The 57,671-nt window shown below is 68.2% G+C and carries 36 protein-coding genes (1 of these 36 running past the window's edge); 11 read left to right on the forward strand and 25 right to left on the reverse strand.

Translation table 11 applies throughout. The features are described from left to right. Positions 1-297: 297 nt before the first annotated feature. Positions 298-1,188, reverse strand: coding sequence for a 4-hydroxy-tetrahydrodipicolinate synthase (gene dapA, locus F3J18_RS11355; protein ID WP_025098657.1), 891 nt, complete (start codon positions 1,186-1,188; stop codon positions 298-300). A gap of 462 nt (positions 1,189-1,650) precedes the next feature. On the opposite strand from dapA, the gene F3J18_RS11360 reads away from it, so the two are divergent. Next, positions 1,651-2,670 carry a sulfate ABC transporter substrate-binding protein gene (locus F3J18_RS11360; protein WP_025098656.1) on the forward strand — a complete coding sequence of 340 codons (1,020 nt, stop codon included), beginning with the start codon at positions 1,651-1,653 and terminating at the stop codon, positions 2,668-2,670. An 81-nt stretch (positions 2,671-2,751) separates the two neighbouring features. Here the strand turns inward: F3J18_RS11360 and F3J18_RS11365 are convergent, their stop codons facing one another. The 5 genes from F3J18_RS11365 to F3J18_RS11385 form a co-directional block, all read right to left on the reverse strand. Further along, positions 2,752-3,132, reverse strand: a complete 381-nt coding sequence (locus F3J18_RS11365) for a DUF1090 domain-containing protein (protein WP_043278345.1) — start codon at positions 3,130-3,132, stop codon at positions 2,752-2,754. A gap of 98 nt (positions 3,133-3,230) precedes the next feature. Further along, positions 3,231-3,956 carry an arsenical resistance protein ArsH gene (gene arsH, locus F3J18_RS11370; RefSeq protein WP_036048971.1) on the reverse strand — a complete coding sequence of 242 codons (726 nt, stop codon included), beginning with the start codon at positions 3,954-3,956 and terminating at the stop codon, positions 3,231-3,233. Continuing rightward, positions 3,940-4,371: an arsenate reductase (glutaredoxin) gene (gene arsC / locus F3J18_RS11375; RefSeq protein WP_166912874.1), complete on the reverse strand. Its 432-nt coding sequence runs from the start codon at positions 4,369-4,371 to the stop codon at positions 3,940-3,942. The genes arsH and arsC overlap by 17 nt, the downstream gene beginning before the upstream one ends. 18 nt (positions 4,372-4,389) lie before the next feature. Next, positions 4,390-5,457: an ACR3 family arsenite efflux transporter gene (arsB, locus tag F3J18_RS11380; RefSeq protein WP_166912875.1), complete on the reverse strand. Its 1,068-nt coding sequence runs from the start codon at positions 5,455-5,457 to the stop codon at positions 4,390-4,392. Positions 5,458-5,468: 11 nt separating this feature from the next. Continuing rightward, positions 5,469-5,810, reverse strand: a complete 342-nt coding sequence (locus F3J18_RS11385; protein ID WP_025098651.1) for a metalloregulator ArsR/SmtB family transcription factor — start codon at positions 5,808-5,810, stop codon at positions 5,469-5,471. 219 nt (positions 5,811-6,029) lie between these two features. Between F3J18_RS11385 and F3J18_RS11390 the strand changes: the two genes are divergently transcribed. Beyond that, positions 6,030-9,608 carry an indolepyruvate ferredoxin oxidoreductase family protein gene (locus tag F3J18_RS11390; RefSeq protein WP_166912876.1) on the forward strand — a complete coding sequence of 1,193 codons (3,579 nt, stop codon included), beginning with the start codon at positions 6,030-6,032 and terminating at the stop codon, positions 9,606-9,608. Between the two features lie 76 nt (positions 9,609-9,684). Here the strand turns inward: F3J18_RS11390 and F3J18_RS11395 are convergent, their stop codons facing one another. Then, entirely contained in the window at positions 9,685-11,358 is a 1,674-nt protein-coding gene (locus tag F3J18_RS11395; protein WP_025098649.1) for a Na+/H+ antiporter, read from the reverse strand. A gap of 280 nt (positions 11,359-11,638) precedes the next feature. Here F3J18_RS11395 and F3J18_RS11400 point away from each other — a divergent pair, with 280 nt between their 5' ends. The 7 genes from F3J18_RS11400 to F3J18_RS11430 all read left to right on the forward strand — a co-directional run bounded on the left by F3J18_RS11400 (position 11,639) and on the right by F3J18_RS11430 (position 35,889). Continuing rightward, entirely contained in the window at positions 11,639-12,943 is a 1,305-nt protein-coding gene (locus tag F3J18_RS11400; RefSeq protein ID WP_166912894.1) for an EAL domain-containing protein, read from the forward strand. Positions 12,944-13,647: 704 nt separating this feature from the next. Next, complete coding sequence (locus F3J18_RS11405; RefSeq protein ID WP_233635454.1) at positions 13,648-15,396, forward strand: ShlB/FhaC/HecB family hemolysin secretion/activation protein; 1,749 nt, start codon at positions 13,648-13,650, stop codon at positions 15,394-15,396. Beyond that, on the forward strand, positions 15,393-33,722 hold the full coding sequence (locus F3J18_RS11410; protein ID WP_166912877.1) for a filamentous hemagglutinin N-terminal domain-containing protein: 18,330 nt from the start codon (positions 15,393-15,395) through the stop codon (positions 33,720-33,722). Before F3J18_RS11405 ends, F3J18_RS11410 begins: the two co-directional genes overlap by 4 nt. Before the next feature lie 125 nt (positions 33,723-33,847). Beyond that, the gene (locus tag F3J18_RS11415) at positions 33,848-34,057 is read left to right on the forward strand and encodes a hypothetical protein (protein ID WP_052307277.1); all 210 of its coding nucleotides are present in this window, start codon (positions 33,848-33,850) and stop codon (positions 34,055-34,057) included. A 23-nt stretch (positions 34,058-34,080) separates the two neighbouring features. Continuing rightward, complete coding sequence (locus F3J18_RS11420) at positions 34,081-34,458, forward strand: hypothetical protein (protein ID WP_166912878.1); 378 nt, start codon at positions 34,081-34,083, stop codon at positions 34,456-34,458. Between the two features lie 400 nt (positions 34,459-34,858). Then, a complete protein-coding gene (locus F3J18_RS11425) occupies positions 34,859-35,233 on the forward strand; it encodes a hypothetical protein (protein WP_166912879.1) in 375 nt (124 codons plus the stop codon). Between the two features lie 179 nt (positions 35,234-35,412). After that, a complete protein-coding gene (locus F3J18_RS11430) occupies positions 35,413-35,889 on the forward strand; it encodes a hypothetical protein (protein ID WP_166912880.1) in 477 nt (158 codons plus the stop codon). Positions 35,890-36,746: 857 nt separating this feature from the next. On the opposite strand, the gene F3J18_RS11435 is transcribed toward F3J18_RS11430, so the two are convergent. The 3 genes from F3J18_RS11435 to F3J18_RS11445 are packed head-to-tail and all read right to left on the reverse strand — an operon-like array spanning position 36,747 to position 38,678. Then, positions 36,747-36,995 carry a hypothetical protein gene (locus tag F3J18_RS11435; protein ID WP_124094646.1) on the reverse strand — a complete coding sequence of 83 codons (249 nt, stop codon included), beginning with the start codon at positions 36,993-36,995 and terminating at the stop codon, positions 36,747-36,749. Next, positions 36,992-37,501: a hypothetical protein gene (locus F3J18_RS11440; RefSeq protein ID WP_166912881.1), complete on the reverse strand. Its 510-nt coding sequence runs from the start codon at positions 37,499-37,501 to the stop codon at positions 36,992-36,994. Before F3J18_RS11440 ends, F3J18_RS11435 begins: the two co-directional genes overlap by 4 nt. Continuing rightward, positions 37,479-38,678, reverse strand: a complete 1,200-nt coding sequence (locus F3J18_RS11445; RefSeq protein WP_166912882.1) for a hypothetical protein — start codon at positions 38,676-38,678, stop codon at positions 37,479-37,481. The genes F3J18_RS11440 and F3J18_RS11445 overlap by 23 nt, the downstream gene beginning before the upstream one ends. A 115-nt stretch (positions 38,679-38,793) precedes the next feature. On the opposite strand from F3J18_RS11445, the gene F3J18_RS11450 reads away from it, so the two are divergent. Continuing rightward, the gene (locus F3J18_RS11450) at positions 38,794-39,513 is read left to right on the forward strand and encodes a copper homeostasis protein CutC (protein ID WP_096750113.1); all 720 of its coding nucleotides are present in this window, start codon (positions 38,794-38,796) and stop codon (positions 39,511-39,513) included. Positions 39,514-39,603: 90 nt separating this feature from the next. Here F3J18_RS11450 and bioB read toward each other — a convergent pair whose 3' ends face one another. The 10 genes from bioB to aceK all read right to left on the reverse strand — a co-directional run bounded on the left by bioB (position 39,604) and on the right by aceK (position 50,988). Continuing rightward, positions 39,604-40,683, reverse strand: coding sequence for a biotin synthase BioB (gene bioB, locus F3J18_RS11455; RefSeq protein WP_166912883.1), 1,080 nt, complete (start codon positions 40,681-40,683; stop codon positions 39,604-39,606). Between the two features lie 40 nt (positions 40,684-40,723). Next, positions 40,724-41,467 (reverse strand): dethiobiotin synthase, encoded by a 744-nt coding sequence (bioD, locus tag F3J18_RS11460; RefSeq protein ID WP_166912884.1) that lies wholly within the window; start codon positions 41,465-41,467, stop codon positions 40,724-40,726. Then, entirely contained in the window at positions 41,464-42,672 is a 1,209-nt protein-coding gene (bioF, locus tag F3J18_RS11465; protein ID WP_166912885.1) for an 8-amino-7-oxononanoate synthase, read from the reverse strand. Before bioF ends, bioD begins: the two co-directional genes overlap by 4 nt. Then, a complete protein-coding gene (gene bioA / locus F3J18_RS11470; protein ID WP_166912886.1) occupies positions 42,669-44,012 on the reverse strand; it encodes an adenosylmethionine--8-amino-7-oxononanoate transaminase in 1,344 nt (447 codons plus the stop codon). The genes bioF and bioA overlap by 4 nt, the downstream gene beginning before the upstream one ends. 555 nt (positions 44,013-44,567) lie before the next feature. Further along, the gene (locus F3J18_RS11475; protein WP_025098640.1) at positions 44,568-45,863 is read right to left on the reverse strand and encodes a CocE/NonD family hydrolase; all 1,296 of its coding nucleotides are present in this window, start codon (positions 45,861-45,863) and stop codon (positions 44,568-44,570) included. 106 nt (positions 45,864-45,969) lie between these two features. Further along, positions 45,970-46,434 (reverse strand): YchJ family protein, encoded by a 465-nt coding sequence (locus F3J18_RS11480; protein WP_166912887.1) that lies wholly within the window; start codon positions 46,432-46,434, stop codon positions 45,970-45,972. Between the two features lie 5 nt (positions 46,435-46,439). Continuing rightward, entirely contained in the window at positions 46,440-47,117 is a 678-nt protein-coding gene (locus F3J18_RS11485; protein WP_166912888.1) for an SDR family oxidoreductase, read from the reverse strand. 40 nt (positions 47,118-47,157) lie between these two features. Continuing rightward, positions 47,158-48,351 (reverse strand): acetyl-CoA C-acetyltransferase, encoded by a 1,194-nt coding sequence (locus tag F3J18_RS11490; protein ID WP_025101460.1) that lies wholly within the window; start codon positions 48,349-48,351, stop codon positions 47,158-47,160. Further along, complete coding sequence (gene can / locus F3J18_RS11495) at positions 48,338-49,111, reverse strand: carbonate dehydratase (protein WP_036048991.1); 774 nt, start codon at positions 49,109-49,111, stop codon at positions 48,338-48,340. The genes F3J18_RS11490 and can overlap by 14 nt, the downstream gene beginning before the upstream one ends. A gap of 77 nt (positions 49,112-49,188) precedes the next feature. Beyond that, entirely contained in the window at positions 49,189-50,988 is a 1,800-nt protein-coding gene (gene aceK / locus F3J18_RS11500) for a bifunctional isocitrate dehydrogenase kinase/phosphatase (protein ID WP_025101458.1), read from the reverse strand. A 359-nt stretch (positions 50,989-51,347) separates the two neighbouring features. Here aceK and F3J18_RS11505 point away from each other — a divergent pair, with 359 nt between their 5' ends. Continuing rightward, the gene (locus F3J18_RS11505; protein ID WP_166912889.1) at positions 51,348-52,430 is read left to right on the forward strand and encodes an MBL fold metallo-hydrolase; all 1,083 of its coding nucleotides are present in this window, start codon (positions 51,348-51,350) and stop codon (positions 52,428-52,430) included. Between the two features lie 100 nt (positions 52,431-52,530). Here F3J18_RS11505 and F3J18_RS11510 read toward each other — a convergent pair whose 3' ends face one another. From F3J18_RS11510 to argS, 5 genes are all read right to left on the reverse strand, one after another. Further along, positions 52,531-54,132 carry an ABC transporter substrate-binding protein gene (locus F3J18_RS11510; RefSeq protein ID WP_025101456.1) on the reverse strand — a complete coding sequence of 534 codons (1,602 nt, stop codon included), beginning with the start codon at positions 54,130-54,132 and terminating at the stop codon, positions 52,531-52,533. Between the two features lie 386 nt (positions 54,133-54,518). Further along, entirely contained in the window at positions 54,519-55,304 is a 786-nt protein-coding gene (locus F3J18_RS11515) for an SDR family oxidoreductase (RefSeq protein ID WP_025101455.1), read from the reverse strand. 22 nt (positions 55,305-55,326) lie between these two features. After that, positions 55,327-55,968, reverse strand: coding sequence for a thiol:disulfide interchange protein DsbA/DsbL (locus F3J18_RS11520; RefSeq protein ID WP_013699532.1), 642 nt, complete (start codon positions 55,966-55,968; stop codon positions 55,327-55,329). Between the two features lie 46 nt (positions 55,969-56,014). Continuing rightward, the gene (locus F3J18_RS11525; protein ID WP_166912890.1) at positions 56,015-56,842 is read right to left on the reverse strand and encodes an SPOR domain-containing protein; all 828 of its coding nucleotides are present in this window, start codon (positions 56,840-56,842) and stop codon (positions 56,015-56,017) included. A 92-nt stretch (positions 56,843-56,934) separates the two neighbouring features. Then, a protein-coding gene (gene argS, locus F3J18_RS11530) for an arginine--tRNA ligase (RefSeq protein ID WP_166912891.1) crosses the window boundary here: on the reverse strand, positions 56,935-57,671 show its 3' portion. 1,048 nt of this gene lie beyond the right edge of the window; 737 of the gene's 1,785 nt are visible here — the last part of the coding sequence; the start codon falls outside the window, past its right edge — the gene reads right to left on this strand; its stop codon occupies positions 56,935-56,937.

The raw sequence follows: 57,671 nt of genomic DNA on the forward strand, positions 1-57,671 counted from the left end.
CGGCACCGGCGCGGAGGCGGCGCCGCCGTTGAACGCGCTGGCGTCGCCGCCGCTCGCCGAGGGCGACGAGGCCGCGTCGGCGGGCGGGGCCGGGTGCGAATCGTCGCTGCAGGCGGCCAGCATCAGCGTGATCGACAGGACGGACAGGGCAGCCGCTCGGAACATCTCGGATCTCCTTGGCGCGGGCGGGTTGAGGGTGGGTTGAGGGCGGGCCATAGTATCGCCCGCCGGTGCGACGCGCGCGTGAAGCCCGGCGCGAGCGTGCCGCGCCGTCCGGCTCGGGACCGCCCGGCAGGCTCAGGCCGTCAACGCCGCCTCGGCCCGCCGAACCGTCTCGATCACGCGCCGCATCCTCTCCACCAGCGCCTCGCCGGCCGGCACGAAGGGCAGCCGCAAGGCGTTCGCGCACCAGCCCTCGTCGGCCAGCGCGGCCTTCACCGGCGCCGGGTTCGGTTCCTCGAACAGCACCTGCACCAGCGGCTGCAGCGCCACCGCGAGCCGCCGCGCCTCGGCCAGCTCGCCGGCCAGGATCCGCTCGCGCACCCGCACGTGCAGGGCCGGGAACAGGTGCGCCGAGCTCGCGATCGCGCCGTGCGCGCCCACGCAATGCGCCGCGAAGTTCTGGTTGTCGTCGCCGGAGAACACGCGCAGCGGCGTCTCGTGCACGAGCCGCATCATCCGGTCGATCGAGCCGCCGCATTCCTTGATGCCGGCGATCCGCGCGTCCTCGGCCAGCGCCTTCAAGGTATCGAGCTCGACGTTCACCCCGGTGCGATACGGGATGTTGTAGACCAGCAGCGGCAGGTCGGCGGCTTGCGCGAGCGCCTCGAAGTGGCGGCGGATGCCGTCCTGGGTCGGCCGCACATAGGTGGGCGGCGTGACCAGCAGGCCGTCGGGCGCGAGCGCGGCCAGCTCGCGCGCGCGCTGCACCGCGCCGCGCGTCGCGCTGTGCGAGAGCCCCAGCACGATCGGCGCGGCCGGCACGGCGGCGCGCAGCGTGGCGAACACGGCGGCCTGTTCGTCGGCGTCGAGCAGGGCGCCCTCGCCGGTGGTCGCGCAGGCGACGAAGCCGGCGATGCCGGCCTGGCCGTGATGCCGGGCGAGCCGCGCGAGCGCGTCGTGATCGACGGCCTCGCCCGCGAAGGGCGTGACGATCGGCAGCCAGATACCGGAAAAATCGATGGACATGCAAAACCTCGGTCGGGAACGTGGTGATGGAGGGAACGTTCCGCCGGCGGGCGCCGGACCGGGGAGTGGCAGGGTCGAGCGACCCAGGTGGATTCCCGTCCGGCTTCACGCCTGACGGGACGCGACTCCCCGTCAGTCGAGAAGTCGTTTTTTCAGTTTCAGCACGGCTGCGCGCGCGAGCACGGCGGCCGACCCGGACGAGGCGGCGCGAAGCTGGCAGGGCGACAGGAGCGAAATCGCGAAGGGCGACATGGCGGGACCGTGAGGAAACGAGCGGCCATCTTAGCATCGCGCCGCGCCCGGCGACCAGCCCCGCGCGGCGGCCGGCACGTCGTCAAATGACTTTTGGTTGTGACCTAAGGACGATTGAATCTTAGGGCCGCGCGATGCGCCTCGCTACAATCGCCGATCAGGTTTACCAACGGCTGACAGGCCGACCAGACCAACCACACAGGGGTTTCGATGAACCAGAAGCAAGGGATCGGCCGCTGGCTGATCGCGGGCGCGGCGGCGGCGATCGTCGCGGCGGCGCCGGCCGCGCACGCGGACACCGCGTTGCTGAACGTGTCCTACGACGTGACGCGCGAGCTCTACAAGGATATCGACGCCGGTTTCGCCGCCGCCTGGAAGCAGAAGACCGGCGAGACCGTCTCGATCCGCCAGTCGCACGGCGCCTCCAGCGCGCAGGCGCTGTCGGTGCTGCAGGGCCTGCAGGCCGACGTGGTCACCATGAACCAGCCCAACGACATCGACCTGCTCGCCGAGCGCGGCCAGCTGCTGCCCAAGGACTGGCGCAAGCGCCTGCCCGACAACAGCTCGCCGTACTCGACCACCATGGTGTTCCTGGTGCGCCACGGCAACCCCAAGCAGATCCACGACTGGAGCGATCTGGCCAAGCCCGGCGTGCAGGTGGTGATCGCCAATCCGAAGACCTCGGGCAACGGCCGCTACGCCTACCTGGCCGCCTGGGGCTACCAGAAGCTCAAGGGCGCCAGCGACGAGCAGGCGCTCGCGTTCGAGAAGGCGATCTTCCGCAACGTGCCGGTGCTCGACGCGGGCGGGCGCGGCGCCACCACCACCTTCACGCAGCGCGAGATCGGCGACGTGCTGGTGACCTTCGAGAACGAGGTGGCGCTGATGGACAGCGGCAGCTCGGGCCAGCAGTTCGACGCGGTCTATCCGTCCAGCAGCATCCTGGCCGAGCCGCCGGTGGCGCTGGTCGACAAGGTGGTCGACAAGAAGGGCACGCGCAAGGTGGCGCAGGCCTATCTCGACTACCTGTATTCGCCGGCCGGGCAGGAGATCATCGCGCAGCACCACCTGCGCCCGCGCGATCCGGCCGTGCTCAAGCAGCACGCGGCCGAGTTCAAGCCGCTCAAGACCTTCAGCGTCGAGCAGGTGTTCGGCAGCTGGGACCAGGTGCAGAAGACGCATTTCGCCGACGGCGGCACCTTCGACCGGATCGTGGTCGACCGGAAGTAGGCGGGCCGGGCGGGGAAACGAGACGGGAGCGCCGCGGCGCTCCCGTTTTCATTCAGCGCCGCGCAAAGGTGCGCCAAGTCTTCATTGCGAGGCCTCGACCAGGGTGCGCTCGAATTCCGCATGCGCTTCCTCGAGCTTGCGCTGGCGCTCGGCGATCTTCTTCGCGCCCTTGCCGGCGGCCCGGGCTTCCTGAAGCTCGCGCTGGCGCTGGTCCAGCTTGCGCTGCGCCGCGTCGACCTTGCGTTGCGCGTCGCTGCGCAAGCTGGCATCGGTGCAATTGGCATTCAGTTGCGCGAGCGCCGTCTCGAGTCCGTCAACGCGCGCCGCATTGCCATGGGCCCGGGCATAGTCGATCTCCCGTTCGATCGCGCCGCGCTTCGCGTCGCAGCTGCGGGGCTGGGCGGAACACACTGCCGGCAGGATCGCTGCGGCAAGCAGGCAAAGCTTGATCGTCATGTTCATGCGGGTCCTCGTGTCATGTCGGGTGGGCAGGCGCGGACGAGCCGGGATCGGTTCGTCCGCGCCATGGTACTGCGCGACGCGCACGGCGCCGTCGGGGCTCAGAGGCTGGCCTGGTTCATGCGCTTGGACAGCGCCTCGGCCTGCTCGCGCCGTTCGCTGTAGCGATCCACCAGATAGCTGCCGGCGCCGCGCGTGAGCAGGGTGAACTTCATCAGTTCCTCCATCACGTCGACCACCCGGTCGAAATAGGGCGACGGCTTCATCCGGCCGTCCTCGTCGAACTCCTGGTAGGCCTTGGCCACCGAGGACTGGTTCGGGATCGTCAGCATGCGCATCCAGCGGCCGAGCACGCGCATCTGGTTGAGCGCATTGAACGACTGCGAGCCGCCGCTGACCTGCATCAGCGCCAGCGTCTTGCCCTGGGTCGGGCGGATCGCGCCGCTCGCGAGGGGGATCCAGTCGATCTGCGACTTCATGATGCCGGTCATCGCGCCGTGACGCTCGGGCGAGCACCAGACCATGCCTTCCGACCATTGCGCGAGCTCGCGCAGCTCGGCCACCTTCGGATGCGTTTCCGGCGCGTCGTCGGGCAGCGGCAGGCCATGCGGATCGTAGAGCCGGACCTCGCCGCCCATCGCGCTCAGCAGGCGCGCCGCTTCCTGCGCGAGCAGGCGGCTGTAGGAGCGTTCGCGCAACGAGCCGTGCAGCAGCAGGAAACGCGGCGCGTGATCGGGCGCGGGTTTGCCGAGCAGCTCGGCGAGCGCCGGCACGCGAAACGCGGCGGCGTCCAATTGCGGCAGCAGGGTATCAAGCGGGGCGGACACGTCGGCCCTCCGCGTCGATCACCGGTTCGCCGTCCTCTTTCGCGAACGGTCCTCGCGGGCCCGCCGGCAACAGCTCGAGCACCGTCTCGGAAGGACGGCAGAGCCGCGTGCCGCGCGGCGTGACCACGATCGGCCGGTTGATCAGGATCGGATGCGCGAGCATGAAGTCGATCAACTGCTCGTCGCGCCAGGCCGGATCGTCGAGCCCGAGCGCCTCGTAGGGCGTGTCCTTGCGGCGGAGCAATTCGCGAGGGGCGATGCCCATCGCCGCGATCAGCCCGAGCAGCGTGTCGCGATCGGGCGGCGTGAGCAGGTAGTGGACGATCCGCGGCTCGATGCCGGCGTGGCGGATCATCGCGAGCGTGTTGCGCGAGGTCCCGCAATCGGGGTTGTGATAGATGGTGACCTCGCTCATGAGGCTCTCCTTGGGAAGTCAGGCGCGCTCGTACCAGGCGCGCGAGCGGTTGACGACGCGCACCACCAGCAGCATCACCGGCACCTCGATCAGCACGCCCACCACGGTGGCGAGCGCGGCGCCCGATTGCAGGCCGAACAGGCCGATGGCGGTGGCGACCGCCAGTTCGAAGAAATTGGAGGCGCCGATCAGCGCCGAGGGGCCGGCGATCTCGTGCCGCTCGCCGAGCGCGCGGTTCAGCCAGTAGGCGAGGCCCGCGTTGAACAGCACCTGCACCAGGATCGGCACGGCGAGCAGCGCGATCACCAGCGGCTGGCGCAGGATCGCCTCGCCCTGGAAGCCGAACAGCAGCACCAGGGTGGTCAGCAGGGCGGCGATCGACCAGGGCCCCAGCGCGGCCAGGGCGGCCTCGAAGCGCGCCGGGCCGCGCGCCAGCAGCCGCTGCCTGGCGAACTGGGCCAGCAGCACCGGCAGCACGATGTAGAGCAGCACCGAGGCGCCCAGCGTCGCCCAGGGCACCGCGATCGCGCTCGCGCCGAGCAGCAGGCCCACCAGCGGCGCGAAGGCGAACACCATGATCGCGTCGTTGAGCGCGACCTGGGACAGCGTGAACAGCGGGTCGCCGCCGGTCAGCTGGCTCCACACGAATACCATCGCGGTGCAGGGCGCGGCGGCCAGCAGGATCAGGCCGGCCAGGTAGCTGTCGAGCTGCCCGGCGGGCAGCCAGGCGGCGAAGCATTGCCGCAGGAACAGCCAGCCCAGCAGGGCCATCGAGAACGGCTTGACCAGCCAGTTGACGGCCAGCGTGACGCCGATGCCGCGCGCGTGGCGCCGCAGCCCGGCCAAGGCGCCGAAATCGACCTTGATCAGCATCGGCACGATCATCACCCAGATCAGCAGGCCGACCGGCAGGTTGACATGGGCCAGCTCCATCCCGCCGACGGCCCCGAACAGCCCGGGCAGCAGGCGGCCGAGCGCGATGCCGGCCAGGATGCAGAGCACGACCCAGAGGCTCAGGTAGCGTTCGAAGCGGCCGATGGCGGGTGCGGCGGCGGGGCCGCGCCCCGTGGCGGGCGAGCTGGGCATGGCGGGCGGGATCAGGAGGAAGGGGGCGAGGGCGGGCAGCAGGCGGGCGCCTCGGTTGCCGCGCAGGCCTGGCCGGCGCAGCAGTTCTCGGTCAGGAAGCCCATCAGCGCGTTCATCTGCGCATAGTTGGCCGCGTAGATCATGAAGCGGCCGCGCTGCTCGACCGTCACCAGGTCGGCGTGCGTCAGCTCCTTCATGTGGAACGACAGCGAGGAGGGCGCGATGCCCAATTGCTCGGCGATCTGCCCGGCGGCCATGCCGGCGGGGCCGGCTTCGACGAGCAGACGAAAAACGCCCAGGCGGGATGCCTGGGCGAGAGCCCCGAGGGCGCGGACGGCTTGGTTCGTTTCCATGTTTCGATAATAGTTGAAATATAAAAACGAAGCGAGGGAGATTTGCGGCTGATCAAGGTGCGCGAGATTTCTCTCGAAATTCGTGAAATCTGCGAGGGAATTTGCTCGATTCGAGGCCTGGCGAGCAGGATCAGAAAAATAATTCTTCTTATGACGGCGAAAAATAGTGCCAACAGATAGCGACAGACAGCCGCAGCCCAATCCCCGGAGACAAGCCTCATGACCGCCCGACCGCCGCTGGACGGCACCCCCGCCCTCGCCGACTACCGCCTCACCGACAATCTCACCGCCACGCGCGGGCGCGTGTTCCTGACCGGCACCCAGGCGCTGGTGCGCCTGCTGCTGATGCAGCGTGCCCGCGACGCCGCGCATGCGATCGACTCGGCCGGTTTCGTCAGCGGCTACCGCGGCTCGCCGCTGGGCATGGTCGACCAGCAGATGTGGAAGGCGCAGAAGCTGCTCGACGCGGCCCGCGTGCGCTTCCTGCCCGCCATCAACGAGGAGCTGGGCGGCACGGCGGTGCTCGGCACGCAGCGCGTCGAGGCCGACCCGGAGCGCACCGTCGAGGGCGTGTTTGCGATGTGGTACGGCAAGGGCCCCGGCGTCGATCGCGCCGGCGACGCGCTCAAGCACGGCAACGCCTATGGCGCCTCCCCGCATGGCGGCGTGCTGGTGGTGGCCGGCGACGACCACGGCTGCGTCTCGTCCTCGATGCCGCACCAGAGCGATTTCTCGATGATCGGCTGGCAGATGCCGGTGGTGAATCCCTCCAACATCGCCGACATGCTGGAGTTCGGTCTCTACGGCTGGGCGCTGTCGCGTTTCTCGGGCACCTGGGTCGGCTTCAAGGCGATCTCGGAGACGGTGGAGTCGGGCTCGACCGTCGATCTCGACGCGCTGGTCACCGACTGGCCCGAGCCGCCCGCCTTCGAGGCGCCGGCCGGCGGCCTGCACAATCGCTGGCCCGACCTGCCGAGTCTGTCGATCGAGGCGCGGCTGGCGGCCAAGCTCGAGGCGGTGCGCCACTTCGCGAAGCACAACAGCATCGACCGCTGGGTGGCGCCGAGCCCGCGCGCGAGCGTGGGCATCGTGACCTGCGGCAAGGCCCATCTCGACCTGATGGAAGCGCTGCGGCGGCTCGACCTGACGGTGGCCGACCTCGACGCGGCCGGCGTGCGCATCTACAAGGTCGGCCTGTCCTTCCCGCTCGAGACCACGCGGCTGGAGCGCTTCGTCGAGGGGCTCGAGGAAGTGCTGGTGATCGAGGAGAAGGGCCCGGTGATCGAGCAGCAGATCAAGGACCATCTCTACAACCGCGTCGCGGGCGCGCGTCCGCGCGTGCTCGGCAAGCACGACGCGCAGGGCGCGCCGCTGCTCTCGGCGCTCGGCGAGCTGCGGCCCTCGCGCGTGCTGCCGGTGTTCGCCGACTGGCTGGCGCGGCATCGCCCGGCGCTGGATCGCCGCGAGCGCGTGGTCGAGCTGATCGCGCCGGACATCCTCTCCAACGAGGCCGACGCGGTGAAGCGCACGCCCTACTTCTGCTCGGGCTGCCCGCACAACACCTCGACCAAGGTGCCCGAGGGCTCGATCGCGCAGGCGGGAATCGGCTGCCACTTCATGGCCTCGTGGATGGAGCGCGACACCACCGGGCTGATCCAGATGGGCGGCGAAGGCGTCGACTGGGCCGCGCACGCGATGTTCACCAACACGCGCCACGTGTTCCAGAACCTCGGCGACGGCACCTACTTTCATTCAGGCATCCTGGCGATCCGCCAGGCGGTGGCCGCGCGCGCCACGCTCACCTACAAGATCCTCTACAACGACGCGGTGGCGATGACGGGCGGCCAGCCCGTCGACGGCAGCCTGTCGGTGCCGCAGATCGCGCGGCAGGTGGAGGCCGAGGGCGTGTCGCGCTTCGTGGTGGTATCCGACGAGCCGGAAAAGTACGACGGCCATCGCGACCAGTTCCCGCGCGGCACCACCTTCCATCACCGCGACGAGCTCGACGCCGTGCAGCGCGAGCTGCGCGACACCGACGGCGTGACGGTGCTGATCTACGACCAGACCTGCGCGGCCGAGAAGCGTCGCCGCCGCAAGAAGGGCGAGTATCCCGACCCGGCGCGGCGCGCCTTCATCAACGAGGCCGTCTGCGAGGGTTGCGGCGATTGCGGCGTGCAGTCGAACTGCCTGTCGGTGGAGCCGGTGGAGACGCCGCTGGGCCGCAAGCGCCGCATCGACCAGTCCTCCTGCAACAAGGACTATTCCTGCGTGAACGGCTTCTGCCCGAGCTTCGTGACGGTGGAGGGCGCGGCGCTGAAGAAGGCGGCCGGCATCGCCTTCGACGAGGCCGCGCTGGCCGCGAGCGTCGAGGCGCTGCCGCTGCCGGCCGCGCGGCTCGACGCGGCGCCCTACGACATGCTGGTGACGGGCGTGGGCGGCACCGGCGTGGTGACGGTCGGTGCGTTGATCAGCATGGCCGCGCACCTGGAAGGCAAGAGCGCCTCGGTGCTCGACTTCATGGGCTTCGCGCAGAAGGGCGGCTCGGTGCTGTCCTACGTGCGGATCGCCGCGCGCGACGAATGGCTGAACCAGGTGCGCATCGACACGCAGCAGGCCGACGTGCTGCTGGCTTGCGACATGGTGGTGGGCGCCAGCGCCGAGGCGCTGCAGACGGTGCGCCACGCGCGCACGCGGATCGTGGTCAACACGCACCGGATCCCGAACGCCGCCTTCGTGCGCGACCCCGACGCGAGCCTGCATGCCGACGCGCTGCTCGACAAGATGCGCCACGCTGCCGGCGAGGACTTCGTGAGCGACTGCGATGCCCAGGCGCTGGCCGCCAGGTTCCTCGGCGACAGCATCGGCGCGAACATCCTGATGCTCGGTTTCGCCTGGCAGCAGGGGCGCGTGCCGGTCTCGCTGGCCGCGCTGATGCGCGCGATCGAGCTGAACGGCGTGGCGGTGGCCGCCAACCGGCTGGCCTTCGCGATCGGGCGCATGGCCGCCGCCGATCCGGCCGGGCTCGATGCGTTGTGGAACGCGCGGCATCCGCTGCCGCAGGTGGTGGCGCCGCGCACGCTCGACGAGCTGGTCGAGGATCGCGCCGGGCGGCTCGACGCCTATGGCGGGCGCCGCTACGTCGAGCGTTACCGCGCGCTGGTCGGCGCCGCGCGCGCCACCGGCGACGAGCGCGTGGCCGAGGCGGTGGCGACCACCTTTTATCGCCTGCTGGCCGTGAAGGACGAATACGAGGTGGCGCGGCTCTATAGCGATGGCAGCTTCCGCGCGGCGCTGGCCGCGCAATTCGAGGGCACCGCCGGCAGCGACTACCGCCTGCGCTTCCACATGGCGCCGCCCACCACGGCCAGGAGCCGCGACGGCGCGCGGCCGAGGAAGCAGAGCTTCGGCGGCTGGATGTGGCCCGTGCTCGGCATGCTCGCGCGCTTTCGCGCGCTGCGTGGCAGCCTGCTCGATCCGTTCGGGCGCACCGAGGAGCGGCGCATGGAGCGCGCGCTGGCCGACGATTACGAAGCGACGATGACGCGCGCCTTCGCGGTGCTGCAGTCGCGGTCGGCCGAGGTGGCCGAGGCGGTCACCGCGCTGGCGGCGCTGCCCGCCCGCGTGCGCGGTTACGGGCCCGTGAAGCTGGCCAGCGTGGCGGCCATGAAGCGCGCCGAGCGGCCGCTGGCGCTCGCGGCCGGGCTCGAGGCGAGCACCAGCGCGGCGGTCGCGCATGCCATCGAGTCGATCAAGGGCGGCGGCGCGCTGCGCGGCATCCCGGTGGTGGTGGCCAAGTGAACGGCGCGGCGGCGGCCGGCGTGAGCCGTCGCCGCCGCACCTGCTTGCCGATCGAACGATCGTCGGGCTCGCGCCCTCAGACCAGCCCTTTCTTGCGCGTCGACAGCGCCGTCTCCGACAGGTCGACCTCGCGCATCAGCTTGCCGAGCGTCTCGTCGTTGATCTTCTGCTCGGCGCGCATCCGGTACAGCGCCGCGCGTTCGGCGCGCACCGCCGCGATCTTCATCTGCAGCTCCATCTTCTCGGCCTGCTTGGCCTCGGCGCGCAGCGTGGCCGCGTCGTCGGCCTCGTCGAGGCTTACCAGGCGGCGCCGGTAGAGATCCATCACGCGCGCGGTCAGGTCGGCGCAGCGTGCCGCGTCGGCCTCGTCGAGCGTCTCCGTGAGCGTGTCGTGGGTCGCGTCGATCGCGCGGATCGCGGCCTGGGCGGCCGCCGCGCGCGCCGCGCGTTCCTCGTGCGCATGCGGGTTCGGCGTGGTGCGCAGGCCGCGCAGCAGCAGCGGCAGGCCGAACACGGCCACCAGCAGCGAGCCGAGGATCACGCCCGAGGCGATGAAGATCGCCGTGTCGCGCCCGGCCAGCGGCGTGCCGTCGCCGAGCGCCACCGGCAGCGACAGCACGCCGGCCAGCGTGATGGCGCCGCGCACGCCGCCCACCGTCATCAGCGCCACGGTGCGAAAGCCCGCCCAGGAGCCAGTCATGCCGCGCCGCGCGGCGCGCTTGCTGGCGAACCAGCGCAGCAGCCAGACCCAGGCGAAGCGGATCAGGTAGAGCGCGGCCATCATCGCCAGCACGTAGCCGATCATGGCCGCCACCAGCGCATCGCTCTCGTGGTGCGCCGACAGCAGCGCGCGGCCGATGATCTGCGGCATCTGCAGGCCCAGCATGATGAACACCATGCCGTTGAACACGAACTCGATCATCGACCAGGTGCTCTCGGCGCGCACCCGCGCGGCCACCGTGCTGCTGCGCGAGAAGCTGGTGTAGTTCATCATCATCCCGGCCGCCACGGCCGAGAGGATGCCTGATAGTTCGAAGTGCTCGGCGATCAGGTAGGAGGCGAACGGGATCAGCAGGGTCATCACGATGCCCGGCGCCGGGTCGCCTTCCTGGGCCGCGTTCAGGAAGCGCGTCGACAGCGTGCTGAACAGCCAGGCCAGCAGCGCGCCCACCGCCAGCCCGCCCGAGGCGACGATCACGAAATTGAGCGAGGCCTCGCGCAGCGAGAACACGCCGGTGAGCGCCGCGGCGATCGCGAACTTCAGCGCGACCAGGCCCGAGGCGTCGTTCATCAGCGCCTCGCCTTCGAGGATGTGGGTCAGTTGCGCCGGAATCCGGCCCTTGCCGGCGATGCCCGACAGCGCCACCGCGTCGGTCGGCGAGAGCACCGCGGCCAGCGCGAAGGCGACCGGCAGCGGCAGGCCCGGGATCAGCCAGTGCGCGAAATAACCCACGCCGACCACGGTGATGAACACCAGCCCGAAGGCCAGCATCAGGATCGCGCGCCGCTGCAGGTAGAGCTCGCGCTTGGGGATCCGCCAGCCGTCGGCGAACAGCAGCGGCGGGATGAACAGCAGCATGAAGATCTCGGGATCGAAACTCACGTGCAGGCCGAGCCTGGGCCAGGCGAGCAGGGAGCCGATCGCGATCTGCACCAGCGGCAGGGGCGGGCGCCAGGGCAGCAGCCGGATCGCGATGCCGGACAGCGCGACGGCGAGCAACAGGATGAGGACGGTGAAAACGATTTCCATCGATACGGGGGGCTCTCTTGACGGTGGCGGACCGGCCGAGTGTAGCGCGCACGGGCGAAGGGCGTCGTGCCGCCTCGCACCAAATCGGTGCGAGCCAGGCACCGCGATCCGGCAAGAAGCCGCGACCAGCAAGCTTTTTCGCCGATCCATGCAGTGAGCACGAAGCTTGCTTGTAGCTGACTGATAACACGATGGAATGAAACGAGGGTGCAATGATGATCGGATCGATTACGCGTCGCGCGCCGTGTCCGGCGCCGGCATTCGGGAGGGTCGCCACATGATGATGACGACCATGCAGCAGGAGCGTGCGGCGCCGGCGGCGACGCACGGCGCGGGTTCGCCTTATCGCTTCGAGCGCGAGGTCACCTCGGGTTTCGAGCGGGTCGCCTCCAGCCACCGCGAGCTGGCGCTCTCCAGCGTGTTCCAGCCGATCTTCAGCCTCTCGCACCAGCGCGCGATCGGCTACGAGGGCCTGCTGCGCGCGCACGACGCGCTGGATCGGCCGGTCTCGCCGCTCGACGTGTTCGGCGAGGCGGCGCGCCACGGCGAGGCGATGCAGGTCGACCGGCTGGCCCAGGCCCTGCACCTGGAGAATTTCTCGCTGCTCGGCGCCGAGCGCGAATGGCTATTCCTGAACGTGCATCCCGGCGTGCTGACCGACCCGTTCCAGGCCGCGGCGCTGCTGGCCAACCTCAAGCGGCTCGACATCTCGCCGCGCCGCGTGGTGCTGGAGGTGCTGGAGCAGCGCGCCGACGATCTCGAACGCCTGGCCGACGCGGTGCACGATTTCCGCGAGCACGGCTTCCTGATCGCGCTCGACGATTTCGGCGCGGGGCATTCGAACATCGAGCGGATCTGGCAGCTCAATCCCGACATCGTCAAGCTCGACCGCATCATGCTCTCGCATGCCCAGCATCGCCGCGGGCAACTGGCGATCCTGCACGGGCTGGTCACCCTGCTGCACGAGGCCGGCAAGCTGGTGCTGATCGAGGGCATCGAGACCGAGCACGACGCGCAGGTGGCGCTGGCCTGCGAGGCCGATTTCGTGCAGGGCTATTTCTTCGGGCGGCCGGCGCCGGGGCTGTCCGACGGCGTGACGGCCTCGGCCTGCATCGGCGAGCTGACCGAGCGCTACCGCCTGCAGACCGAGGCGCGCGAGCGGCGCGACGCGCAGCGCATCGCGCCCTACCTGCGTGCCTTCGAGCGCGCGGCCGAGCGGCTCGCGGCCGGCGAATCGATGGACGAGGTGTGCTGGAACTTCCTCGCGCTCGACGACGCGGCGCGCTGCTTCCTGCTCGACGGGCAAGGGCGGCAGGCCGGCAGCAACGTGGTGCTGCGCGCCGATCGCGCCCAGCACGAGACGCGCTTCCTGCCGCTGGTGGAGGCGCAGGGCGCGAACTGGCTGCGGCGCCCGTATTTCCGTGCGGCGATCGCCGAACCGCAGCGCGTGCACGTGACCAAGCCCTACCTGTCGATCAACGAGGCGCTGCCCTGCGTGACGCTGTCGATCGCGATCCGGATCGGCGATGCGCTGCGCGTGCTGTGCGGGGATATCGACTGGCGGGAGGGGGAGTGGGTGGTGTGAGGCAGGGCATGCGCCCGCGTTCGCGCGCGGGCGTTACCGTGTCTTACCCGATGTTGCGGCCGAGCGACAAGGATAGGTGACACGATTGCTTGTAAATTGAAAGTATTTTGTAAAAATGAAGAAAATTTGACGGTGGCGACAACAACGGCGAGGAAAACGAAAAGGCGAAATGAAATTCCGCTATCGTTTTCCATGAATGCTGTCGGAATGATCGAAAATCGTCGTAAGTGATATGAGCAAGACGATGTCAAATCGGGAAATCTTGAAAATAAATCCATTAAATAAAGATTTGCGATCGACAAATCAAGTAATGAAAAATTAGGAAAAATCCTCCAAAAGCCTGAACGGGCGAGACCGATGGTCTCATAGAGGGTGAAAAGAAAACGTAATGTCGTGCCGTGTAGGGTGTCATTCGGCGCGTTCGAAACAGGCTTGCCCATTACGTTTCAAGCGTGTTGAATGTTGCCGCTCGTTACCATCGTGGATGAACCGCGAGTCACGAGATACGGGGCGCGGCGTCCGGGGACGCAGGCGAGACAGCATTCGATAACAAGCGGATCGAGATAATCGATTCGCGGCACCGGCACGATGAGAGTCGAGCGTGCCGGGCAAAGACCAGCACAATGAACAACAACATTGACCGGCAATGCCGGTCACTCAAGCGCGCGCGTGATGCCTGGGCCGGGTGTCGCGCGCATCGGGGCATGTCGCGCCGGCTCGTGTCGTTTGCCGGTGCGATATGGGCAGCGCTGCATCTCGCGCTCGCGTCGGCGCAGTCCAGCGATCCGCTCGCCGAACAGGAGCAGCGGCGCCGCGCGCAGGAGCAGGCGATTGAGCGTGAGCGTGCCGCGAATGCGCCGAACGTCGCCCTGCAGCCGGCCGAGCGGGCCGCCCTCGATGATGGCAAGCTGCCCGACGAATCGCCCTGCTTCCGGATCGACGAACTGGCACTGGAAGTGCCGCGCGGCCTCGCCGAGGATGTCGAGGCAGCGGGCGCGCGGGCCTTGCTGCCGAATCCGCTGTTCCCTGGCGAACTGATGTTCGCGAACGACTACCTGCAGCGCTATCGCGGGCAATGCATCGGCACGAACGGGCTCAACCTGCTCGTGCATCGCGTGATGGCGTTGCTGATCGCGCGCGGCTATTCGACCACGCGCGTGTTGATCGGCCCCCAGGATCTCTCGAGCGGCAAGTTGCGGCTGCAACTGATTCCGGGCGTGATCGGCGCGATCCGGTTTGCCGATCCGAAAACCTACGGCACCTGGCGCAATGCCTTCCCGACCGGGCCCGGCGATCTGTTGAACCTGCGCAAGCTCGAGCAGGGGCTCGAGCAGATGAAGCGCGTGCCGAACCAGGACGTCGACATGCAGATCGTGCCCGGCGCCTCGGCCGGAGAAAGCGACGTGGTGATCGCGGTCAAGCGCGCCAAGCCGTGGTCGCTCACGCTCGGTGCCGATGACAGCGGTTTCAAGACGACCGGCGCCCTGCAGGGCAGCGTGAGCCTCTCGATCGACAATCCGCTCGGCCTGTCCGACCTGCTCAACATCGGCTACACCCACGACATCAACGGGCACGAGAGCAAGTACGGCACGCATGGGGCGAGCGCCTACTACGCGATTCCCTGGGGCAACTGGACCTTCACCGCGACCGCCAGCGAATACGATTACCACCAGCAGATCGCCGGCGCCTTTACCACGCTCGTGTCGAGCGGCAAGTCGAAGACCTTCGACCTGAAGGCGGAATACCAGTTCTACCGCAACCAAGTGCAGAAGAACATGGTCGAGTTCCGCGTCGGCAAGCGCTTCAGCGAGGCCTTCATCGACGGCACCGCGATCGACGTCCAGCATCGCGACAACAGCTACGCGGAGATCGGCTGGGAGCACAAGCACTACCTGGGGGCCGCGCAGCTCGACAGCACCATCGCTTATCGATGGGGCGTGCCCTGGTTCGGCGCGCAAGCCGACCTGCCACCCTCGGCGGGCGGCACGCCGACCTACTACTACCGGATGGAGACGCTCGACGCGACGCTGAACGTGCCGTTCGCGGTCGCGTCCACGCCGCTGCGCTACTCGCTCACGGTGCGCGCGCAGAACACCGGCAATGCGCTCTATCCGACCGAATTCTTCTCGATCGGCAGCCGCTACACGGTCCGGGGCTTCGACGGCAATACCATGCTGGCCGCCGAGAAGGGCGTGTTCGTGCGCAACGAGCTCGAACTGCCCCTGCCGCGTTTCGGCCAGGCGATCTACCTCGGCCTCGACGGCGGCGAGGTGTTCGGCCATGAAACCGCCAACCTGCTCGGCCGCCACCTGATCGGCGCCGTGATCGGCCTGCGCGGCAGTCTTCTCCAGCACGTCAGCTACGACGTCTTCCTCGGCGGCCCGCTCCATCAGCCCGCCGGCTTCCCGAACCGCTGGCCGGTTGCGGGCTTCAGCCTGAGTTTCCTGCTATGAACAAGCATATCCATCGTGTCATCTTCAATGCGGCTCGCGGCCTCTGGATGGTCGTGGAGGAAACCGTCACCGGCTCAGGCAAGGGGCGCTCGGCCGGCGTGACGCGGCGCGCCGGCGGCGCGCGCGCGAACTGGACCTTCGTCGACATGCTGTCGATGCGCCATCTCGCCTTCGCGGCGCTCTGCGCGCTCGGCATGCAGGCGGTGCCGGTCGATGCGCAGGTGGTCGCCGCGCCGGGCGCGGCGGGCAGCAAGCCGCTGGTCGGCGTGACGGCCAACGGCCTGCCGATCGTGCAGATCTCCACGCCGAACGCCGCGGGCGTGTCGAACAACGCCTACACGCAATACAACGTCGGCGCGCAGGGGCTGATCCTCAACAACTCGCAGGGCACCGTGCAGACGCAGCAGGCCGGGCTGGTGGCGGGCAACCCCAACCTCGTGTCGGGCAGCGCGCGCGTGATCGTCAATCAGGTGATCGGCGGTAGTGCCAGCCAACTGCTCGGTTATACCGAAGTGGCGGGCCAGAGGGCCGAGGTGGTGGTCGCCAATCCGGCCGGGATCTTCTGCAACGGCTGCGGCTTCATCAACACGAGCCGCGGCATCCTGACGACCGGCACGCCCGTATTCGGCGGCACCGGCAGCCTCGATGCCTTCCATGTGACGGGCGGACAGATCCAGATCGGCCAGGCCGGGCTCGACGGCAGCACGGTCGACCAGGTCGACCTGATCGCACGCAGCGTCGCGATCAACGGCAAGGTCTGGGCGGCGCAGTCGCTCAACGTGGTGGCCGGCAACAACGACGTGCGCCATGACGATCTCGGCGTGCAGTCGCTGGGCGCGGATGGCGGCAGCCCGACAATCGCGATCGACGTTTCGCAACTGGGCGGCATGTATGCCGGCAAGATCCGGCTGGTCGGCACCGAGACCGGCGTCGGCGTGAACAGCGCCGGCACGATCGCTTCGCAGGCCGGCGACGTGGTGGTCAACAGTCTGGGCCAGGTCACGCTGTCGGGTACCACCAGCGCGAGCGGCAGGCTGGCGATCGACGCCACCGGCGGCGTCACGAATAGCGGCAGTGTCTATGCCGTGCAGGACGTGACGATGAATAGCCAGGGCAAGATCGGTAACACCGGCACCATCGCCGCGCTCGGCAATACCGTCGTGACGGCGGGCAGCGTGGAATCCAGCGGGACGCTCGGCGCGGGCGTCGACACAAATGGCAACGTGACCGGCAAGGGCACGTTGTCGATCAGCGCCGCGGGCGCGGCGAGCACCACGGGCCATCAGACGGCGGGCGGCGATCTCGTCATGACGGGCAGCAGTCTCGACCTGCGCGGCGCGCAAACCGCCGTCACCGGCAATGCGACGCTGAGCGCGACGGGCGCGGCCGGCGACGGCGGCGGGCTCAGCCTTGCCGGCTCGACACTGAATGCGAACGGAGCCCTGATCGCGAACGCGGCCGGCGCCTTCTCCAACGACCAGGGGCACCTCGCCACGAGCCAGCTCACGATCCATGCGGGCACGCTGTCGAATCGCGGTGGCGTGCTGAGCCAGAGCGGCGCGGGCGACACCGCGCTGAGCACGGCAGGCGCCTTCGACAATGGCGGCGGAACCATCACCACCAATGCGCAGGCGCTGGCGATCCAGGCCGGTAGCCTCGGCAATGTCGATGGCCGGATCAGTCAGGCCGGCAGCGGGACGCTGAGCCTGCGAAGCGGCGCGCTCGACGACACGCGCGGCGGCATCGCGACCAACGGCCAGGCGACGATTTCGGCCGCGGGCATCGTGAATGCCTCCGGCTCGATCACGGCGGCGGGTGCGCTCCAGATCGTCTCGCAAGGCGACCTCGACAATACGGCCGGTCGCGTCGAGGCAGGCGGCGCGCTCGACGTCTCGGCAGCCGACGTGAGCAACGCGGCCGGCCGTATCGTCGCCCAGCGCGACGGCGACCTGAGCCTGCGTGCCAGCGGACGGATCTCGAGCAGCGCGGGCACCACCGCCCAAGGCGAGGCAGGCGGCCTGATCGGCAGCAACGGCAACGCCGTGGTGCAGGCCGGCGCGCTGCTCAACAGCGGTACCGTGACGGCCGCCGCCCATCTCGACCTGACGGTGGCGGGAGCGCTCGACAATAGCGGCGGTTCGTTGAACGCGGCCACGCTGGCGGCCCACGCGGCGTCGCTGGGCAATGCTGCCGGCGTGATCAGCGCGGCCGAGGTGTCGCTCACGGCGCCGCGGCTCGACAACAGCGGCGGGCGCATCAGCGCCAATACGCTGAGCCTGGCAGCGACGGACCTGCTCAACGAGCACGGCACGCTGATGCAGGTCGGCTCGGGCACGACGCGCATCGACGTGAGCGGCACCCTCGACAACGCCAACGGCGGCCTGATCCAGGCGGACAGCACGGACCTCAGCCTGGCGCCGGCGAGCCTCGACAACGACGGCGGCACCATCACGCATGCCGGGGCGGGGACGCTCGGCCTCGATGCCGGCGGCGGCGCGGGCAGCTTCAGCAACCTCGGTGGCTCGATCGCCAGCAACGGGCAGATCGCGCTGGCGGCTGGCCGTCTCGACAACACGCGTGGCACCATCAGCGCGCAGGCGGGGCTGACGGCCCAGCTCGTCGGCGAACTGGACAACACGCAGGGCAAGCTGGCATCGAACCTCGACCTGTCGATCGTCGTCGGCGCCGCGCTGAACAATTCGGGCGGCACGATCGCGGCGGCCCATGACGCCACGGTGCAGGCGGCCTCGCTGAGCAACAGCGGCAGCGTCGGTGCCGGGCAGAGTCTGGCGGTGAGGGCCGCCGATCTGCTCGACAACGGCGGCGGCACGCTCAACGCGCAGACGCTGACGACATCCGCCGCGATCCTGCGCAATGCGGGCGGCACGATCAATGGCGACGGCGTGACGCTCAGCGCCGCGCAATTCGACAACAGCCTCGGCACGATCACCGCGAATCGGCTCGGCCTCGACGCCACCAACCTGAACAATGCCCAGGGTTCGATCTCGCAGCTCGGCAAGGGCGCGTCGGACGCCGTCCTGAACGTGAGCGGCAGGCTCGACAATTCGAACGGCGGCCTGATCCAGGCCAACGCCTCGGGCATGGCGCTCGCGCCCGCCTCGCTCGACAACGACGGCGGCACGATCCGGCACGCGGGTTCGGGCACGCTGGCGATCTCGGTCGGCGGCGGCACCGGCGCCGTCACGAACCAGAGCGGCACGATCGTCGGCAATGGCGAGGTGCAACTGTCGGCGGGCGGTCTCGACAATACGGGCGGCTCGATCGGCGGTCACGCCGGCCTGCGCGTGAGCGTTGCCGGTGCGCTGGACGACACGCGCGGCACGCTGAGTTCGGATGCCGACCTGCTCGTGTCGAGCGGCGCCACGCTGAGCAATCTCGACGGATCGATTCGCGCCGGCGGCCAGGGGACGGTGAACGCGGCCTCGCTGACCAACGGCGGCACGATCGCCTCGGCGACGCAGCTCGACCTGCAGGTGGCCGGCACGCTCGACAACGGGCACGGCAAGCTCAACGGACAGACCCTCACGCTCACGTCGAACGCGCTGCTCGATGCACAGGGCGTGATCAGCGGCGACCAACTGACGCTGAACGCCGCCTCGCTCGACAACGATGGCGGCACCATCACGGCGAACCGGCTCGCGCTGCACGCGAGCGACCTGAGCAATGCGCAGGGCTCGATTTTGCAGCTCGGCACCGGAGCGACCGATGCGAGCCTGGATATCGCGGGCACGCTCGACAATTCGGGCGGGCGCATCCAGGCCAACGCGGCCGACCTGATGCTGGCCCCGGCGACGCTCCACAACGACGGCGGCACGATCGAACATGCCGGCAACGGCACGCTCGCGATCACGAGCGGCGGCGGCACGGGCCTGGCCACCAACGTCGGCGGCTCGATTGTCAGCAACGGCACGACCACGCTGTCGGCCGGCACGCTCGACAATACCGGCGGCTCGATCGGCGGCCATGCCGGCCTTGGCGTGACGACCGCGGGCGACCTCGACAACACGCGCGGCGAGCTGGCCTCGAACGCGGACCTCGGCGTCACGAGCGGCGGCGCGCTGCGCAACCTCGACGGCACGCTCGATGCGGGAGGTGGCGCTGCCGTGCGGGCGGCATCCCTGAGCAACCAGGGTGGCAGCCTGAGCGCGGGCGGCAGTCTCACGGCCGCGATCGTCGGCACGCTCGACAATGGCGGTGGCAAGCTCGGCGCGCAGACGCTGACGGCATCCGCGGCTGCGCTCGCGAACGCGGGCGGCGTGATCAGCGCAGACACGGCGACGCTTTCGGCGCCGCAGTTCGACAATAGCGGCGGCACCATCACCGCGAACCGTCTGACGCTCACGGCGGGCAATCTGACGAACCGGCAGGGCAGCATCGCTCAGCTCGGCACGGGGGCCACGGACGCGAGCCTGAACGTGAGCGGGGCGATCGACAACACCAATGGAGGCCGAATCCAGGCGAATGCCGTCGACCTGGCCTTGGCGCCGGCCAGCTTCGCCAACGATGGCGGCACGCTCAAGCACGCCGGCACGGGTACGCTGACGATCGACGCGGCGCGGGGCACCGGGTCGATGACGAACGTGGGCGGCACGATCACGAGCAATGGGCAGGTCCTGCTTTCAGCGGGGCGGCTCGACGACACGGGCGGCTCGATCGGCGGTCATGCGGGCCTGGTCGCGACGGTGGCGGGCGCGCTCGACAACACGCGCGGCAGGCTCGCCTCGAATGCCGACCTGAGCGTGACCAGCGGCGACCTGCTGACCGATACAGGCGGCGTGATCGACGCGACCGGCAGCGCCGCGGTGCAAGCGGCCTCACTGAGGAACGATGCAGGTGGCAGCATCACAGCCGGCCAGGCGCTGACGGCCAGCGTCGGCGGCAATCTCGACAATGATGGCGGCAAGCTCGGCGCGCAGACGCTGTCGGCGACGACCGCGGCGTTCTCGAATGCCGGCGGGGCAGTGAGCGCGCAGACGCTGTCGATGACGGCAGCGCGGCTCGACAACAGCGGCGGCCAGATTACCGCGAACCAGTTGCGGCTCGATGCGACCGACCTGAGCAACCGGCAGGGCTCGATCACCCAGCTCGGCAAGGGCTCGACAGCCAGCCTGGCCGTGACCGCGCGGGGTGTGCTCGACAACTCGAACGGCGGCGTGATCCACGCCAACGGGGAGCAGGCGGCCTTGAGCGCTGGTTCTCTCGATAACGATGGCGGCACGATCGCGCATTCCGGCAACGGCACGCTGACGCTCGATGCCGGCGCGGCGAGCAACCTGGGCGGCAGCATCGCCGGGAACGGCGGCATCGTCTTGACGGCCGCTTCCGTCGACAACACCGGCGGCGCGATCGACGGGCTCGCGGGGCTGGCCGCCACGGTGGCCGGCACGCTGGACAACACGCGCGGCGAACTGGCCTCGAATGCCGACCTGGGCATCGCCAGCGGCGGCGCGCTGAACAATGCGGGCGGCGTGATCGACGCAGCGGGCAAGGGCACGCTGCAAGCGGCCTCGCTGGGCAATGGCGGCGGCAGCATCCGCGCCGGGCAGGCGCTGGATACCAGCATCGCGGGGTTGCTCGACAACAGCGGCGGCAAGCTCGATGCGGCCGTGATGCAGACCACGGCCGTTGCGCTGCGCAATGCCGGCGGCAGTATCAGCGGCGACACGCTGTGGTTCGGCGTGGCGCAGCAGTTCGACAACGGCGGCGGCACCGTCACCGCGAACCAGCTCGACCTGAAGGCGGCGAGCCTGGTCAACCAGCAGGGTTCGCTCACGCAGCTGGGAACCGGCACCACCACGCTTGCCGTCGACGGCGTGCTCGACAACACCCACGGCGGCCTGATCCAGACCAAGGGCAGCGACGCGAGGATCACGAGCGGCGCGCTCGACAATCGCGGCGGTTCGATCGCGCACGCGGGCACCGGCACGCTGAGCATCGACACCGGCAGCGGCGCGTTCGACAACGCGGGCGGACGCATCGCCAGCAACGGCGGCGAGGTGCTGGCGGGCGCCGGCCTCGATAACACGGGCGGCGCGATCGGCGCGCACGCAGGTATCGCCGCGTCGTTCGGCGGTGCTGTCGACAACACCGGCGGGCAGATCGCCGCCAATGCCGGCCTGACGCTGAGCAGCGGCGCCGGGCTGACGAATGCCGGCGGCACGATCGACGCGGCCGGCGATGGTTCGGTGCAGGCCGCGAACCTGGGCAATGCCGGTGGCAGCGTGACGGCGGGCGGCCAGCTTGCGGTGACGGTCGCCGGCCGCCTCGACAACGGCCAGGGCACCTTGAGTGCCCAGGCCGTTTCGACCACCGCCGCCGCCCTCGCCAACGCGAGCGGGCTCATCAGCGGCAATGCGCTGTCCTTCCATGTCGGCCAGCTCGATAACAGCGGCGGCAAGATCGTCGCGAACCAGCTCGCGGTGAGCGCGGCCAGCCTGACGAACGCGCACGGCACGCTGACCCAGCTTGGCGACGGCGCGACGCAATTCGACATCGCCGGCACGCTGGACAACTCGCAGGGTGGCCTGATCCAGGCCAAGGGCGCCGAACTGACGCTCGACGCCGGCACATTCGACAACGACGCCGGCACGATCAAGCACGTCGGCACCGGCACGCTGACGATTGTCGCGGGCCAGGGCTCGGGGGCCGCGAGCAACGCCGGCGGCACCATCGTCGGCAACGGCCGCCTGAGCCTGTCGGCCGGCAGCCTCGGTAATGCCGGCGGCGCGATCGGCGCGCATGCCGGGCTGTCCGCCGGCGTGTCGGGCGCGGTGAACAACATGGGCGGGCAGATCGCCTCCGATCAGGACCTCGACCTCGCGAGCGGCGCGGTGCTGAGCAACGACGGCGGCGTGATCGACGCGGCCGGCAACGGCAGCGTGCAAGCCGCTTCGCTGACGAACACCGGCAAGGGCAGCATCACGGCCGGGCAGAACCTGACGACCACGATCGACGGCACGCTCGACAACGGCGGCGGTACCTTGAGCGCGCAATCCGTGAACGTGACGGCCGGCACGTTGCGCAATGCCGGTGGCCTGGTCAGTGCCGATACCGTCGGTTTGTCGGCCGCGTCGCTCGACAACAGCTACGGCAAAGTGGCGGCCAACCAGCTCGGCGTCACGGCGGGCACGCTGTGGAACGAGCACGGCTCGCTCACGCAGTTCGGCAGCGGCGCGACGCATATCGATGGCGGCGCGCTCATCGACAACGCGAACGGCGGCGTGATCCAGAGCAACGGGGCGGACCTGACGCTCGCCGCCGCCTCGCTGGACAACGACGGCGGCGCGGTCACGCATGCGGGCAGCGGTACCCTGAGCATCGGGGCGGGCTCGGGCCACGGCACCGCGAGCAACGTGGGCGGACACATCGTCAGCAATGGACAGGCCAGCCTGGCTGCCGGTAGCCTCGACAACACGGGCGGCACGATCGGCGGCCATGCCGGCCTGAACGTGACGCTCGCGGGGGCGCTGAACAACACACGCGGCCAGATCGCATCGAATGCGGATCTCGGCATCACGAGCGGCGATGCCTTGAACAATGCCGGCGGCGCGATCGATGCCGGCGGTTCCGCCGTCGTGCAGGCGGTCTCCCTGACCAATGCCGCGGGCGGCAGCATCACGGCCGGGCAGAACCTGACGGCGAGCAGCTCGGGCACGCTCGACAACGGCGGCGGCACCCTCAGCGCGAACACCGTATCGGCGCAGGGCGCGGTGCTGAAGAACGCCGGTGGCGTGATCAGCGGCAATGTGGTGTCCTTGAGCGCGCCGCAGCTCGACAATCGCGGCGGCAAGGTCACGACCAACGCCCTGACATTGACGGCGACCGATCTCGTCAACGAACAAGGGTCGATCACCCAGCTCGGCAGCGGAGCGATCGCGCTGAACGTCGGCGGCACGCTCGACAATGCGAACGGCGGCCTGCTGCAGACCAACAGCACCGACTTCACGCTCGCGCCGGCCTCGCTGGACAATGATGGCGGCACCATCACGCATGCCGGCACCGGCACGTTGACGATCACCAGCGGCAAGGGCGCGGGCAGCGTCTCGAATCTCGGCGGGAAGATCGTCAGCAACGGCCAGGCAGTGTTGTCGGCCGGCACGCTCGACAATACGGGCGGCGCCATCGGCGGTCACGGCAGCCTCGGTTTGACGATCGCCGGCTCGCTCGACAACACCCGGGGCCAGCTCGCCTCGAACGGCGATCTGGGCGTGACCAGCGGCGGCCTGCTCACCAATACGGGGGGCGTGATCGACGCGAGCGGCAAGGGCACGGTGCAGGCCGTGTCCTTGAAGAACGATGGAGGCGGCAGCCTCACGGCCGGCCAGACGCTCACCGCGAACACCGCGGGCGCGCTCGCCAACGATGGCGGCACGATCAGCGCGCAGGCCGTGACGCTCGGCGTAGGCTCGCTGAGCAACGCGGGTGGCCTGGTGAGCGGCGATGCCGTGTCGATATCGGGCGGCGCGCTCGACAACGGCAAGGGCAGGATCACCACCCGCCTGCTGAATCTCGATGCCGCCACGCTCGCCAACGAGCAGGGCGTGATCACGCAGCTCGGCACCGGCACCACGGAGATCGGCCTGACGGGCAGCCTCGACAACTCGAACGGCGGCGTGATCCAGTCGGCCGGCACGGACATGAACCTGTCCGCGGGTTCCATCGACAACGACGGCGGCACGGTTACGCACGCGGGAACGGGCGGCACGCTGAGCGTCGCGACGGGCCAGGCCGGTGCCGTGTCCAATCTGGGCGGCACGATTGTCGGCAACGGCCGGACCGTGCTGACGGCGGGTAGCGTCGACAATACGCGCGGAGCGATCGGTGGCCACGATGGCTTGACAGCCACGGTCGCTGGCGCGCTGAACAACACGCAGGGCCAGCTCGCCTCGAACGCAACGCTGGCGGTGTCGAGCGGCGCCGCGCTGACGAATGCCGGCGGCGTGATCGACGCGACCGGCAGCGGCCAGGTGCAGGCTGCCTCGCTGAGCAATGGCGGTAGCGGCAGCATCACCGCCGGGCAGGCCCTGCAGGTGAACGTCGCCGACCGTTTCGACAACGGCGGGGGCAAGCTGAGCGCGCAATCGGTGAGCACCGGCGCGGCTTCGTTCGCCAACAACGGCGGGCTGGTCAGCGCCGATGCCGTGTCGTTCACGGTACCCGAGCTCGACAACGGCGGCGGCAGGATCATCGCCAACCGGCTCACGTTGAGCACCACCGACCTGAGCAACGAGCACGGCACGCTGACCCAGCTCGGCACCGATACAACCCATTTCGATGTGAGCGGCAAGCTGGACAACGCGAATGGTGGCCTGATCCAGACCAACGCGACCGACCTGACGCTGGCGCCGGCCACGCTCGATAACGACGGCGGCACCATCACCCACGCTGGCAGCGGCACGCTGACGATCAGCGCGGCCGGCGGCACGGGCGCGGCCAGCAATGTGGGCGGCAGCATCGTCAGCAATGGCCGCACCGCCCTGACGGCAGGCAGCCTTGATAACACGGGCGGCGCCATCGGCGGCCATCTGGGCCTCGATGCAAGCGTGTCGGGTGCCCTCGACAACACGCGCGGGCAGCTCGCCTCGAGTGCCGATCTCGACGTGAGCAGCGGCGCTGCGCTGACCAACACGGCGGGCGTGATCGATGCGGCCGGCAACAGCCGCGTGCAGGCCGCCTCGCTGAGCAACGGCAGCGGCGGCGGCATCACGGCCGGTGGCCAATTGACGGCCGGCGTGAGCGGCACGCTCGACAACGGCGGCGGCCTGATGAGCGCGCAAGCACTGACGGCCTCCGCCGCTTCGCTGCGCAATGCCGGGGGCAAGTTGAGCGGCGGGACCTTGTCCCTGACAGCGCCGCAATTCGACAATGATGGCGGCACGATCGTCGCCAATGCCCTGGCGCTTTCCGCCACCAACCTGAGCAATGCGCACGGCATGCTGACCCAGCTCGGCACGGGGTCGACCCGTATCGACGTGGGCGGCACGCTGGACAACTCGAATGGCGGGCTGATCCAGAGCAATGCGACCGACCTGACGCTGGCGCCGGCCTCGTTCGACAACGACGGCGGTACCATCACGCATGCGGGCAAGGGCACGCTGACGATCGATGCGGCGAACGGCGCTGGCATGGCCAGCAATCTCGGCGGCAGCATCGTCAGCAACGGGCTCACGGTGCTGGATGCGGCAAGTCTCGCCAATGCCGGCGGCGCGATCGGCGGCCATGCCGGTCTCGCCGTGACGGTGAGCGGCGCGCTCGACAACACGCACGGCCAGCTCGTCTCGAATGCCGACCTGAGCGTCGCCAGCGGCACGGCACTGGGCAACGATGGCGGCGTGATCGACGCGACCGGCAACGGGACCGTGCAGGCGGCCTCGTTGAGCAACGGCAGTGCCGGCAGCATCACCTCGGGACAGGCGCTGCAGGCGAGCGTTGCCGGCCTGCTCGACAACGGCGGCGGCGTGCTCAGCGCGCAATCGGTGGCCGTGCAGGCCGCCGCGTTCGCGAACGCGGCCGGTGTGGTCAGCGGCAACGCGCTGTCGTTTACGGTGCCGCGGTTCGACAACAGCGGCGGGCGCATCACCGCCAATGCGCTGACGCTGGCCGTGGCCAACCTGACGAACGCGCATGGCCTGCTGACCCAGCTCGGCACCGACACGACGCGGTTCGACGTCAGCGGCATGCTCGACAATTCGAACGGCGGCCTGATCCAGACCAACGCGACGGATCTGACACTGGCGCCGGCCTCGCTCGACAACGACGGCGGCACCATCACGCACGCCGGCAACGGCACGCTGAACATCGACGCGGGCCAGGGCACCGGCACACTCTCCAACCATGGCGGCACGATCCTGAGCAACGGCCGGGCCGTGCTCGAGGCCGGCGGCATCGACAATGGCGGCGGCTCGATCGGCGGGCACACCGGCCTGACCGTGACCGCGGCCGGCGCGCTCGACAACACGCACGGCCAGCTCGCCTCGAACGCTGATCTCTCCGTGTCCAGCGGCGCCGCGCTGAGCAATGCCGCCGGCACCATCGCCGCCAAGGGCAACGACACGGTGCAGGCCGCATCCCTGGCGAATGGCGGCAGCATCACGGCGGGCCAGGCGCTCGATGCGCAGGTCGGCGGCCTGCTCGACAACAGCTCGGGCACGCTCAGCGGGCAAGGCGTGACGACACACGCGGCCTCGCTGAAGAACGGCAGCGGCACGATCAGCGGCGACAGCGTGTCGGTGTCGGCGGACGCGCTCGACAACACCGGCGGGCGCATTGCCGCCAATACGCTGGGCGTGACGGCGGTGACGCTGATCAACCAGCACGGCACGCTGACCCAACTCGGCTCGGCCGATACGGCCTTCACGCTGAGCGGCGCGCTCGACAATTCTGCCGGCGGCGTGATCCAGACCAACGGCGCGAACCTGCTGCTGGCATCGGCCTCGTTCGACAATGACGGCGGTACCGTCACGCACGCCGGTACCGGCGTGACGACGATCGACGTCGGCGCGGGCGGCGGCAAGCTCAGCAACGTCGGCGGCCACCTGGTCGGCAACGGGCAACTGTCGGTGAAGGCAGCGAGCATCGACAACACCGGCGGCACGCTCGCATCCCAGGCGCTGCTGGCCACCCAGCTGCAGGCGGGTTTGAACAACCAGGGCGGGCGGGTGTCCTCGGGCTCGGCGCTGAGTCTAGCGGTGGGCGGGGCGCTGGACAATGCGGGCGGGGTGATCGGCGCGGGCGGTGCGGTGGCCGACAGCACGCTGGGCATCACGGCCGGCTCGCTCGACAACAGCGACGGCGCGATCACCAATACCGGCACCGGGCAGACCTGGGTCGACGGCGGCAGCCAGCTCGTCAACCGGCATGCGGGCGGCGTCGCGGGCATGGGCGCGATCAGCGGCAACGGCAACGTGCAGGTCATGGCCACCGCGCTGTCGAACACGCAGGGCGGCCAGCTCGGCGGTAACGCGTTGTATGTGCGCGGCAGCGCGCTCGACAACAGCGGCGGCCTGATCGGCAACGTCGCCAATGCCAGCGAAGGGGTCAGCGTCACCACCACCGGCAACATCGCCAATACCGGCGGCCGGATCGGCTCGTCGAACAACCTCTCGCTGGTCGCGAACTTCGTCGGCGGCGGCGTGTACAGCGCCGGCGGCGAGCTGACCCTGAACCAGCAGGCCGATTTCTCGATCACCACCGACTACAGCTTCAGCTCCGGCAAGGTGCTGCGCTTCATCGTGCCGGGTAACTTCGGCAACAATATCGGATTCGCTAGCGCGCACGACCTGGTGATCCAGGCCGGCGCGATCTGGAACACCGGATCGCTGGCGGCCGGCGGCACGCTCAGTACCCAGTCGAACACGCTGTACAACAGCGGCACGATCGTCGGCGGCAGCGTGTCGCTCAACGCCTCGCAATCGATCTCGAACCTCGGTACCAGCGCCCTGATCGGCGCGACCAACAGTGCCGGAACGCTCGAGTTGCTGTCGGCCGACATCGAGAATCGCGACGATTCGAGCGTGGGCGACATGGCGGCGATGACCACGATCTACGGCCTTGGCCGGGTGGTGCTCGCCGGCGGCAAGGACGGCAACGGCAACTACTACAACGCCGGCCTGGTGCGCAACCAGTCGGGCCTGATCCAGTCGGGCGGCGACATGCAGATCGCCGCCAACCTGGTGACGAACACCCGGCGCGCGATGGGTACCTCGGGCTTCACGAGCTGGGTCGATCCGGGCTGGGTCCAGGCGCTCGGCATCAGCCTGAGCGGTACCACCGGTCGCGAGAACGTTCACGACCCGAGCAGCATCGGCGGCGTCTACATCGAGCCGCCGCATGGCGGCAGCATGAACAGCGATTACCTGAACACGACGTACACGGGGACGGCGGTCGGGAATCTGGTCACCTACGTCACGCCGAAATCGCAGATCGTCTCCGGCGGCAACCTGAATGCCTCGTCCGTCGGTACCTTGCAGAACTACTGGAGCCAGGTGGCATCGACCGGCAACCTCGCGTCGCCGTTCTCGATCGACCAGGACAGCTGGCGCGGCCAGGCCGCCCCGGCGATCCAGGTGACCTATACCGGCACCTACAACTACAGGACCTACAAGGGCGGCCTGTGGAGCCAGTCCTTCTGCGGCAGCGGCTGTCCCGCGCCGGCCGACGTGCGCACCTATCAACTGCCGGCAGGCTACAACTACGAGTCGACGCTGACGGCCGGGGGCACCTTCAGCGGCACGGGCGTGACGATCAACAACACCGCCGGCAACGCAGGCCTGGTGCCGCCGCCGGCGCTGCAGCTCGGCGCCGGCGCGCAAGTGGGCGCGGTGTCCGCGGTGAGTGGTTCGGTGCCGGCTGGACAGGGCGGCGCGACGGTGGCGGCCGGCGCCGTGAGCGGCTCGATCGACGCCGTCGCGCCCGGGCGCTCGATCGCGGCGAGCGCCGTCAACGGCACGATCGACGACAGTTCGTCGGCACGCGACATCCATGCGGGTACCGTGAGCGGATCCATCGTCGCGGGTTCTTCAGGCCAGACGATTGCCGCAGGAGCGGTGCAGGGGAGCGTGGCCACGGGTAACTCGGGTGCCGCGGTCCAGGCCGGCGCGGTGAGCGGTTCGCTCGCTGGTGCCGGGGGCACCACCACGATCGGCACGGGCGCTCTGAGCGGCGCGGTCGGCGATGGATCGTCGACATCGGGCCACGCGGTCGACGCCGGCGCGGTGAGCGGCTCGCTCGCCTCCGGCGGTGCCGCGCATGCGATCGACGTCGGCGCCGTGAACGGCACCATCGTTGGCGGCGCGGGCGGGATCGCCAGCGGTGCCGGGGCGGCTAGCGGCTCGGTCGAGGCCGGCTCGTCGGGCCAGACCATCTCGGCCGGCGCTGCGAGCGGGCAGATCGGCGGCGGCGCGAGCGGCCGGGAGATCGGCGCCTCCACGGCCAGCGGCTCGATCGGCGTCACGCCGGCCGGCCAGCAGGTGACGGCCGGCACGGTCAGCGGGAGCATCGGCAGCGGCTCGGGCGGCGTGCAGGTGAGCGCCAGCGCCGCCAGCGGCGCGATCGCGACGACCGGTGGACTGCCCGCGGCGGCAGTGTCGGCACAAGGCGGCCAGGTCGCGAGCGGCGGCGTGGGGCCGGTCAGCCAGACGGTGGTGGCCAATGCCACCGCGCCTTCCGTGCTGAACAACATCGCCCTGCCCAAGGGCGGGCTGTTCAGCGTCGCGACCGCGCCCAAGGCGCCGTACCTGGTCGAGACGAATCCAGCGTTCACCAGCGCCCAGCAGTGGCTGTCGAGCGACTATTACTTCCAGCAGGCGGGCATGGACCCGGCCAAGGTTCAACTGCGGCTCGGCGACGGCTTCTACGAGCAGAAGCTGGTGCAGGACCAGATCATGGCCATGACCGGCAAGTCGGTGCTGACCAACTATGCCGACACGCAGGCGGAGTACCAGGCGCTGATGACTTCGGGCGCCCAGCTCGCGAAAGCGCTCGACCTCGCACCCGGCACGGGGCTGTCACCCGAGCAGGTCGCGCAGTTGACGAGCAATGTCGTGATCATGCAGGATCAGGTGGTCGACGGGCAGACCGTGCTGGTGCCGGTGGTGTATCTCGCGCAGGCGAGCCAGGAGAACATGGGCAACGGCCCCTTGATCGCGGCCACCAATATCGATCTGCAAAATGCCGTGGCGGTCAACAACAGCGGCACGATCCGCGCGTCCGACAATTTCTCGATCAGCGCGCAGACCATCGACAGTTCGTTCGGCACGCTGGAAAGCGGCGGAAAGATGTCGCTCGTCTCCAGCGGCGACGTCAACCTGAGCTCGGCCACGGTGAATGCCGGCAGCCTGCAGCTGCAGGCCGGCGGCAACCTCGTGCTCGACTCGGCCGTGAACACCCTGAGCCAGACCGGCCCGAATGGCGCGACGCGCGTGTCGAGCACGCTCGGGCCACTGGCCAGCATCAACGTGGGTGGCGACGCGTCGATCACCACCGGCGGCAACTTCCAGCAGAACGCCGGCAGCCTGAACGTGGGCGGCACGCTCGGCCTGGACGTGGGCGGCGACTGGACGCTGGGCGTGCAGCAGACCGGCGAGACCAAGGTCGTGTATCGCATGGGCGGCGTATCCGACACGCAGTTCGTGACTGATACCGGCAGCAGCGTGAAGGTGGGGGGCGCTTCGTCGATCGTGGTCGGCGGCAACCTCGATGCGACCGGCGCGAACCTGAATCTCGGCGGCGGCGGGACCATCGCGGTGGGCGGCAGCCTGAACCTGCAGGCCGCGGTCGGAACCTCGACCGTCGACAGCAGCAGCTCGGGCAGCGGCGGCGGGCGCAGCTACGCGGAAACACTGCACAAGTCCGACGACGCGGTCACCGCGACCACGCTGCAGGGCGGCGATAGTCTGACCATCGCGGCCGGCAAGGACATCAACGTGCTCGGCAGCGTGGTGTCGCTCGACAAGGGCACCGCGCAGCTCGTGGCGGGCGGCAACGTGACGATCGGCGAGGTGACCGAAACGCACGTCGACGATTCGCACGAGTCGCATACGCACAGCGGCGTGGTGAGCTCGACGGCGATTTCGAGCTCGCGCAATACCACCACCACTTCGGCCGATGGCAGCACGATCTCGGCGGACGCGGTGTCGATCGTCAGCGGCCAGGATCTCAACGTGCGCGGCAGCACCATCGTCGGGACCAACGACGTGTCGCTGGTTGCCGCGCACGATGTGAACATCACCACGTCGCAGGACAGCATGAGCTCGTCGGGCAGCTACTCGGAGAAGCATTCCGGTCTGATGGCGGGCGGCGGCCTGTCGGTGTCGGTGGGCAGCAGCAAGCTCGCGACCACCGACGACGAGACGAGCGTCACCAACAATGCGAGCACGGTGGGTTCGTTGTCGGGGAACCTGACGATCCGCGCCGGCGACACGCTGCATGTGACCGGCAGCGACCTGATCGCCGCGCAGAACCTGAGCGGCACGGCCGCGACCGTCACGATCGATGCGGCGACGGATACCTCGCATCAGTCGCAGACGCAGCAGACCAGCAAGAGTGGCATGACGATCGGGCTGTCGGGGACGATCGGCGACGCGCTCAACAATGCGATCAGCCAGACGCAGGCCGCGCGCAGCTCGGCCGAGGACGGCAACGGGCGCGCTTCCGCCTTGCATGCGATCGCGGCGGCGGGCGACATCGCCACGCTCGGCTCGGCGGCCGGGATCGGTCCGAAGACGGCGCAGGCGCCGAGCATCGGGGTGCAGGTGAGCTTCGGGTCGAGCCACAGTTCGAGCGCGTCGTCCGAGGACTCGGTGACCCAGAAGGGCTCGTCGGCGCGGGCTGGCGGCACGGCCACGTTGGTGGCGACCGGCGACGGGACGGCGGGCAGCGGCAACCTGACGATTGCCGGCTCGGACGTGAGCGCGGCCGATGCGGTGCTGGTCGCCAAGAACCAGGTGAACCTCGTCAACACGACGGATACCGATTCGACGCGCAGCACGAATTCGTCGTCGGGCGGCAGTATCGGGATTTCCATCTCGACGGCCGGGATCGGTGTTTCCGCCTCGATGCAGAAGGCGCACGGCGACGGGAATTCCGATGCCGCCATGCAGAACAACACGCATATCGACGCGAGCAATTCGGCGACCATCGTGAGCGGAGGGGACACCAACCTGATCGGCGCGAGCGTGAATGCGAACCAGGTGAGCGCGAGCGTGGGCGGGAACCTGAATGTAGCGAGCGTGCAGGATGTGACGACGAGCGCGGCGCATCAGAGCAGCGTGGGGGGCGGGATTGGCGTGAGCACGACGGGGGCTAGCGTCAGTGTCAGCGTGCAGAACGGCAACGGGCATGGCGATTACGCTGGCGTCAACGAGCAGAGCGGCATTGTCGCGGGCACGGGGGGATTCGATGTCAACGTGAGCGGCAATACCGATTTGAAGGGTGGCGTCATTTCGAGCGCGGCCGATCCAGGCAAGAACTCGCTGACGACCGGTACGCTGAGTTTCAGCGATATCCAGAATCACTCCGATTTCACGGCGACGAGCACTGGTTTCAGCGAAGGGCTGAGCAGCGACATTGCCAGCAGCAACCATCCTTCTCATGGGACTGCGTCGGTACCGGGAGGCGGAGGCGGTATTCCGACCTATGCGCACGACAGCGGCAGTTCGAGTTCGACGACGCGTAGCGCTGTGGGCGCCGGCCAGATCCAGGTCACGGACGCAAATCGTCAAGCGCAAGATGTGGCGAACTTGAGCCGCGACACGGCCGGCACGAATGGTGCGGTGTCGAAGCTGCCGGACGTGAACAGCACCATCGCGCAGCAAGCCGATCTGATGAATGCGGTGTCGGCCGCTGGGGAAGCGGTCGCCACGAAGATCGGCGATTACGCGGACAGCAAGCGAGACGACGCGATCAAGGAGGCCAAGGCCGCGCAGGATCGCGGCGACCTCGATGCGATGCGGGGTTATCTGGACGAGGCCAAGTCCTGGGATGAAGGCGGCAGCAATCGGACCATGCTGCATGTGGCGGGTGGCGGCTTGATCGGCGGGCTGGGTGGCGGCGGTGTCGGCAGTGCGATGCAGGGCGCGGCGGGGGCAGGCCTGGCGTCTTCCCTGGCCGGGACGACGAAGCAGATCGCCGATGCGATTGGAGCGGAGACGGGTTCGGACCTGCTGGGCAAGCTCGCGGGCAATACCTTGGCCGGCATCGGCGGCGGGATCGTGGGAGGGACGACGGGGGCTGCGGCGGCGGCCAACGTTAATCTGTACAACCAGTGGCGAGATTCGGGTTCGACGGATATCGATACGCTCGAACGGGCTGCAGGTATCAGTGATGGTGGCAAGCGGCCGTCAACGCTGGAGAGGATTCTGCAAGGTTTAGAACTGGGTGCGAATGTACTGCTTGGGATGGAGGGCGGGCCTCCTCCAGGGGCAAGCCCGGGTGCAGTGTTGGTAAACTCGGCAGCCGGTGCGTTACCCGCGCAGGCGTTGGCGGGCCAGGGGATTGCACCGAGCCATGCGATTTTTAATGATGGGGGGGATAAGTCTACAGACACGTCAGTCAAGGACAATCCAACCATTCAATTCGGGGCCAACGACAACCAGAGTAGCCATACCTTCCGTCACGTAATCGGTCGCGGCTACGATGCAAACGCAGTTCAAAGTGCAGTGACCGACAACCTCAACAAAATTGGGGCTTCATTGCCACAGGGGCAGTACACAGGTACGGTCGTTGTGAATGGGACGACCTTCAACTACAGTTCGTACAAGTTTCCGAATGGCACGATTAACGTAGGTCGAATTACACCACCGAGATAAAAATGGGCACAGTGAGAGTGAGATCGTTGAAGGATAATGAAAGAGCGCTGCTAACCGCGCTGATCGCGGGGAGACCTCGAGCGGAGGAGCTTCTAGGTTCTCTTGCTAACGTTCGAGTTGAAGAAATGAACGACGGTGGAATGGGGGGGCTGCGCTTTTGTACCTCGGATGCGCGCCCTCGCCGTCTTGGTGTGCAGCTGGTCGAAAAGGAGTTCATCGATAGTGATGGCGTGCCGATTATGGTTGCCGTCAACTTGGATGAGTATGGCGAACTCTATGAGCTTGATATATGGAAGGTTGATTTTTCGTCATTGAAACGGTTTCCGAGCGCTTGATCCAGTCAAGTAAAAGCTATGTCATGAGGATGCAGGAATCTCTTTTTTCAGTGGAAGAAGGTGGTCAGTTACGCCTGTCAGGCTCACTGTCTGAATGGTTGTTCTCTTCGAAATTCTGGTCGGATTTCAATGCGAAATGCAGCACGATGTTCGATCAATATGAAGAAGACGAGGCCGACGTGTCGGTGGTTAAGAAAGTCATTATTGCTCTAGAGGCTCGGGCGCGTGCCTTGCAGGAGCTGGACGTGTGTGATGTTGAATTCGTGTATCGCTGGACAGCCGAACACAAACCTTTGAAAGCAAGCGTATCGCGAGAAGCGTTGCTGTCAGAGTTGATGACACTCCGTGACTTTCTTTGCGAAGCGGTAGCGAGGAATCGCAGCGTGATCCTTTCCCTCTGAGCATTCGAGCATAAGGCGTGTAATAGGTTCACGCCGATTGTTGTTCGGACTACCGTAGTAAAAAAGAGTTTGGGCACGATAACGAGCAGAGTTGCATTGTCGCGGGCACGGGGGGATTCGATGTCAACGTGAGCGGCCATACCGATTTGAACGGTGGCGTCATTTCGAGTGTGGCCGATCCAGGCAAGAACTCGCTGACGACCGGTACGCTGAGTTTCAGCGATATCCAGAATCACTCCGATTCACGGCGACGAGCACCGGTTGCAGCGAAGGGCTGAGCAGCGACATTGCCAGCAGCAGCCATCCTTCTCATGGGACTGCGTCGGTGCCAGGAGGCGGAGACGGTACCCCGACCTATGCGCACGAGAGCGGCAGTTCAAGTTCGACGACGCGTAGCGCCGTGGGCGCCGGCCAGATCCAGGCCACGGACCCGAATCATCAAGCGCAAGATGTGACGAACTTGAGCCGCGACACGACCGGCACGAATGGCGCCGTGTCGAAGCTGCCGGACGTGAACAACACCATTGCGCAGCAAGCCGATCTGATGAACGCGGTGTCGGCCGCTGGGGAGGCGGTCGCCACGAAGATCGGGGATTACGCGGACAGCAAGCGAGACGACGCGATCAAGGAGGCTAAGGCCGCGCAGGATCGCGGCGACCTTGATGCGATGCGGGGTTATCTGGACGAGGCCAAGTACTGGGCTGAAGGTGGCAGCAATCGGACCATGCTGTATGTGGCGGGCGGCGGCTTGATCGAGGGGGGCTGTGGGTGGTAGCGGTGTCGGCGGCGCGATGCAGGGCGCAGCGGTTGGATCGGCCGCTGATTCGACTAAAAAAATTCGCAGGTCAATTTTCCAGATTCCTTTCATCCGGGATCATATATTTATGAATGTGAGTGTGCTCCTGTTTAGGGTGGTAGGTCTGTCAAATTATTTTTTGGATATTTATTGATTTTATGAATGCCAAATTTGGATTGGTGATTTTTAAAGTGGATAGGATGCGTTTTTTTAAAATGCTTCCTCCTAAAACTGTGCAGTGGGGTGATGAAGTTGTCGAGATTGATTCGCCATCCCGATATGTATCGTCAATTGTGATGGGGGTTGAGTTTGGTGTGCATCCCGTGACGCGGTTTGTTTTAAATAGACTCCCTGACGGAGCTCGATGCGAAGAGTTGGAGTTTGTGAGTATCGATGGTCCCCTGTTGGATGAATATCAAAAGTGGTGTTTGGTGGGGGCGGAAAGGTGTGATGGTTTCGAGATTGAGTTTATTGATTTTCTGAGCAGGATCGATTTTTGGGCCGTTATGTTTGCTCCTGAGGGGGAGCGTCTTGAGGATGTTGTTTATTTGGGCTGTGATGAATTAATCCCTCTTTTTAGAAAGAATTTTGGTGATATATCTATGAGCGATGGATTTCTCGTTATTAAAGCGTAACTGCTAATCGGATTTGAGGCGGGTTGGTAGTGAATTTGGGTGGTGTTGTAAGTTGCCGGTGCTGATGTTTTCTGCGTGTATGTTTGATGGGCGTATGTCGCGAAACAATTGTACGTTGTTGGCCGATGCGGACGGTGAGGCTTAAGCTTCGCCGTTGTATTATTTATTTAGACAGTCGTCAGCGGTGGGAGGCGAGGAAAAAGCCGGTGGCGCCATTTTGGTTGATAGATTGGATGGCCATGTCTGGAGTTAGGATGGGGGTGTTCCGGGTAGAGGGGCCTGTCAGAATTTCCGTGTTCGAGGCGGGTTGAGCATCACACGGATGGCCGGGCAAAACGCTCTTCGTAGAGGATGGCCGGACCACATAGGCCAGCAGCGTCTAGCATTCCCTGGGCAGTCCAGAGTGTCTATGAAACTCTGGCCGGTCCAATCGGCCGGCGTCTTACCCGCGGCAGCATGGCCTTTAGCAACAGTTGCAAACATGTTTCGCTCTTCAGAATGCAACTGCCGGTTGAACTGGTTTGCCGCTAAAAACGACACGCCGGGAGGCACGATAGATATGTATACGCAAACGCCTACGCGTTTCCCATATCACGTGCTCCAAGGGCCAGCCCTTGGAGAACCCGGCACCGCCGACGCTCACGCGCCGATCTTCGCAGGCCCACAAATGACAAACCTGGCCGAAGCCGGGTCGTCTTTTCACTCGCTGTCCGGGCAATAACCGGCGCGAGCCTATCCTGCCGTAGAGCAAAAAAGTTGAACGTTCAACATTGCTTTGGCTCTCAATAAGTTCATTAGCATACTCGACAACGCCATAAATCACGAACCCGGCTCTTCGCCGGGTTTGCGTTTGTGCCTTACATAGATGCGTCTTCGTCAGCTATTGCCTTCGGCAAGAATTCACGACCGCGCCTTGCAATCTCATCCCACTGTTCAACAGATAAAGCTACGTTCTTATCATTCTCATAGAAGGTCAATACAAGCTGCTTTTCTTCGGAAACGCCTATTTCCATAAAGGGGTTACTTTCGCCCTGTATATAGACACAGATGTACGGATACAAGCTATTGATGTCGCCAACTTTTTCGAAGATCAAACCATAGATCATTTCTGCAACCCTCTAAATCCAATGAATTCGCCCGATGTTGCCCAGCTAGCCGCCCGACCGTCAGGAAGCGTATATGTAACCCATCCATTCGGATACCTTCCGCCCGCACCAATGGTCTTTGTGCCATTTTGCAGGATATCTTGTGCCGCATTTGCCGCCAATTCATTCAATTGCGCATCACTTCGATAAACCTGTCGTAGATCCTGTGTAGAGTCGAAACCAAAGTATTCGGGATGTTTGGTGACAGCACGACCAGCATTAGTAATTGCTTGTCCATCCTTGAATAGTTGGTTTGCTGCGCTTGCAAGATCGCCGGCGCTATCTCTCACAGACGGCTGCCCATCGCCCCCACTATTATTACCGCCGCTCGACAGGATCGGCGTGCCCGGTGCCGCGATTCCCGGCGACACCGGCACCGGTCCTTCCGGTGTCATCGCATACACCGGTGGCGTAACCACGGCGCCCGCCGTTCCGCTGGGCGTGTTATTGCCGTCGTTGGCCTGCACCAGCGGATTCGCATCGGACGGCGGGGTCTGCCCGCTGGCCGCGTTCATCTTGTTGACGAACTAGGCTCCCCATGTTCGCCGCACCACGCCCCGCCGACTTCGCCTCCTGAATGATCCAGTCGGCTGCCCTGGCTGACGTGTCGGCCCACGCGTCGACGATCGGGTCGTAGACGAACTGCCCCGTCGACCTCAGATCGCGCTGCTCGCTCACATAGCCCGCGCCACGGTTCTGCGAATCCTGCGCCGCCGCCTTGGCCGGATCGTTATCCGACAGCTGCGCCGCACACTGCACCAAATAGCACGCCGCATCGGCCAGCCGCTGCTGTTCCTCTGGCGTTTGCCCCTGCTGCAACTTCGCGAGTTTCTGCTTTTCATCCGGATGCATCTGCCGGTTGTAGAGATCCGCATTGGAAGCGGTCGCAGCGCGTGCCGACCCGCCCACCAACGCCCCCGCCCCCGTCGCCGCGACGTTCGCGATGATATTACCCAAGGCTTGATCAAGCGCAGCGTTGCCCGTCGGGCTCGACTTCTGGATCGACTGGCTCAAGTCATTGAGCTTGCCGGCGAGAAACACCGATACCCCAGCACCCAATGCACCGCCCAAGGCATTCCCGCCCAGCCCGCCGATCAGCGCGCCACCAGCGGTATGCATCGCGACACGATAGTCGCCCCCCTCCTTCCATTCATCGATCGCTGTCTGAGCTGCCGCGACGCCCGCGCTATCGCCCGCTTTCTCCGCAGCCTCCTTCGCCGCCACCGCCTCCTTGTATTTGCTGCTCGCGTAATCCCCGATCGCTTGCGCGATAGTCTGGCCAGCCGCCTGCGCGGCATTCATCGTATCCGCCTGCTGCGAGAGCAGTTTCTGCACGTCCGGAGTCTTCGACACCGAACCGTTAGTACCGCTGGTATCGCGACTCAAGCCGGCAACGTCCTGCGTCTGCCCAGCAGCATTGGTAACGGTGATGGTGCCGACAGCCACGGCGCTGCGAGTCGTCGCCGATTGGTCGCCTCCCTCGCTCTGGCCGAGCATCGGTGACACACCGCCCTTGCCGCTGGCCGAATCCTTGCCAGTGGACTTGTCGCTCGTGCCGACCGAAAAACCGCCACCAATCCCACTGCTCGACGCGCTGTAGTGTGAGTGATCCTGAATATCGCTGAACGTCAGCGTGCCAGTCACAACGTGATGTGATTACCCCAGAAAAATCCAATTCCACATTAGGGCATCTCTACCCGGAACACCCCCATCCCACCTCGGCTATGATGCAACTTTCCCCGGAAGCCGCCATCGCCCCATGCCCGTTCCGTCCATCCTCCTCGAAGTCATCGCCACCACGCTGTCCGACGCGCAGACCGCCGCGCGCGCCGGCGCCGATCGCATCGAACTCGTCACCGGGCTGGCCGAGGGCGGCCTGACGCCGAGCATCGGCCTGATCGAGGCGGTGGCGCGGGCCGTGCCGATTCCCGTCAACGTGATCGTGCGTCCGCATAGCCGCGGCTTCGTCTACACCGCCGAGGAACTTGCGATCCTCGAACGCGACACGCAGGCGGCCGTCGCCGCCGGTGCCTCGGGCATCGTGTTCGGCGCGCTGAACGCCCATGGCGACATCGATGCCGCCGCGCTGGCGCGCATCGTCGAGGCCGCCGGCGGCAAGCCGATCACCTTCCATCGCGCCTTCGACGTCTCGCGCGATCTCAACGCCGCCTTCGAGACGCTGCTGAAGACGCCGGCCGTCACCTCCGTGCTGACCTCGGGCGGCCATCCCTCCGCGCTCGACGGTCGCGATACGATCGCGCGCCTGGCGCGCCGCGCTGCGGGCCAAGGCTGCGAAGTGCTGGCCGGCGCCGGCCTCACGGTCGATTCGATCGGCGATTTCGTGCGCGCCACGGGCGTGCGCGCGGTCCACCTCGGCACCGGCGTGCGCGAGCGCGGCGAGTCCTGGGGCCCGGTCGATGCGCGCCTGGTCGCGAAGGTCCGCGCCACCCTCGACGCGGCGGCCGGCGCGGCGCGCTGAACGAACTCCTCACGACTTCCCCGCAAGCATCAAAACAAAATCGGCGCGCCCAACCGCGGCGCGCCGATCTCATTCAAGCCAGCCCGAAGCTCAGTTCGCCACCGGCCCCGGCGCATGCGCGCACTTCACCGGCTCGGCCGCGGCTTCCGCCGGCATCTGCTGCGCCGACTCGGCACGCATCCCCAGCCGCGCCAGCAGCTCGCGATCCTTCTGCGCCTGCGGATTGCTGGTGGTCAGCAGCTGGTCGCCGTAGAACATCGAGTTCGCGCCGGCCAGGAAGCACAGCGTCTGCATCGAGTCGTCGAGCTGCTCGCGCCCGGCCGACAGCCGCACCATCGCCTTGGGCATGGTGATGCGCGCCACCGCGATGGTGCGCACGAACTCGAACGGGTCGAGCGGCGCGGTGCCTTCCAGCGGCGTGCCCTTGATCGCCACCAGGTTGTTGATCGGCACCGATTCCGGATACGGGTTCATGTTGGCGAGCTGGGTGATCAGCCCGGCGCGCTCGCGGCGCGATTCGCCCATGCCGATGATGCCGCCGCAGCAGACGTTGATGCCCGCGTCGCGCACCCGGTCGAGCGTGTCGAGCCGGTCCTGGTAGGTGCGCGTCGAGATCACCTGGCCGTAGAACTCGGGCGAGGTGTCGAGGTTGTGGTTGTAGTAGTCGAGGCCGGCTTCCGAGAGCGCCTGCGCCTGCTCGTCCTCCAGCATGCCCAGCGTCATGCAGGTCTCCAGGCCCATCTCCTTGACGCCGCGGATCATCTCGGTGAGCGGCTCGATATGGCGCTCCTTCGGGCTGCGCCAGGCGGCGCCCATGCAGAAGCGCGTCGCGCCATTGGCCTTGGCCGCGCGCGCGGCGTTGAGCACCGCGCTCACGTCCATCAGCTTGCTGGCCTTCAGCTCGGTCTCGTGATGCGAGGACTGCGAGCAGTAGCCGCAATCCTCCTCGCAGCCGCCGGTCTTGATCGACAGCAGGGTGGAGAGCTGGATCGCGTTCGCGTCGAAGTGCTCGCGATGCACCTGCTGGGCGCGGAACAGCAGGTCGTTGAAGGGCAGTTCGTAGAGCTTGACGACGTCGGCGACGCGCCAGCGCGGCGATACCGGCGCGGCCACGGGAACGGCTGCGGGTGCGATGCTCGCGTCGGTGCTCACGGTTTGGGCTTGGGTCATGGTCGGGTCCTCGGTAGGGTCGGGGATCAGCGGTTGTCGGTCAGGGCCGCGCGGCGTTCGCGTGGCGAAGCGCCGCCAGCAGCCGTTCGATGTCGAGTGCCGCCGCGGCTTGCTCTGCCCGCGGCGGCGTCATGTAGGGAATCTCGCCGATCAGCGGCGCATCGTGCTCGCGCGCGAGCCATTGCGCGACGGTGGCGATGTTCTGGTCGGCATAGAGCATGGCCGGATCGACGCGGTTGGCCACCCAGCCGGCGATGCGCAGCCCGCGCGCGGCGATCGCGTCGGCGGTGAGCAGCGCGTGGTTGATGCAGCCGAGCCGCACGCCGACCACCAGCACCACCGGCAGCTTCAGTGCCACCGCCAGGTCGGCGGTGTCGAGTCGGTCGTCGAGCGGCACGCGAAAGCCGCCCACGCCCTCGACCACCACCACCTCGGCGGCCCGGCAGGCTTGCGCGTGCGCGGCCAGGATGGTGCCGATCTCCAGCTTCAGGCCTTCCTGCGCGGCCACGATATGCGGCGCGGCCGGCGCCTTCATCATGAAGGGCGTGCGAATCGCGGGCGGCAGCGCGACGTTGGCGGCCGCGTCGAGCTGGTCGGCGTCCTCGTTGTGCAGCACGCCGTCCCGTTCCTCGGCACCGGCCGCGATCGGCTTCATCGCGGCGGCGCGCAGGCCGTGCCGCGCGAAGCCGTGCAGCAGCGCGGCCGACACGAAGGTCTTGCCGATCTCGGTATCGGTGCCGGTGACGAAGCAGGACAACGTGGAGGAGGTGGAAGACGCGCTCATGCCGCCGCCTCCGCCGCGCCGGCGGCGCTCAGGGCGGCCTCGAGCCGGGCCAGGTCCGCGAAGTCGTGCGCGGCCGACAGCGACACGCGCAGCCGCGAGGTGCCGGCCGGCACGGTGGGCGGGCGGATCGCCGGCACCCACAGGCCGTGCTGGTCCATCGCGCGCATCGCGGCCAGGGTCGCGTCGTTCTCGCCGATCACCAGCGGCTGCACGGCGGTGCGCGAGTCGATCGGCTGCCAGCGCGTATTGCGCAGGATCTCGCGGGTGCGCTCGATCAGCGCGGCCAGGTGCGCGCGCCTCGCCTCGCCTTCCTCGCCGCCGATCAGCGCGAGGCTGGCCGACACGGCGTGCGCCACCGAGGGCGGCGCGGCGGTGGTGAAGATGTAGCTGCGCGCGCGCTGGATCATCCATTCGATCACGGTCTCGTGCGCGATCACGAAGGCGCCGGCCACGCCGGCGGCCTTGCCGAGCGTGCCGACGTAGATCAGGTGCTCGGAGCGCAGCCCATAGGCGGCCGGCGCGCCGCGCCCTTGCGGGCCGAGCACGCCGAAGCCGTGCGCGTCGTCGATCACCAGCCACGCGCCATGCGCCTCGGCCAGGGCCACCAGCCGCTGCAGCGGGGCGATGGTGCCGTCCATGCTGAACACCGTGTCGGACACGATCAGCTTGGTCTCGGCCGTCGAGGCGGCGAGCTGCGCGGCCAGTGCGTCCATGTCGCCATGCGGATAGACGCTGATCTCGGCGCGCGACAGGCGCGTGCCGTCGATCAGCGAGGCATGGTTCAGCGAGTCGGAGAAGATCTCGGCGCCGCGGCCGGTCAGCGCCGTCAGCGCGGCGAGGTTGGCCATGTAGCCGGTGCTGAAGTAGAGCGCGCGCGGCGCGGCGCAGAAGCCGCCGGAGAAGTCGGCCAGCTCGTCCTCGAGCCGCGCATGCGCGCGCGAATGGCCGCCCAGCAGGTGCGAGCCGCCGCTGCCGGAGCCGTAGCGGCGCGCGCCCTCGGCGAAGGCCTCGACCAGCGCCGGATGCGCGGCCAGGCCCAGGTAGTCGTTGCTGGCGAAGCTGACGATCTCGCGGCCGTCCACCGTCATGCGCGCGCCGCAGGCGCTGTCGGCGGTGCGGCGCACGCGGCGCAGCCCTTGCGCGTCGATCTCGGCCAGGCCGCGTTCGAGCGCGGCAAGCAGGCTCGGCGGGTTCGGCGTGCTCATGCGCGCACCTCCGCGAGCGTGGCGTCGAGCGTGGCGCGCGTTTGCGCGGCCAGCCAGTCGATCTGCCCGTCGTCGAGCACGTAGGGCGGCATCAGGTAGACGCTGCTGCCGATCGGGCGCAGCAGCAGTTCGTGCCTGAGCGCCTGCTCGAAGAAGCGGCGCGAGAAACCGCGCGCCTGCTCGGCCTCGAGCGCGACGTCGAAGGCCAGGATGGTGCCGCGCTGGCGCAGGTGGCGCACCTCGTCGCGCTCGGCGAGCGGCGCGAGCGCCTCGCGCAGGCGCGCCGACTTGCGCGCATTGGCCGCCAGCACGTCGTCGCTGTCGAACAGCTCGAGCGTGGCGAGCGCGGCGCGGCAGGCCAGCGGATTGCCCGTGTAGGAATGCGAATGCAGGAAGCCGCGCGCGGTGTCGTCGTCGTAGAAGGCCTGGTAGATCGCATCGCGCGAGAGCACCAGCGAGAGCGGCAGGTAGCCGCCGCTGATGCCCTTGCTCAGGCACAGGAAGTCGGGCCACACGCCGGCCTGCTCGCAGGCGAAGAAGGTGCCGGTGCGGCCGCAGCCCACCGCGATCTCGTCGGCGATCAGGTGCACCTGGTAGCGGTCGCAAAGCGCGCGCAGCCCGCTCACGTAGGACGCGTCGTGCATCGCCATGCCGGCCGCGCACTGCACCAGCGGCTCGACGATCAGCGCGGCGAGCGCGCCGGCGCGCTCGGCGAACAACTGCTCCACCGCGGCCAGCGCGCGCGCGGCCACCTCGGCCGCGCCCTCGCCGGGCGCGGCCTGGCGCGCGTCGGGCGAGGCCACCACGTGGGCGTGGCGGATCAGCGGGTCGTAGGCGTCCTTGAACAGGGCGACGTCGGTCACGCCGAGCGCGCCGATGGTCTCGCCGTGATAGCCGTTCGCCACGCAGACGAATTCGCGCTTCTCGCCGCGGCCGGCGTTGCGCCAGGCGTGGAAGCTCATCTTCAGGGCGATCTCGACGGCCGAGGCGCCGTCCGAGGCGAAGAAGGCATGGCCGAGCGTGTGCCGCGTGAGCGCGGCGAGGCGCTCGGCCAGTTCGATGGCGGGCTCGTGCGTGCAGCCGGCCAGCATGGCGTGCTCCAGCGTGTCGAGCTGGTCCTTCAGCGCGGCATTGATACGCGGGTTGGCATGGCCGAACAGGTTCACCCACCAGGAGCTGATCGCGTCCAGGTAGCGCGCGCCGTCGCGGTCGTACAGCCAGGGGCCGGCGCCGCGCGCCACCGGCACGAGCGGCATGCGCTCGTGGTGCTTCATCTGCGTACAGGGGTGCCAGACTGCGCGCAGGCTGCGCGCAACCCAGTCGTCGGGTTGTGTGCTCAAAACGGCTCCGGAACGGGACGCGGCGCGGCGGGATTCGGACGAGATTCGGGTGGAACCGCGGCAGCGGCCCCGCGCCGGTCCATCGAGGCGGCGGCCGGCGGGCGATATCCGCCCCGCGACGGCCGTCGACGCGCCTGCGTGCAAAACCAAAACGGGCCAGAGATTAGCGCGATTCCGGGCCTCGCGCAGCATTGGTTACAAACGTGCGGAGCCTTGCTGGGCATGGAGTTGCGCGAGGTTTTGGGGTGCTCGCGACGGTTCGGCCACGATGCCCGGGATAGCGTGCAGATGACGACGGCAAAGTGGCGCCACCCGACGGACGGAAATCGAGGGGAAGCGGCGCGGGAGGTTCGCAACGAAAAAGGGAGGGATCGATGCGGCTGTCGTGCGCGAGGCGCCCCGGAGCACGGGCGATCAGGCGAAGTGTCGCCGAAGGACGTGACGGGGCGAGGTCAGCGCAAGGTGGGCGCGAAGCGGGAACGGTGACGCAGACGGCAAAACGGCGAAACCGGGAAGGTCTCGCCGTGTGTGCAAGGGAGGTCTACGAAGCGTCGCTCAGCGGCTGGCCAGCGCGTGGGTGGCGCCGTCGGCCGGCGCGACCGCCTCGGCCGTGGCCGTGCCTTCGTTGGCATGCCAGACCACGTGGTTGTCGACGGCATAGAGCCGGCAGGCGCCGGTGCCCTGCTTGCGGCAGTTCTCGAGCGCGAGCGCCATCGGGTCGTCGCCGCCCTCGGCCCAGGACCAGGCGCCTTCTGCCGACACCGCGAAGGCGCGGCTCGGATGCTGGTTCAGGAAGTGGCGATAGCCTTCGCGGCCGGCGGCGTCGAGGTAGGGCACCGCGTCGACGGCGTCGATCGAGGCGTAACCCGAGGCGGAAGGCATGTGCGGGCAGGCCACGGCATAGAGCACCGTGGTCGGCATGTGCAGCTCGCTGAGGAAGGCGTTGACCGAGGGCCACCAGATCGGCACGCCGTCGCGGTCGACGATCAGCCGGTGCGCGTCGTCCTTGTAGCTGCCGTAGTCGACGAACAGGGTGCTCGCGCCGTGCGAGACATAGGCCTCGCGCAGCCGCTCGACCAGGGCCGGCGACCAGACCGAATCGTTGTCGCCGTACATCCACAGCGAGGGCACCTGGGTCTTTTCGCCGTAGGTGTCGAAGGCGCCCACCAGGTTCTTCTGCCAGCCGTCGCAGAGATCCTGGCGCAGGCCGCCGGAGAAGTTGATGATGCCCTTCACGCCCTTGGCCGCGACCGTGCCGTAGGCCAGCGAGACCAGCCCGCCGTGCGAGGTGCCGGCCACCACGATGCGGTTGGCGTCCACGTAGGGCTGCTTGGCCATGTAGTCGACCGTGGCGGACACGTCGCGCGCCTGCGCCATGCCGTTGCGTTCGACGTCGCAGCCTTCCTGCACGTAGGTGCCGCCCGAGCCCGCGAAACCCTCGCGGTTCGGCGCCACCACCGCGTAACCGCGGCGCACGAACTCCCGCGCGAAGGCGACCGGCCGGCTGCGCGGCTGGTCGTGCAGGTCGCCGGGGTTCTTGCCGTGGTTGAACACCACCAGCGGGAACGGCCCGGGGCCGTTGGGCTTGAAGACGGTGGCTTCGAGCATCACCGAACCGTCGCGATCGGCGGGGATCCGGATGATCTGCTCGTTCATGTCGGCCGTGATCTGCGGCAGCCCCGGTTCGTTGTAGTCGAACCGTTCGGCGCCGGCCAGCGAGGCCGTGGAGGAAGTCGGGGCGGGCGACGCGATCGCGTCGGGGGAGGCCGCGGCAGCGGACAAGGTGCCGGCCTGGGCGGCCGACAGCAGAGACGCCGCCATCCAAGCTGCTAACACCTTGCGAAACACCATGTCGATTCCCGCGACCCATTTCGTTTGAAACCGGGTCCATCCTAGCCCGACAAATTCGGCTTGTGCAATGCGGGAATAACCCTTCCTCCGCCGCGGTGGCGTTGACTCAGCGTTCGCTTACATTGCCGTCGATATAGCGCCAGATTCCGTGCTCGTCGCGCGAGAAGCGGCTGGTCTCGTGCAGCCGGTGCGCGCGCGAGCCGTCCTTGTAGCGCGCCACGAACTCCACCACGGCGTGGGCGGCGTCCTGCTCGGCGAAGCGCTTGATGTCGAGGCCGAGCCAGCGCGGGCCGTCGCCGGCCTCGAGATCGGCCGGGCAGGTGGCCGGATCCCAGGTGGCGCGCAGGTAGGCCGTCTCGCCGAGCACGTAGGCGGTGTAGCGCGAACGCATCAGTTGCCAGGCGTTCGGCGCCGGCGTGCCGGCATCGATCAGCGGGCCGCAGCAGGCCGCGTAGGCCGGCGCGCGCTCGGGCCGCCGGCCCGGTTGCGCGCCGCCGCAGGGGCACAGTACCGGCCGCCCGGCGGCTGTGGACGAAGTGGGGCGGGAAGCCTCGGTGGAACGTTCGTTCATCGCGCTCACCACTCCAGCTCGGCGCCGTCGTACTGGAAGAAGCGGCCGTTGGCGGCGGCGCGGTCGGCCGCGGCCCTGGCCAGCACGCGGCGCATGCCGGTCACGCTGGTTTCGGCGTCGAGCGCGGCGTCGCCGCCGCCCATGTCGGTGCGCACCCAGCCGGGATGCAGCGACAGGCAGGTGGCCTCGCGCGTCTGCAGCGCGGCCACGCGCACCACGTTGTTGAGGGCGGCCTTGCTGGCGCGATACAGCCAGCCGGTGGTGCCGCTGATGCCGCCGGTGCTGCCCATCCGGCTCGACACGAAGGCCAGCACGCCCTGTGCGTCCTCGACCATCGGCAGCAGGATCGGCAGCAGCTGCATCGGGCCGAGCACGTTGGTGTGCATCACCGCGTCGAAGTCGGCCGCGTCGATGGTCTCCACGCCCTGGGTGCGCGGGCCGTAGACGCCCGACACCACCACCGCCGCGTCGAGCCGCTCGCCTTCGAGCTTCCAGCCGAAGCCGGCGAGTTGGGCGGGATCGGTCACGTCGAGCGCGTGGGCGGTCGCGCCGAGCGCGCGCAGCGCGTCGAGCGAGGCCGCGTCGCGCGCGGTGGCCAGCACGTTCCAGCCGTCGCGCCGGTACTGGCGCACGAATTCCCTGCCGAGGCCGCGCGAGGCGCCGACGATCAGGACGGTTTTCATCGAATCGTTCTCCTTGCTTGAAGCGCGCCGCGCCGTGGGCTCAGACCAGCTCGATCGCCATCGCGGTGGCCTCGCCGCCGCCGATGCAGAGGCTGGCCACGCCGCGCTTGCCGCCGCGCGCGCGCAGCGCGCCGAGCAGGGTGACCAGGATGCGCGCGCCGGAGGCGCCGATCGGGTGGCCCAGCGCGCAGGCGCCGCCGTTGACGTTGACGCGCTCGTGCGGCAGCCCGTGTTCCTTCATGGCGGCCATCGCCACCACCGCGAAGGCCTCGTTGATCTCGAACAGGTCGATGTCGGAAGGCCGCCAGCCGGTGCGCTCGAACAGGCGCTGCAGGGCGCCCACCGGCGCGGTGGCGAAGCGCGCCGGGGCCTGCGCGAAGGTGCTGTGGCCGACCACCCGCGCCAGCGGCGCGGCGCCCAGGCGCTCGGCGGTGGAGGCGCGCATCATCACCAGCGCGGCGGCGCCGTCGGAGATCGACGAGGCATTGGCCGCCGTCACCGTGCCGTTCGGGCCGAACGCGGGCTTCAGCGTGGGGATCTTGTCGGGGTTGGCGCTGAACGGCTGCTCGTCGCGCGCCACCACGGTTTCGCCCTTCCTGCCGGCGATCGTCAAGGGTGCGATTTCCCAGCCGAACGAGCCGTCCTCGTTGGCGCGTTTCGCGCGCGCCAGCGACTCGATGGCATAGGCATCCTGCGCCTCGCGCGTGAAGCCGTATTCGGCCGCGCACTCGTCGGCGAAGCTGCCCATCAGGCGGCCCTTGTCGTAGGCGTCCTCCAGGCCGTCGAGGAACATGTGGTCGAGCACCTGGCCGTGGCCCATGCGCATCCCGCCGCGCGCCTTGGGCAGCAGGTAGGGCGCATTGGTCATGCTCTCCATGCCGCCCGCCACGATCACCTGGGCGGAGCCGGCCAGCAGCATGTCGTGCGCGAACATCGCCGCGCGCATGCCGGAGCCGCACATCTTGTTGACGGTGGTGCAGCCGGTGGCCTGCGGCAGTTGCGCGCCGAGCGCGGCCTGGCGCGCCGGCGCCTGGCCCTGGCCGGCCGGCAGCACGCAGCCCATCACCACCTCGTCGACCTGCTCGGCGGCCAGGCCCGAGCGCGCCAGCGCCGCGGCGATCGCCGCGCTGCCGAGCTGCGGCGCGCCCTGCGTGGCGAAGGCGCCTTGGAAGCTCGCGATGGCCGTGCGGGCCGCCGCGGCGATCACTACCGGATCATGTTCAGCATTGGTCATGTTTCGTCTCCTTGAGTGTTTTCGCGACCTGTTCCGCGACGTCGGCCAGTTGCGCCGCGTCGGCCGCGACCATGTCGTTGTCGTCGCTCGAGCTGGCGCGCCCGGCCGAGAGCGTCTCGACGCAGCGCTGGTGGACGCTGGCGAGTTCGTCGGCGGCCGACACGGCCATGCCGAGGTTGCGCATGCGGCCGTCGTGCACGCCGTAGACCAGGCCGTGCACGGTGAGCGGCTGGCCGCGCGTCCAGGCATCGTTGACGATGGTGGTGCGGCACACGTTGACCACCTGCTCGATCGCGTTCAGCTCGATCAGGCGGCGGTAGCGCGCCTCGCCCACCGGCCACTGGTCGAGCAGCCCGGCGTGCTTGTCGCGCACGTCCTGCACGTGGTGCAGCCAGTTGTCGGCCAGCCCGACGCGGCGGTTGGTGAGCGCGGCGTTCACGCCCGAGCAGCCGTAGTGGCCGACCACCATGATGTGCTTGACCTTCAGGATGTCGACCGCGAACTGCAGCACCGACAGGCAGTTGAGGTCGGTGTGCACCACCACGTTGGCGATGTTGCGGTGGACGAACACCTCGCCCGGCGGCAGGCCGATGATCTGGTTGGCGGGCACGCGCGAATCGGAGCAGCCGATCCACAGGTATTCGGGCGCCTGCTGGTCCTTCAGGCGTTCGAAGAATTGCGGGTCGTCGGCGAGCTTGCGCTTGACCCAGGCGTCGTTGTTCTCGAACAGGTGGGCGAGCGGGTGATCGTTGGTATTCATCGCGAGGTCCGTTTGGTCTGTTGCGTGCTGTTGATCGGTTGAAGTCGTGAAGCCGGGATTCGGTTCGGTCCTGGCGCTCAGGCGGCGCGCTGCGCGTCGGCGGGCCGCGCGTAGCGTTCCGGGTAGCGCGCGCGAAAGCGCAGGGACGGGTCGTACGGGAAAAAGTCGGGCAGCTCGCCGCTCAGCACGCGCGCCTGGCTGTCCTGCCAGAGCGCGGGCTCGAAGAAATCCGGGTGCTGCGCGAGGAAGGCCTCGCGCACGCGCGGATCGCCGAGCAGGAAGGGTCCGTAGGTTTCGGGAAAGATGTCGCGCGGGCCGACCGGGTACCAGGGTTCGTCCGACATTTCATCTTCCTCGTTGCGCGGCGGCGGCACGCGGCGCACCTGGCAGTCGGTCAGGTACTCGATCTCGTCGTAGTCGTAGAACACCACGCGGCCGTGGCGCGTCACGCCGAAATTCTTGTAGAGCATGTCGCCGGGGAAGATGTTGGCCTGGATCAGCTCCTTGACCGCGTTGCCGTATTCCTTCACGCCGTGCGCGATCTCGGCGTCGCTGCCGTGCTGCAGGTACAGGTTCAGCGGCGTCATGCGGCGCTCGATGTACAGATGCCGGATCACCACGCTGTCGCCCTCGTATTCGAGCAGCGAGGGCGCCTCCTTCTCCAGCTCGCGCAGCAGCGTCTCGTCGAGCCGCGCCAGCGGCAGCGCGACGCTCGAGTATTCGAGCGTGTCGGCCATGCGGCCGAGCCGGTCGTGGCGCTTGACCAGCTGGTACTTCTCCATGATGCGTTCGCGCGTGGTGTCCTTGGGCGGCGGGAAGCGGTCCTTGATCGCCTTGAACACATAGGGGAACGAGGGCAGCGTGAACACCAGCATCACCATGCCCTTGATGCCGGGCGCGATCACGAAGCGGTCGCTCGAATGCGAGAGATGGTGCAGCAGGTCGCGATAGAACAGGTTCTTGCCCTGCTTCTGCAGGCCCAGCGAGGTGTAGATCTCGGCCTTCGGCTTGCCCGGCATCAGGGTGCCGAGGAACTCGACATAGGCCGAGGGCACATCCATGTCGACCAGGAAGTAGGAATGCGAGAAGCCGAAGATCACCTGCAGCTGCTCGCGGCGCAGCAGCACCGTGTCGAGCGCGAGCGTGCCGGCGCCGGTATGGCGCAGCGGCACCGCGAAGGGCAGGGTGCGCTCGCCGTTGACGATGCGCCCGACGATCCAGGCGCCCTTGTTGCGGAAGAACAGCGAGGACAGCACGTGGATCTGGAAGTTGAAGGCCTCGTCGAAGGCGCCGAACTCGTCGTCGATCGCCTGCAGCAGGCAGGCCGTGTCGCGCGAGAGATCCTCGAAGGGCACGCCGAGCTGGAAGTTCGTGACGATCCGCTCGAGCGTGGCCGGCAGCCCGTCGCGCGCCGGGTAGTAGGCGCGGTAGGTGGGCTTGGCGGCCGGCGCGGCGTTCTCCAGGTACTCGGTCGAGATCGCCGGGCGCACGAAGATGAAGTCGTTGTGGAAATACGAGCGGTGCAGGATCTTGCAGCACACCGAATTGAAGAAGGTTTCCGCGCACTCGGGCTGCAGGTGCGAAGTCAGGAGCCCGATGTAATGGAGCTTGATCTGCTGCCAGACCTCGTCGTCGAGGCCGGCCGCGTCGTATTCGTCTTCCAGGCAGACCACGCATTCGCGCACGCGATCGTCGTAGGAGGTGATGCGCTCGCGCCCGAGCCGCTGCAGGCCGTGCCAGTCGGCCGCCTCGAACCGCGCCTTCGCCTCGACGGCCGCGTCCCGGAAGGTCCGGTAATGGCGATCGAAATGCTCCAGCATGGCCTGGGCGAGATCGAAGCCGATTTGCGACGACAGCAGTTTGGGGAAGTGGTGCATGGTCCGTCCGGGCTCGTGGCGGGGGCGAGGCGCTATTTTACCGCCGCGCCGCGCCGAAACCGCGCCCTCGCGAGCGGGTTGCCGAGCCTCGCCCGGGGCCGGATCGCCGACGTTCGGCGACATAGGGCGACGAATCGGGCATCTGCCGGCAAGCGGCGCGGTTCGGGCGTGAACGTGGCACGAACTTTTTTCGTGCACCGCGCGGTACCGCGGTGCGTCATGCGGCGCGACGCCCGCCACGGCGCGATGGGGCGCGATCGCGCCCGGCGCGGCGCGCCGACGATGTTGCGGCGCACGCGCTAGAATCGCAGGGCCCCCCACGCCGCGCCAGGCGGCCCATGAAGAACCGACGAGACGCCATGAACGCATTGGAATACCAACTCGACTACCCGTTCGCCGACACCCTGCCCGCCGCGGGCGAGTTCCTGGAGGTCGCGCCGGGCGTGCGCTGGCTGCGCATGCCGCTGCCGTTCTCGCTCGACCACATCAACCTGTGGCTGCTGCGCGACGAGATCGACGGGCAGGCGGGCTGGACCGTGATCGACTGCGGAATTTCGTCGGACGAGATCCGCCGCCACTGGGAGCAGGTGTTCGACACGCACCTCGATGGCCTGCCGGTGCTGCGCGTGCTGGTCACGCATTGCCATCCCGACCACCTCGGCCTGGCCAACTGGATCTGCGAGGGCGGCGAGCGCCGGCGCTGGCAGGTGCGGCTGTGGATGACGCTGGGCGAATTCATGTTCGGCCAGGTGATGGCGGCCGGCAACGGTTCGAACGCGGGCGGTGCCGCCGCGGCCGAGCACTTCGCGCGCCACGGCCTGACCGACCAGGCCAAGCTCGACAAGCTGCGCAACCGCAACAGCTACTACTCGGACCTGGTGCCCGCCGTGCCGGCGCGCTATCGGCGCCTGCGCGAGGGCGACACGGTCACCATCGGCGCGCGCCGCTGGCAGGTGGTGACGGGCTTCGGCCATTCTCCCGAACATTGCGCGCTGCACTGCGCCGACGAGGCGCTGCTGATCTCGGGCGACATGGTGCTGCCGCGCATCTCGACCAATGTCTCGGTGTTCGACCTCGAGCCGGAGGCGAACCCGCTCCAGCTCTATCTCGACTCGCTCGGCCGCTACGAGCCGATGGCCGCCGACACGCTGGTGCTGCCCTCGCACGGCAAGCCGTTCCGCGGCGTGCGCACCCGCATCGGGCAGTTGCGCGAGCATCATGCGGCGCGGCTCGACGAGGTGCGCCAGCTCTGCGCCGAGCGGCCGGCCAGCGCCGCCGACGTGGTGCCGATCATGTTTCGCCGCCGCGAGCTGGACGTGCATCAGCTGACCTTCGCGCTGGGCGAGGCGATCGCGCATCTGCATCTGCTCTGGCACGCGGGGGAATTGCGGCGCGAGGTGGACGAAGCGGGTGTGTTCCGCTTCCGGCCGGCGCGGGGCTGAAGGCAGGCGGCCCGGCGCATCGCACGCGCGGGCCGGGTCGAGACAGCGGGCAAGCGAGGCGGAGGAATCCGTCGCTCGCCCGCGACAGCGGCGGGAAGGCTTACTGCACCGCGACCGTATCGAAGTGCTGGCGCCCGAACGGGCTGACGTGATAACCGCTCACGTTCGGCCGCGTGATCGCCGAGGCGGTCGGGTAGCCGAGCGGGATCCACAGCGCCTGGTCGTGAATGATCTTCTGCGCGGCTTCATAGGCCTTGGTGCGCTTGGCCAGGTCCGGCGTTTCCTTGCCGTCGGCGATCAGCTTGTCGAGCTGCGGATCGCAGTAGCGCGCGAAGTTGATGCCCGACTTCACCGCATTGCAGCTGAACAGCGGCGACAGGTAGTTGTCCGGATCGCCGTTGTCGCCGGCCCAGCCCATGAACAGCATGTCATGCTGGCCGAGCTTGGCCTGCTTGATCAGCTCGCCCCACTCGATCACCTTGACCTCGGCCTTCACGCCGATCTTGGCGAAATCGGCCTGCAGCAGTTCCGCGCCGGCCTTCGGGTTCGGGTTCAGCACGCTGCCCGTCGGGCGCACCCAGATGGTGGTCGAGAAGCCGTTCGGGAAGCCCGCCTGGGCCAGCAACTGCTTGGCCTTGGCCGGATCGTAGGGATAGGCCGAGATCGACTTCGCGTAGCTCCAGGTGTTGGGCGGATACGGGTTCACGGCCGGCGTCGCGGTATTGTCGAACACCACCTTCAGGTAGGTCGCGCGATCGAAGGCGAGGTTCAGCGCCTCGCGCACCTTCGGGTTGTCGAGCGGCTTGTGCTCGGTGTTGAGCGCGACGAAGGCGGTCATGAAGGCCGGCGTCTCGACCACCTTCAGCGCCTTGTCGGCCTTGGCGGCGGCCACGTCCTGCGGCTTGGGCGACAGCGCGATCTGGCATTCGCCGGCCTTGACCTTCTGCGCGCGCACCGAGGCGTCGGGCGTGATCGCATAGATCAGGCGGTCGACCTTGGGCTTGCTGCCCCAGTAGCTCGGGTTCACCTCGTAGCGGATCAGCGCGTCCTTGGTGTAGCTCTTCAGCACGAAGGGGCCGGTGCCGACCGGCTTGGCGTTGAGGTCCTGCTGGCGGCCCGCCTTGAGCAGCTGGTCCGCGTATTCGGCCGAGTAGATCGAGGCGAAGCCCATCGTCAGGATCGGCACGAAGGTCGCGTTCGGTTCGTTCAGTTCGAACTTCACGGTCTGCTCGTCCACCTTCGAGACCGACTTCACCAGCTTCACCAGGCCCATCGACTGCGCGTGCGGGAAGCCGCTCGCGCCGGCCACCTTGTGCCAGGGATTGTCGTTGTCGAGCATGCGGCTGAAGGTGAACACCACGTCGTCGGCGTTCAGGGCGCGCGTCGGCTTGAAGTCCTCGGTGGTCTGGAAGGCCACGTTCGGGCGCAGGTGGAAGGTCACGGTGCGGCCGTCGGCGCTGACGTCCCACTTGTCGGCCAGCGAGGGCACCACCTTCTTGCTCGCCTCGTCGTAGGACACCAGCGTGTTGAAGATCACGTCGGCCGAGGCGTTGGTGGTGACGAGCGAGTTGTACTGCACCACGTCGAAGCCGTCCGGGCTCGCTTCGGTACAGACCGTGAGCGGCTTGGCCAGAGCGATGAGCGGGGCGGCGGCGAGCGGGGCCGCAATCAGCGCGGCGGCGGCGAACGTCGTGAAACGCATGAGATCTCCCACGTGGCAGTGTCTGTTATCGGCGTGCCGGGCGGCGACGGCCATGCAGCTCCCGGGCATCGGTCGACTAGCATACCGTCAAAGCGCGCCCGGCGTGAGCGCGTATCAGAAAGGCGTCGGCCATCGCGGCGCGGCGCCTGCCGGGGCGGAGAAGGGCGCCGCGAAGGCGCCCGGATCGACGTGGCGCCGGCGTCGCCGCGGGCTTGCGAGCTGGGATCGGCCGGGCTTCGGTGATGGAGCCGGCGTCTTCGCGAAGTCGCGCGAGCCGGCAGAGCTTCGGCCCCGGAGCGGGCGTCGTCGCGAAGCCGCGCGTGACCGGCAGGGCTTCCGCCCGGGAGCCGGCGCCGTCGCGAAGTCGCGCGCGAGCCGGCCGGGCCTCAGCCCTCGGCCTTGGGACCCGGCGCGCGCGGCTTGCGCGGCGCCTTCTCGAACAGGCGGTCGTAGAGCCAGCGCGGCGCGACGTGCAGGATCTTCGCGACCAGGCCCATCTGCCAGGGAATCACGCGGAACGCGTCCTGCGCCGCGATGGCGCGCAGCGCGCGCTCGGCGAAGCGCTCCGCGTCCATCAGGAAGGGCATCGGATAGGGATTGTGCTCGGTCATCGGCGTGCGGATGTAGCCGGGCGCGATGGTGACCACGCCGACCCGCGAGGGCCGCAGCTCGACGCGCAGCGCCTCCAGGTACTTGATCGCCGCCGACTTCGAGGCGCTGTAGGCGCCCGAGCCGGGCAGGCCGCGCACGCCGGCCACGCTCGCCACGCCGACCAGGGTGCCGCGCCTCGCGGCCTTCATGGCCGCCACGAAGGGCTCGAAGCTGGCCACCATGCCGTAGTAGTTGACGTCCATGATCTCGCGGAAGGCCGCCAGGTCGCCTTCGCCGGTGATCGCTCCCTTGCTGATGCCGGCATTGGCGATCACCACGTCGGGCCAGCCGTGCGCGGCCACGAAGGCGTCGGCCGCGGCCTGCAGGGCGGCGGCGTCGCGCACGTCGGCGGGATGGATCGAGATGGGAAGATCGGGATGGCGCCGCGCGAATTCGGCGAGGCTCTCGCCGCGGCGGGCCACCAGGCCGAGCGTGGCGCCCTGGCGGGCATAGGCCTCGGCGAGCGCGAGGCCCAGGCCGCTCGAGGCGCCGGTGATGAAGACCTTCGGGGGAGCTGTCATGCCGGCGCCTCGGGCGTGGGGATTACAGCTTCTTGTCCTTGACCTGCTGGACGATCCAGTCGAGCACCGGCGGCGTGCCTGCCTCGCTGCCCGTGTAGGACGGACCCGACTTGTACTTGCCCTGGATCACGATGGTCGGCACGCCCTGGATGTCGTAGGTCTTGGCCAGTTCGCCCGACTGCTTGACCTGCCCCTGCACTGTGAACGAGTTGTAGGTGGCCAGGTACTTCTGCTTGTCGATGCCTTGCGTGGCCAGGAAGTCGGCCTGCGCCTGCGGCGTGAGCAGGTAGTTCTTCTGCTTGTGGATCGCGTTGAACACGGCCGGCGTGTCCTTCTCGGCCACGCCGAGCGCGTTGAGCGTGTAGTACATCGCCGAGTGCGGCAGGAAGTCGTCGCGGAAGGCGACCGGCACGCGCTTGAAGACGATGTTGTCGCCCTGCTTCTTGACCCAGGCCTCGAGCGTCGGCTCGAACTCGTAGCAGTGCGGGCAGCCGTACCAGAAGAACTCGATCACCTCGACCTTGCCGGCCGGCGCCGAGATCGGCTGCGGCGACTTCATCACCTCGTAGTCCTTGCCGGCCACCGGCGCGGCCGAGGCGGACTGCGCCACGATGCCGGCCGCCAGGCTCAGGGACAGGAACAGCGTGCTGAACAGTTTTTTCATGTTGGGATTTCGAACGGTTGCATGGGACCGGATCGGGCCGGCCGGCTTACTGTTTCGTGAAGCGGATCACCGCGGTGTCGACACCGGCATCGGACAGCCGCTGGCGCGCGGAGTTCATGTCGTCGAACTTGTTGAACGGGCCGACGCGCACGCGATAGTACGTGACGCCGCTGACATCGCGCTTGGAGACCTTCGACTCGAAGCCCTGGAAGCCCAGGCGCGCGCGCTGCTGCTCGGCGTCGGCCTCGGTCTTGTAGGCGCCCACCTGCAGGAAGTAGCCGCTGTTGGCGTCGGCCGGGTTCGCGCCGGAAGTCGGCTTGGCCGGGGCGTTGCCCGCCTGGGCCGAGGAGGTCGGCTTGGCGGCCTGCTGGGCCGGCTTCGGCTGCGAGGACGACGAGGAAGGCGTGGCGGCGGTGGCTTGCGGCTTCTTCGCCGGCGGCGTGTTGTCGGCGGGCCTGGGCGCCACGGCGATGCCGTTGTCGTCCGAGGACGGCTGCGGATTGCTGTTCTGCGTGCCGTTCGAACCCGGCACCTCGACGATCTGCGGCTCGGGCAGCAGCGGCGGCTGGGTCTGGTTGGCGGCCTGGCCCGGCGCGGTATTGGGCGGGGCCGGCTGGGCGGCCTGCGGCACCGGCTGGCCCGGCGTCTTGCCCTGCAGCGCGCGGTTCGGATCGAACTGCTGCGGCTGGCTGGCGCCGCTCGCGCCGTTGTCGGCCGGCGGGGCGACCTTCGAGACGAACGGCGAGGGCGCGCGCGTGATGTAGAGCGCGACCACCACGGCGATCGCGAGGCCGACGATCAGGCCCAGCACGATGCCAAGAAAGGTTCCTCCGGCTTGTTTCGACGGTTTCGACGTGCGGCGCGGTTGTGCCATTGCTTGAGTCACCTGCTAAAAGAGTCGTGAAACGGGATTCGTGGCACGGTCGCGCGCGGCGGCGCGACCGTCTGGAGCCCGGCCCGGCGGCTTTACATCTTGCTCGGCGAGGACACGCCGAGCACCGCGAGACCGTTCGCGAGCACCTGGCGCGTCGCGGCCAGCAGCGCGATGCGCGCGGTGCGTTGCGCCTCGTCGTCGACGAGCACGCGCTCCGCATTGTAGAACGAGTGAAACTCGCCCGCGAGGTCGCGCAGGTAGAAGGCCGCCGCGTGCGGCGCGAGTTCGCCGGCCGCGTGCGTGAGCATCTCGGGGTACTCGGCGAGCTTCTGCAGCAGCGAGGCGGCCGGCTTGCTGTCGAGCGGGGAGAGGTCCGCGCCCGGCAGGATCGCCTCGTCGGCGCCGTGGCGCGACTTCCACTCGTTGAGCACCGAGCAGATCCGCGCATGCGCGTACTGCACGTAGTAGACCGGATTCTCGTCGTTCTGCTTGAGCGCGAGATCGATATCGAACACGAATTCCGTGTCGGCCTTGCGAGAAATCAGGAAGAAACGCACCGCGTCGCGCCCGCGCGTGATGATGGCCTCGTCGAGCTGCTCGGGCGAGACCTCCGCGTCCGGCGTGGCGCCGCCCGACCATTCGATCAGGTCGCGCACCGTCACGTAGCTGCCGGCGCGCTTGGAGAGCTTCACCTCCTGGCCGTCGCGCATCACCGTCACCATCTTGTGCAGCACGTAGTCGGGATAGCCCTTCGGGATGCCGATGTGCAGGCCCTGCAGGCCGGCGCGCACGCGCGCGATGGTGCCGTGGTGGTCCGAGCCCTGGATGT

It is taken from the genome of Burkholderia sp. Ax-1720 (genome assembly GCF_011753035.1).
Classification (GTDB): domain Bacteria; phylum Pseudomonadota; class Gammaproteobacteria; order Burkholderiales; family Burkholderiaceae; genus Burkholderia; species Burkholderia gladioli.

Coding starts and splice junctions, on each gene's coding strand:
- dapA (WP_025098657.1), bottom strand. CDS start 1,188: ATGTCCATCGATTTTTCCGGTATCTGGCTGCCGATCGTCACGCCCTTC.
- F3J18_RS11360 (WP_025098656.1), top strand. CDS start 1,651: ATGAACCAGAAGCAAGGGATCGGCCGCTGGCTGATCGCGGGCGCGGCG.
- F3J18_RS11365 (WP_043278345.1), bottom strand. CDS start 3,132: ATGAACATGACGATCAAGCTTTGCCTGCTTGCCGCAGCGATCCTGCCG.
- arsC (WP_166912874.1), bottom strand. CDS start 4,371: ATGAGCGAGGTCACCATCTATCACAACCCCGATTGCGGGACCTCGCGC.
- arsB (WP_166912875.1), bottom strand. CDS start 5,457: ATGCCCAGCTCGCCCGCCACGGGGCGCGGCCCCGCCGCCGCACCCGCC.
- F3J18_RS11385 (WP_025098651.1), bottom strand. CDS start 5,810: ATGGAAACGAACCAAGCCGTCCGCGCCCTCGGGGCTCTCGCCCAGGCA.
- F3J18_RS11390 (WP_166912876.1), top strand. CDS start 6,030: ATGACCGCCCGACCGCCGCTGGACGGCACCCCCGCCCTCGCCGACTAC.
- F3J18_RS11395 (WP_025098649.1), bottom strand. CDS start 11,358: ATGGAAATCGTTTTCACCGTCCTCATCCTGTTGCTCGCCGTCGCGCTG.
- F3J18_RS11400 (WP_166912894.1), top strand. CDS start 11,639: ATGATGACGACCATGCAGCAGGAGCGTGCGGCGCCGGCGGCGACGCAC.
- F3J18_RS11405 (WP_233635454.1), top strand. CDS start 13,648: ATGTCGCGCCGGCTCGTGTCGTTTGCCGGTGCGATATGGGCAGCGCTG.
- F3J18_RS11410 (WP_166912877.1), top strand. CDS start 15,393: ATGAACAAGCATATCCATCGTGTCATCTTCAATGCGGCTCGCGGCCTC.
- F3J18_RS11415 (WP_052307277.1), top strand. CDS start 33,848: ATGAACGACGGTGGAATGGGGGGGCTGCGCTTTTGTACCTCGGATGCG.
- F3J18_RS11420 (WP_166912878.1), top strand. CDS start 34,081: ATGAGGATGCAGGAATCTCTTTTTTCAGTGGAAGAAGGTGGTCAGTTA.
- F3J18_RS11430 (WP_166912880.1), top strand. CDS start 35,413: ATGAATGCCAAATTTGGATTGGTGATTTTTAAAGTGGATAGGATGCGT.
- F3J18_RS11435 (WP_124094646.1), bottom strand. CDS start 36,995: ATGATCTATGGTTTGATCTTCGAAAAAGTTGGCGACATCAATAGCTTG.
- F3J18_RS11450 (WP_096750113.1), top strand. CDS start 38,794: ATGCCCGTTCCGTCCATCCTCCTCGAAGTCATCGCCACCACGCTGTCC.
- bioB (WP_166912883.1), bottom strand. CDS start 40,683: ATGACCCAAGCCCAAACCGTGAGCACCGACGCGAGCATCGCACCCGCA.
- bioD (WP_166912884.1), bottom strand. CDS start 41,467: ATGAGCGCGTCTTCCACCTCCTCCACGTTGTCCTGCTTCGTCACCGGC.
- bioF (WP_166912885.1), bottom strand. CDS start 42,672: ATGAGCACGCCGAACCCGCCGAGCCTGCTTGCCGCGCTCGAACGCGGC.
- F3J18_RS11475 (WP_025098640.1), bottom strand. CDS start 45,863: ATGGTGTTTCGCAAGGTGTTAGCAGCTTGGATGGCGGCGTCTCTGCTG.
- F3J18_RS11480 (WP_166912887.1), bottom strand. CDS start 46,434: ATGAACGAACGTTCCACCGAGGCTTCCCGCCCCACTTCGTCCACAGCC.
- F3J18_RS11485 (WP_166912888.1), bottom strand. CDS start 47,117: ATGAAAACCGTCCTGATCGTCGGCGCCTCGCGCGGCCTCGGCAGGGAA.
- F3J18_RS11490 (WP_025101460.1), bottom strand. CDS start 48,351: ATGACCAATGCTGAACATGATCCGGTAGTGATCGCCGCGGCGGCCCGC.
- can (WP_036048991.1), bottom strand. CDS start 49,111: ATGAATACCAACGATCACCCGCTCGCCCACCTGTTCGAGAACAACGAC.
- aceK (WP_025101458.1), bottom strand. CDS start 50,988: ATGCACCACTTCCCCAAACTGCTGTCGTCGCAAATCGGCTTCGATCTC.
- F3J18_RS11505 (WP_166912889.1), top strand. CDS start 51,348: ATGAACGCATTGGAATACCAACTCGACTACCCGTTCGCCGACACCCTG.
- F3J18_RS11510 (WP_025101456.1), bottom strand. CDS start 54,132: ATGCGTTTCACGACGTTCGCCGCCGCCGCGCTGATTGCGGCCCCGCTC.
- F3J18_RS11515 (WP_025101455.1), bottom strand. CDS start 55,304: ATGACAGCTCCCCCGAAGGTCTTCATCACCGGCGCCTCGAGCGGCCTG.
- F3J18_RS11520 (WP_013699532.1), bottom strand. CDS start 55,968: ATGAAAAAACTGTTCAGCACGCTGTTCCTGTCCCTGAGCCTGGCGGCC.
- F3J18_RS11525 (WP_166912890.1), bottom strand. CDS start 56,842: ATGGCACAACCGCGCCGCACGTCGAAACCGTCGAAACAAGCCGGAGGA.